General features: G+C 43.1%; 49 protein-coding genes. 38 read left to right on the top strand and 11 right to left on the bottom strand.

The genetic code is table 11. From position 1 onward, the window contains the following. Positions 1-114 precede the first annotated feature (114 nt). The 6 genes from pulA to I2D56_RS09590 form a co-directional block, all read right to left on the bottom strand. Positions 115-2166 (bottom strand): type I pullulanase, encoded by a 2052-nt coding sequence (gene pulA / locus I2D56_RS09615; protein ID WP_195214250.1) that lies wholly within the window; start codon positions 2164-2166, stop codon positions 115-117. An 8-nt stretch (positions 2167-2174) separates the two neighbouring features. Continuing rightward, positions 2175-3158: a LacI family DNA-binding transcriptional regulator gene (locus I2D56_RS09610; RefSeq protein WP_120701465.1), complete on the bottom strand. Its 984-nt coding sequence runs from the start codon at positions 3156-3158 to the stop codon at positions 2175-2177. An 11-nt stretch (positions 3159-3169) separates the two neighbouring features. Beyond that, positions 3170-3982: a DUF1189 domain-containing protein gene (locus I2D56_RS09605; protein WP_195214249.1), complete on the bottom strand. Its 813-nt coding sequence runs from the start codon at positions 3980-3982 to the stop codon at positions 3170-3172. A 233-nt stretch (positions 3983-4215) separates the two neighbouring features. Then, entirely contained in the window at positions 4216-5058 is an 843-nt protein-coding gene (locus I2D56_RS09600; RefSeq protein ID WP_023024736.1) for a sugar ABC transporter permease, read from the bottom strand. 1 nt (position 5059) lies between these two features. Continuing rightward, complete coding sequence (locus I2D56_RS09595) at positions 5060-6355, bottom strand: sugar ABC transporter permease (RefSeq protein ID WP_023027397.1); 1296 nt, start codon at positions 6353-6355, stop codon at positions 5060-5062. 81 nt (positions 6356-6436) lie between these two features. Further along, positions 6437-7693: an extracellular solute-binding protein gene (locus I2D56_RS09590; protein ID WP_117744835.1), complete on the bottom strand. Its 1257-nt coding sequence runs from the start codon at positions 7691-7693 to the stop codon at positions 6437-6439. A gap of 468 nt (positions 7694-8161) precedes the next feature. Between I2D56_RS09590 and malQ the strand changes: the two genes are divergently transcribed. The 4 genes from malQ (at position 8162) to nrdI (ending at position 13168) form a co-directional block, all read left to right on the top strand. After that, positions 8162-9679 (top strand): 4-alpha-glucanotransferase, encoded by a 1518-nt coding sequence (gene malQ, locus I2D56_RS09585; RefSeq protein WP_195214248.1) that lies wholly within the window; start codon positions 8162-8164, stop codon positions 9677-9679. A gap of 21 nt (positions 9680-9700) precedes the next feature. Continuing rightward, the gene (glgP, locus tag I2D56_RS09580) at positions 9701-11959 is read left to right on the top strand and encodes a glycogen/starch/alpha-glucan family phosphorylase (RefSeq protein ID WP_195214247.1); all 2259 of its coding nucleotides are present in this window, start codon (positions 9701-9703) and stop codon (positions 11957-11959) included. A gap of 173 nt (positions 11960-12132) precedes the next feature. Then, positions 12133-12645: an ABC transporter permease gene (locus I2D56_RS09575; RefSeq protein WP_195214246.1), complete on the top strand. Its 513-nt coding sequence runs from the start codon at positions 12133-12135 to the stop codon at positions 12643-12645. Between the two features lie 55 nt (positions 12646-12700). Further along, entirely contained in the window at positions 12701-13168 is a 468-nt protein-coding gene (gene nrdI / locus I2D56_RS09570; protein ID WP_123159926.1) for a class Ib ribonucleoside-diphosphate reductase assembly flavoprotein NrdI, read from the top strand. A 108-nt stretch (positions 13169-13276) separates the two neighbouring features. On the opposite strand, the gene I2D56_RS09565 is transcribed toward nrdI, so the two are convergent. Both I2D56_RS09565 and argS read right to left on the bottom strand, forming a co-directional pair. After that, positions 13277-13522: a MarR family transcriptional regulator gene (locus tag I2D56_RS09565; RefSeq protein ID WP_125374674.1), complete on the bottom strand. Its 246-nt coding sequence runs from the start codon at positions 13520-13522 to the stop codon at positions 13277-13279. Positions 13523-13687: 165 nt separating this feature from the next. Further along, positions 13688-15376 (bottom strand): arginine--tRNA ligase, encoded by a 1689-nt coding sequence (gene argS / locus I2D56_RS09560; protein ID WP_195214245.1) that lies wholly within the window; start codon positions 15374-15376, stop codon positions 13688-13690. A 102-nt stretch (positions 15377-15478) separates the two neighbouring features. Here argS and argR point away from each other — a divergent pair, with 102 nt between their 5' ends. Then, positions 15479-15922, top strand: coding sequence for an arginine repressor (argR, locus tag I2D56_RS09555; protein ID WP_023024723.1), 444 nt, complete (start codon positions 15479-15481; stop codon positions 15920-15922). 106 nt (positions 15923-16028) lie between these two features. Beyond that, positions 16029-18572, top strand: coding sequence for a DNA mismatch repair protein MutS (gene mutS / locus I2D56_RS09550; protein WP_195348422.1), 2544 nt, complete (start codon positions 16029-16031; stop codon positions 18570-18572). Positions 18573-18759: 187 nt separating this feature from the next. Here mutS and I2D56_RS09545 read toward each other — a convergent pair whose 3' ends face one another. Then, complete coding sequence (locus tag I2D56_RS09545) at positions 18760-19218, bottom strand: DUF3021 domain-containing protein (RefSeq protein WP_023027388.1); 459 nt, start codon at positions 19216-19218, stop codon at positions 18760-18762. Beyond that, on the bottom strand, positions 19215-19652 hold the full coding sequence (locus I2D56_RS09540) for a LytTR family DNA-binding domain-containing protein (RefSeq protein ID WP_023027387.1): 438 nt from the start codon (positions 19650-19652) through the stop codon (positions 19215-19217). Before I2D56_RS09540 ends, I2D56_RS09545 begins: the two co-directional genes overlap by 4 nt. A 253-nt stretch (positions 19653-19905) precedes the next feature. On the opposite strand from I2D56_RS09540, the gene mutL reads away from it, so the two are divergent. The 3 genes from mutL to I2D56_RS09525 are packed head-to-tail and all read left to right on the top strand — an operon-like array spanning position 19906 to position 23045. After that, positions 19906-21855, top strand: a complete 1950-nt coding sequence (mutL, locus tag I2D56_RS09535) for a DNA mismatch repair endonuclease MutL (protein WP_195214243.1) — start codon at positions 19906-19908, stop codon at positions 21853-21855. 20 nt (positions 21856-21875) lie between these two features. After that, entirely contained in the window at positions 21876-22469 is a 594-nt protein-coding gene (gene ruvA, locus I2D56_RS09530) for a Holliday junction branch migration protein RuvA (RefSeq protein WP_120701478.1), read from the top strand. Between the two features lie 9 nt (positions 22470-22478). Continuing rightward, on the top strand, positions 22479-23045 hold the full coding sequence (locus tag I2D56_RS09525; RefSeq protein WP_120701479.1) for a DNA-3-methyladenine glycosylase I: 567 nt from the start codon (positions 22479-22481) through the stop codon (positions 23043-23045). A gap of 51 nt (positions 23046-23096) precedes the next feature. Here I2D56_RS09525 and I2D56_RS09520 read toward each other — a convergent pair whose 3' ends face one another. Beyond that, positions 23097-24134, bottom strand: a complete 1038-nt coding sequence (locus tag I2D56_RS09520) for a S66 family peptidase (protein ID WP_195214242.1) — start codon at positions 24132-24134, stop codon at positions 23097-23099. 357 nt (positions 24135-24491) lie between these two features. Between I2D56_RS09520 and I2D56_RS09515 the strand changes: the two genes are divergently transcribed. The 29 genes from I2D56_RS09515 to I2D56_RS09375 all read left to right on the top strand — a co-directional run. Next, a complete protein-coding gene (locus I2D56_RS09515; protein WP_195214241.1) occupies positions 24492-25760 on the top strand; it encodes a competence/damage-inducible protein A in 1269 nt (422 codons plus the stop codon). 47 nt (positions 25761-25807) lie between these two features. Continuing rightward, positions 25808-26950 carry a recombinase RecA gene (recA, locus tag I2D56_RS09510; RefSeq protein ID WP_125335103.1) on the top strand — a complete coding sequence of 381 codons (1143 nt, stop codon included), beginning with the start codon at positions 25808-25810 and terminating at the stop codon, positions 26948-26950. A gap of 87 nt (positions 26951-27037) precedes the next feature. After that, positions 27038-27436, top strand: coding sequence for a transcriptional regulator Spx (gene spx / locus I2D56_RS09505; RefSeq protein WP_006595399.1), 399 nt, complete (start codon positions 27038-27040; stop codon positions 27434-27436). Between the two features lie 183 nt (positions 27437-27619). Then, a complete protein-coding gene (locus I2D56_RS09500; protein WP_023024705.1) occupies positions 27620-28213 on the top strand; it encodes an SP0191 family lipoprotein in 594 nt (197 codons plus the stop codon). A 9-nt stretch (positions 28214-28222) separates the two neighbouring features. Further along, a complete protein-coding gene (locus I2D56_RS09495; protein ID WP_023024703.1) occupies positions 28223-28774 on the top strand; it encodes an SP0191 family lipoprotein in 552 nt (183 codons plus the stop codon). A 141-nt stretch (positions 28775-28915) separates the two neighbouring features. Further along, complete coding sequence (locus I2D56_RS09490; RefSeq protein ID WP_006597020.1) at positions 28916-29182, top strand: IreB family regulatory phosphoprotein; 267 nt, start codon at positions 28916-28918, stop codon at positions 29180-29182. After that, positions 29182-29601 carry a Holliday junction resolvase RuvX gene (gene ruvX / locus I2D56_RS09485; RefSeq protein ID WP_023027379.1) on the top strand — a complete coding sequence of 140 codons (420 nt, stop codon included), beginning with the start codon at positions 29182-29184 and terminating at the stop codon, positions 29599-29601. The genes I2D56_RS09490 and ruvX overlap by 1 nt, the downstream gene beginning before the upstream one ends. Positions 29602-29618: 17 nt before the next feature. Next, positions 29619-29930 carry a DUF1292 domain-containing protein gene (locus I2D56_RS09480; RefSeq protein WP_006595405.1) on the top strand — a complete coding sequence of 104 codons (312 nt, stop codon included), beginning with the start codon at positions 29619-29621 and terminating at the stop codon, positions 29928-29930. Between the two features lie 225 nt (positions 29931-30155). Beyond that, a complete protein-coding gene (locus I2D56_RS09475; protein ID WP_195214240.1) occupies positions 30156-31403 on the top strand; it encodes a bifunctional folylpolyglutamate synthase/dihydrofolate synthase in 1248 nt (415 codons plus the stop codon). Positions 31404-31524: 121 nt separating this feature from the next. Next, positions 31525-31947, top strand: a complete 423-nt coding sequence (locus I2D56_RS09470; RefSeq protein WP_129822575.1) for an SP_0198 family lipoprotein — start codon at positions 31525-31527, stop codon at positions 31945-31947. A gap of 265 nt (positions 31948-32212) precedes the next feature. Continuing rightward, positions 32213-33748 carry a cardiolipin synthase gene (cls, locus tag I2D56_RS09465; RefSeq protein ID WP_195348421.1) on the top strand — a complete coding sequence of 512 codons (1536 nt, stop codon included), beginning with the start codon at positions 32213-32215 and terminating at the stop codon, positions 33746-33748. Positions 33749-33898: 150 nt separating this feature from the next. Then, positions 33899-34762: a hypothetical protein gene (locus I2D56_RS09460; RefSeq protein WP_173018614.1), complete on the top strand. Its 864-nt coding sequence runs from the start codon at positions 33899-33901 to the stop codon at positions 34760-34762. Between the two features lie 489 nt (positions 34763-35251). Beyond that, on the top strand, positions 35252-36730 hold the full coding sequence (locus tag I2D56_RS09455) for an LCP family protein (RefSeq protein ID WP_195214238.1): 1479 nt from the start codon (positions 35252-35254) through the stop codon (positions 36728-36730). After that, entirely contained in the window at positions 36723-37454 is a 732-nt protein-coding gene (gene cps4B, locus I2D56_RS09450) for a capsular polysaccharide biosynthesis protein Cps4B (protein ID WP_129269788.1), read from the top strand. Before I2D56_RS09455 ends, cps4B begins: the two co-directional genes overlap by 8 nt. A gap of 42 nt (positions 37455-37496) precedes the next feature. After that, entirely contained in the window at positions 37497-38192 is a 696-nt protein-coding gene (locus I2D56_RS09445) for a Wzz/FepE/Etk N-terminal domain-containing protein (RefSeq protein WP_129269790.1), read from the top strand. A gap of 12 nt (positions 38193-38204) precedes the next feature. Further along, the gene (locus I2D56_RS09440; protein ID WP_195214237.1) at positions 38205-38900 is read left to right on the top strand and encodes a tyrosine-protein kinase; all 696 of its coding nucleotides are present in this window, start codon (positions 38205-38207) and stop codon (positions 38898-38900) included. A gap of 19 nt (positions 38901-38919) precedes the next feature. Next, positions 38920-40293 carry a sugar transferase gene (locus I2D56_RS09435; RefSeq protein ID WP_195214236.1) on the top strand — a complete coding sequence of 458 codons (1374 nt, stop codon included), beginning with the start codon at positions 38920-38922 and terminating at the stop codon, positions 40291-40293. A 2-nt stretch (positions 40294-40295) separates the two neighbouring features. Further along, the gene (locus I2D56_RS09430; protein ID WP_123160706.1) at positions 40296-41081 is read left to right on the top strand and encodes a LicD family protein; all 786 of its coding nucleotides are present in this window, start codon (positions 40296-40298) and stop codon (positions 41079-41081) included. 17 nt (positions 41082-41098) lie between these two features. Beyond that, positions 41099-41824 (top strand): WecB/TagA/CpsF family glycosyltransferase, encoded by a 726-nt coding sequence (locus I2D56_RS09425; protein ID WP_374030892.1) that lies wholly within the window; start codon positions 41099-41101, stop codon positions 41822-41824. Continuing rightward, positions 41799-42884: a glycosyltransferase family 4 protein gene (locus I2D56_RS09420; protein WP_123160704.1), complete on the top strand. Its 1086-nt coding sequence runs from the start codon at positions 41799-41801 to the stop codon at positions 42882-42884. Before I2D56_RS09425 ends, I2D56_RS09420 begins: the two co-directional genes overlap by 26 nt. Next, a complete protein-coding gene (wecB, locus tag I2D56_RS09415; protein WP_195348420.1) occupies positions 42881-43972 on the top strand; it encodes a non-hydrolyzing UDP-N-acetylglucosamine 2-epimerase in 1092 nt (363 codons plus the stop codon). Before I2D56_RS09420 ends, wecB begins: the two co-directional genes overlap by 4 nt. Further along, complete coding sequence (locus I2D56_RS09410) at positions 43972-44937, top strand: glycosyltransferase family 2 protein (RefSeq protein ID WP_123160702.1); 966 nt, start codon at positions 43972-43974, stop codon at positions 44935-44937. Before wecB ends, I2D56_RS09410 begins: the two co-directional genes overlap by 1 nt. A gap of 55 nt (positions 44938-44992) precedes the next feature. Continuing rightward, a complete protein-coding gene (locus I2D56_RS09405) occupies positions 44993-45700 on the top strand; it encodes a 2-C-methyl-D-erythritol 4-phosphate cytidylyltransferase (protein ID WP_118396286.1) in 708 nt (235 codons plus the stop codon). Between the two features lies 1 nt (position 45701). Next, positions 45702-46727, top strand: coding sequence for a zinc-binding dehydrogenase (locus tag I2D56_RS09400; protein ID WP_129269806.1), 1026 nt, complete (start codon positions 45702-45704; stop codon positions 46725-46727). A 6-nt stretch (positions 46728-46733) separates the two neighbouring features. After that, positions 46734-48152, top strand: coding sequence for a flippase (locus tag I2D56_RS09395; protein ID WP_126404956.1), 1419 nt, complete (start codon positions 46734-46736; stop codon positions 48150-48152). A 202-nt stretch (positions 48153-48354) separates the two neighbouring features. Beyond that, positions 48355-49503: a polysaccharide polymerase gene (locus I2D56_RS09390; RefSeq protein WP_129269808.1), complete on the top strand. Its 1149-nt coding sequence runs from the start codon at positions 48355-48357 to the stop codon at positions 49501-49503. Positions 49504-49631: 128 nt separating this feature from the next. After that, positions 49632-50729: a UDP-galactopyranose mutase gene (glf, locus tag I2D56_RS09385; protein WP_129269810.1), complete on the top strand. Its 1098-nt coding sequence runs from the start codon at positions 49632-49634 to the stop codon at positions 50727-50729. Positions 50730-50744: 15 nt separating this feature from the next. Next, positions 50745-51797 carry a sugar transferase gene (locus I2D56_RS09380; RefSeq protein WP_195348419.1) on the top strand — a complete coding sequence of 351 codons (1053 nt, stop codon included), beginning with the start codon at positions 50745-50747 and terminating at the stop codon, positions 51795-51797. Positions 51798-51941: 144 nt separating this feature from the next. Next, the coding region (locus tag I2D56_RS09375; RefSeq protein ID WP_195348418.1) for a GBS Bsp-like repeat-containing protein at positions 51942-53485 on the top strand (1544 nt) is incomplete at its 3' end.

Genomic DNA, 53485 nt, shown 5'->3' with positions numbered 1-53485 from the left:
AGTAGGGCTGTAAAAGCTGATGAAATCAGCGTAGTAGAGCCCACTCAACCACTGCGTCTTGCTCGACAATCCAAAGACAATTGAGAGGCTAGGACTTTTGTCCCAGCCTCTTTTTTATGCTTGTTCTACCAAAATCCAACTATAGGCTGGAATGGTGAATTCTCTTTGAGAAATTTGTTGCTCTCTAGTATAAACATGGGGGTGAGCAATTGCTAATCTAGCAGGCTGTTTGAGTGAATAAGTCCACTCTTGATCCCCCAGGTTGACCAAGATAAGAAGTTTGCGTCCATCTTTTTCGATGCTGTAAGAGAAAGTGTTTTCCGAAGTCCAGGTGACTTGACAGTAGTCTCGAATGTCTTGGGCCTTCTCTAGGTGGAGGAGGTCTTCCTCTTTACGATAGGCAATCAATTCACGAAGGAACTGAATATCTCTTTCATAGGCTGTAGAAGAAAGCCAGTCTAGTTGATTTAGAGCATCTGGAAGATTGTAAGTATTTTCTTCTAAGCCTTTGCTGCGATAGAACTCTTGGCCAGCATGTAGGAAGGGAACGCCTTGAGACAAGAGGACGAGGTGCAAGCCGAGACGGGCTTTAGCCTGTCGCTTCTCCTCTGAAATGTTTGGATCTTCAACCTTGAGATAGTCAAAGAAGGTTGCGTTATCGTGGCATTCCACATAGTTAATCGCCTGTTGAGGACGCACAAAGTGGGCTGCTCCTTTGAGCCCGACATTGCCAGTCAAAATATTGGCAAGATCATTGGCCTGATAGCGACTTTCTACACGTCCTTCTTTCAAGATGCTTCGTTTAACGGTATCTCGGAAGTTGTCACTGAAAAAGCCATAAGGACGAAGGTGACTGGCATTGTATTGATGAGCCAGGAGTTCAGGATCCAGTCCGGTATCCATCTTCCACCCTTCCCCATAAAGGTAAATGTTGGGGTAAATAGCGCTTAATTCTTCTTGAATTTCCACCATGGTTTGGCGATCAAGAATGCCCATCAGGTCAAAGCGGAAGCCATCAAATCCGTAGAGTTGAACCCATTGTTTGACAGATTGTTTGATATAGTTGCGAACCATAGCTCTCTCGCTCGCTACATCGTTGCCACAGAAGGTTCCGTTGGTTCGTTGGCGGTCTTGGTCATAGCGATAAAAGTAGCCTGGGACAATTTGCTCAAAAGCAAAATCGTCAGAGAGGTAAACGTGGTTATAGACGACGTCCATGATGAGACTGAGGTCTGCCTTATGGTAGGCATCAATCACTTGTTGTAGCTCAAAGATCCGTTGGTAAGGATCATTTGGCTGGGTGCTAAAACTTCCTTCAGGGACATTGTATTGGACAGGGTCATAGCCCCAATTGTAACCAGCGACAGGGTTGGTTTCATCCACGCTCCCAAAATCATAGAGGGGCATGAGCTGAACATGAGTAATGCCTAGGGATTTCAAGTAGTCAAAGCCAAAGGTCTGGTTTCCATGTTTAGGAGATTCTAATAAGGCTGGGAAGGTCCCAGGGTGTTGGAATCCTGCTTCTTTTTGCATGGAGAAGTCCCGGACACTCAGTTCATAAATAATGGCCTGAGTCGGATCCAGTTGTGTCGTTGCACGCTGAATGGGGCGCTCAATCTTGTGGCGGTCGATGACATAGCTAGCTCCTGAATTGGCTTCAGAAGAAAGGGCATAAGGGTCATGAACGATATGGGTTACACCATTGACCTGATGCTGGTAGTAATAAGAGGCTTTTTCCCAATCTCCCTCGAGTACTAGACGCCAAACTCCTTTTTCTGTCCGCTCCATCGGGTAGGCAGTTTGGTTGATCAAGAGCTCAACCTCTTGAGAGATAGGAGCCCAGAAGGCAAAGGTCGTTTTTTCTTTTGAGTAATGAGCTCCTAAATCCTCTCCATCATAAGCATAAAGCTGATCAAAGATGGGTTGACGGACGATATCCCGGAAGTGGAGGAGGCAGGACTCTCCTTTACCATTTGAAAGAGTATAGCTTTGACTCATGTCGATGGGAAGGGGGCTTCGAAGAGTTTTTTCTTCCTCCGTCGGCAGGAGTTCAATCGTTTTCGAACCAGACGTCAATGTAAAAGGAAGAGAGGCCATTACGCTCTCTCCTCCTTCCACGCGAATCAAGTCTTGGTCATCTAAATAAGCTGAAAAATGAGTTGTCATAGGTTCTCCTAAAGTTCAATAATCGAATGTTCAATAAGCTGTCTGTAGCAAACAGTTTTGTTTTCCTTGTTGTCCTTAATAATTTGGAGTAAGGTTCTGACAGATTCACGTCCTAATTCAACCGTATTAATATCAATATAGGCATCAATTGGAATCCGTGGTTTAATAGAGTCGAAGGAAATAATCGGAAGATCGACTTGTTTATCGCTCAGGTATCTCCGGACCCCTTCGGCAACCAGAATATCCGTTGTCATGAGTGCTTCGAGTTCTTCAAAAGGCAGGGTATCCATGATTTGGTAAGAATTTTCTTCGAGCAAGAAACCAAAGGAGAACTTGACCAATTCTTCACGAAGAGGGATTTGATGACTGGCCAGAGCTTCTTGATAACCCTTGTAGCGGTCTTGAGAAACAGCCAATTCCTTATTTCCTCCAAGGAAAGCGATATGTTGGTATCCCTTGTTGATAAAATATTCGGTCGCATCAAAGGCTGCTTTAACATTGTCGTTATCGACTAAGGATACAAAAGGGGAAGTTGCTTTCCCTAAAATCAAGAAAGGAAATTTATCTTCAATACAGAAGTCAACCAGAGGATCATTCAATTTGGAATAGAGGAAGATGAGTCCATCCACCCGCTTACCATAAATCATTTGTTTGAGTTGAGCGAGGCGGTGGGGTTCATTAGCCCCTGTACAAATCTGAATCGCATAGCCATGATCAGAGGCGACCTGGCTAATCCCACGGAGGACCGTAGGGAAGAAGGGGTTTTGGAAGAACACATCACTTTCATCGGGCAAGACAAGGGCAATCACCTGACTGGACTGGCTCACTAAGCTACGAGCATTTAGGTTTGGATGGTAATCCAGTTCTTTCATGGCAGAACGAACCCGCTTTTTAGTGGCTTCACTGATGGTAGATTTATTTTGAATCACTCGTGTAACGGTAGATGGTGCAACGCCAGCTAGTTTGGCGACATCTTTGATGGTGACACGCATAAAAGACCTCCCTAAGGTTTGTAATCTGGATCCCGGAAATGAGTCTTATAGAAGGCAAGCGCTAGGAACAAGACAAATAGGATATTTTGGATCAAGATGGTTGTGGTAAAGACTTGGTGGAACAATAAACTGACCAGGACGCTGGCAAGAATAGGCAATCCAAGACAGTTGAGAGTGAAGTTGAAGCATTCTTTGAAGGTCTTGAGAGAGAAGAGACGTGACTTCCGTGTCAAGAAGAGGAAGAAGGAAGCTCCAAATACTAAAATTGCAAAATTCACAGCAGATAAGAAACCTGAGAAGAGGACGAGGAAGAGGCTAACGGCCAATCGATTGGCTTGGAACCAATCTTTGGAAATGGCTTGGCTTAAAGCATCTTTGTTTTCAAGACTCTTTTGATTGATTGCCTGATAAGGAATGCTTGCAAGTTCTTTATTTTCTCTGCTAATTACTAGTTGGGTCTTATCGAAATAGAGGGTTAATTTTTCACCTAATGAAGTCCCTTCGTGATGACCGATGATAACATGGCCAGCTTTGTTCTTATGAACTCCAAAATGACTGTTATAGACTAGTTCATGCTGGTCAATACGGACACTTTCTTTCAAGTCTTTCATAACATCCTCCGTTAAGGGATCAAAGACATCGCTAACGAAGGTAGTTAAGGGGTAGGTCTGGAGTTCTGCATTTTGAACGGCGACAGGAATGAGGGTCAAGGATAGAAGAAAGAGTGAGGTAAAAATCATTTGGAACCAACTGAGTTGTTTGCGGTTAGCAAATGCTTTTCTAACCTTAAAAAGGCTGGAAAAATAATTAAATGGATAGGGCATGAATTGACCTTTCTAATCTCCGAAATGGTGGAGAGCATAACAAGATTTTATCCTTAACCAAAGATGGGAGAGAGACCGGTAGCAAATCAAGCAATTTGCTATACTTGTCCCACTCCCATCCTTTCCTTAAAGATAAAATTTATGTGACTGAGAAAAATTCTCCTTCTTTTTTTCAATGATGGAAGTTGTACCTATTCATGGAAGGTGACAAACTTCTGATAGAAAACCTTATTTTATCCTTTATCCCCACCAGCTGTCAAGCCTGAAACAAAGTTCTTTTGGAGGAAGAAGAAGAGCACACAGATTGGGACTGCAATCAGAATCGCACCTGCCGCAAAGAAGGCAATCTTTTGATTTTTTTGGTCGCTGATAAAGGTTTGAAGACCAACCGCTACCGTGTAGTTGATTTCGTCACGAAGCAAGAATTTAGACAAGATGTAGTCTCCAAAAGGTCCCATGAAGGCCCAAAGCGCTTGGACCGCAATCATTGGGCGAACCAATGGAAGGACGATTTGCCAGAAGCGACGGAAGTGTCCAGCACCATCCAATTTTGCAGATTCATCAAGTGAAATTGGGACGGTATCGAAGTAACCCTTCATCAACCAAGCGTTCATGGGGATTCCTCCACCGACATAGAGGAAGATCAGGAACCAGCTGTGGTTCAAGGCGTTCAACATCAAGGCCATAACGAAGAAGGCAGTCAAAGCAGCCATGGTAGGTACCATTTGGATAATCAAGAAGAAGACCAAACTTTGCTTACGAGCCAAGAAGTTATAGCGGCTGTAGGCATACCCTGCCAGGGTAATGATAGATGTTTGAGCAACCATGGTAATAATGGCGATAATCAAGGTATTGAGATACCAAGTGCCATAGAGGGTATCCGTAAAGAGTTTTTGGAAGTTATCAAAGCTGAGACTGCCACTGAAATCAAGCGTAAAGGCACTGACGTTACCAGTTTTGAAGGCTGAAAGAACCGTAATCAACAAAGGATAGATGATAACAATTGATAGGACAACCAAGTAGAGGTAAGTCAAGAAATGATTAAGGCGGCGTTTAAATTGAACTGAATTTTTCATTTTACACATCCTCCATATCAAATGCGTGCAGTTTCTTGAAGGCGATCATCGAGATCGAGATCACAATCAGAGAGATAATCAACGTAACCGCAGCAGCCATTGAGTATTGAGGTGATGAGTTCGTTGTCAATTTATAGATCCAAGAAATCAAGATATCTGTCGAACCAGCATTTCCTCCAACAGATCCAGGTCCACCATCGTTAAAGAGGTAGATAATGGAGAAGTTGTTAAAGTTGAAGGTGTATTGGCTAATGAGCGTTGGTGCCGCAACAGCCAAAATCATTGGGAAGGTAATGTTGCGGAATTTTTGCCAAGCATTCGCCCCATCAATGTAGGCTGCTTCATAAAGATCGTTTGGAATAGATTGCAAGATTCCCAGTGTCAAGACGTAAATGTAAGGGAAGCCGAGCCAACCTTGCATCATAATCAAAGCAATTTTTGTCCAGGTAGGGTCCGTTTTCCAAGGAATGAGAACCCCATCTAAGAATGGGAAAATCTTCGCAAATAGAGGAATGACTTGCGCATTGATGGCCCCGATACTATCGTTGAACATGTTTGAGAAGGTCAAGATAGTGATGAAGGCAGGGACCGCCCATGGAAGAAGGAAGATGACCCCAAAGATGCGTTTTCCTTTAATGAATGGTTGGTTAGAAATAATGGCTGTCAAGATACCAAGAACGATTTGAAGTGTTGAAGCTGCCAAGGCCCAGATCAAGGTCCAGCCTAATACAGATGTAAAGGCAGAACGGAAGGTACTCAAAGTCCACATGTTGGTGAAGTTTTGAAGTCCGATCCAATCAAGGAGCGTAAAGCGAGCTGTATGCTTAAAGTCGTAGTTGGTAAAGGCAATCATCAGGGTAACCAAAACGGGGAAGATGATTGCAAAGGTCATAGCAATATAAGAAGGGATGATCAAAAGATATGGGAAGCCATTTTCATAGATAGCATTCACCATCTCTTTTAGAGTCATCGGTACTCGAATGCCATTATTAATCCGCTTGGCTACAGTACCCGCATCTTTGATATTCAGAGCGTAGAACATCAAATAAACGACTGTGATAATTAAGTGGAAGGCACCACGGATTAAGATAAAAAGAGAGTTATCTTGTCCACGGACGGTACCGAGGGTGATGAGTTTGGACAATTCCCCCAAACCAAGCCCGAAAAAGTAAGCGAGAAAGACAAGCGTTACACCGAGAAAGATGTATCCTTTTGCTTTCTGTTTGTTATAGATTTGTCCCAAGCCAGGAATGAGGGATAACCACATTGCCTTTTTTGGATTTTGTTGTGTTTCCATATCGACTCCTTATATGTGAGCGGTCAGAGGCCACATCACAGCGAAAGGCTGGGAAAGATTCCCAGCCCCTTGGGAACTGTTTTACTTGCCACCGAATTTTTGTTCGATAGTTTCTTTGATCAATTTAACAGCATCGTCAGCAGCATCTTTAGCAGATTTCTTACCACTTACAGCGTCGAAGAGCATAGTTGCAGCTGGATCCCAAACAGTACTCATTTCAGAGATGTTTGGCATTGGTTGAGCATTTTCAAACTGTTTAACAACGGCAGTTGTCAACTCATCGTTTTTACCAACAGCGTATTCACGAGCTTCTGTGTTAGCTGGCACTTCGTTAGTCTTATCGTAGAAGGCTTTTTGTTGATCAGTTGAAGTCAAGAAGTCAACAAATTTTTGAGCTGCTTCAGGGTTATTAGCACCTGCAGGGATAACCCAAGCTTTACCACCACCGAAGGCAGAGTATGCTTTTCCGTTTGGAAGGGTAGGGATAGTTGCTACACCGTAGTTTACTTTAGCTTCTTTCAATGAAGATGCTTTCCATGGTCCATCGATGATGGCAGCTGTCTTACCTTCTTGGAATTGAGTTTGGATGAAGTTTGCAGCACCTTTAGTGTCTTGCAATCCTTTAGGCCATTTAGCGTACCAAGTTTTCGCGTATTCGATACCGTCGATGGCACCTTGGTTGTTCAAACCTACGTCTTTTGGATCTGTACCATTTTTACCGAAGACATATCCACCGTTACCTGAAAGGAGTCCGTATGCATAGTAGAAGTTTGTCCAGTCAGCAAGGAAGGCAGTGTTTTTACCTTCTTCACCAGCGAAGTCATACTTGCTGTCTTTTGCTAATTCTTCAAGTTCACCAAATGTTTTTGGAGCTTCTTGTAGGAGGTCTTTGTTGTAGTAAAGAACCAATGTTTCGATAACTGCTGGTGCTCCATATACTTTGCCACCGTTTGTTACAAGTGATTCAGTTGTTTTGTCAGTCTTGCTGTCTTTGTTCAATGTAACTTCTGCCAATTGACCGTCGTTACCAAGACCACCTACGCGGTCGTATGGTGCCATCATAACGTCTGGAGCTTTACCAGATTGGTTGTCAAGAGACAATTTGTCCAAACCACCAAGAGCGTCACCAGTCTTGATAGTTACTTTTGTACCACTTTCTTTTTCAAAAGCTTTCGCAGCTTCTTCCATATATGATTTGTAACCATTATCAACGTAGACGGTTAACGAGTTTTTAGCAGAAGAAGAATCCTCTTTTTTGCCTCCACAAGCTACCAAAAGAAGTGATGCGAATCCGACTGTACCAAGTACAGCAGCGCTTCGAAGAATTGTGCGTTTCATGATTTATTCCTCCTAAAGAATAAAAATAAGATTATTAGTTGAAAACGTTTTAGACAAACGTTTTCCTTAACACGAATAGTATATCACAGGGAGAAAACGTTTGCAAGCATTTGTGCAAAATTTTTTTAAAATTTTTTTATCTTCTATTATACACACAAATAGTTGACAAGAAAATGAGAAAGGGATACACTAGGCATAGGGTTAACATGCAGAAAAAACATAAAAGTTTAGGAAACCTCTTGCATAAACCACAGGATTACTTTATAATGGATAATAACGCAAACGTTTTCCTTAAGCGTTGCATAAAGATGATCTAGGGTCATTTATAAATAGGTTAAATTCAGTTCTATGTCTGATGACTGCTCTTCTTCAATTCTTTCTGAGAGTTGGAGTGGGATCAGAAACAGCATAGAAGGTTCGTCTATTTTCTTAAAACAAAAATATATTAAACTAAAGGTGGTACCCTCAATGAAAAAACGCCAAAGTGGTGTCTTGATGCACATTTCATCCTTGCCTGGGAAGTATGGAATCGGTTCGTTTGGCCAAGCAGCTTACGATTTTGTGGATTTCCTCGTTCGTACCAAGCAACGGTATTGGCAAATTTTGCCTCTCGGAACAACAAGCTACGGGGATTCTCCTTACCAATCCTTCTCGGCTTTTGCAGGCAACACCCATTTTATTGACTTTGATCTTTTAATTGAACAAGGACTCTTGGATGCATCTGATGTAGAAGGAGTTGATTTTGGTCAAGATCCAACAGAAGTAGACTATGCCAAGATCTTCGAGCAACGTCGTCCTCTTCTAGAAAAAGCAGTTAAAGCTTTTCTCAAAACAGGTGATTGGGATGACTTTGGCCGATTTGCAGAGCAAAATGCAGCTTGGTTGGAATTGTTCGCTGAATACATGGCCATTAAAGAACATTTTGAATTAAAAGCATGGACAGAGTGGCCAGATGCAGCGATTCGCGCTCGTCAACCAGAAGCTCTTGCTTCCTACCGCGCTCAATTGGAAGATAAATTGACTTACCATCGAGTGACACAGTATTTCTTCTTCAAACAATGGTTGAAATTAAAAGCATACGCTAACGACAACCACATCGAAATCGTAGGAGACATGCCAATCTACGTAGCGGAAGATTCAAGTGATATGTGGGCAAATCCACACCTCTTTAAAACAGATGAAAATGGGAAAGCAACCTGCATTGCAGGATGCCCACCAGATGAATTCTCAGCGACTGGTCAGCTTTGGGGGAACCCAATCTATGACTGGGATGCAATGGATAAAGATGGTTATAAATGGTGGATTGAGCGCTTGCGTGAAAGCTTCAAGATCTACGATATCGTTCGGATTGACCACTTCCGTGGTTTTGAATCTTATTGGGAAATCCCAGCTGGTTCTGATACAGCAGCACCTGGTAAATGGGTCAAAGGACCTGATTATAAGCTCTTTGCAGCAGTGAAGGAAGAGCTCGGTGACTTGAACATCATCGCAGAAGACCTTGGCTTTATGACAGATGAAGTGATTGAATTGCGTGAACGGACAGGCTTCCCAGGAATGAAGATTCTTCAATTTGCCTTCAATCCTGACGATGAAAGTATCGATAGCCCTCACTTGGCGCCAAACAACTCTGTCATGTACACAGGAACGCATGATAACAATACGGTTCTTGGATGGTACCGCAATGAGATTGACGATCCAACTCGTGAGTATCTTGCACGTTACACCAATCGTAAAGAATACGAAACTGTTCCACATGCTATGCTTCGTACGGTCTTTGCTTCTGTCAGCTTTATGGCTATCGCCACTATGCAAGACTTGCTAGAGTTGGATGGTTCAGCTCGTATGAACTTCCCATCTACCCTTGGTGGAAACTGGTCATGGCGAATGACAGAAGATCAATTGACACCAGCTGTCGAGGAAAACTTACTTGACTTGACAACCATTTATCGCCGAATCAATGAAAATTTGGTGGATTCAAACCAATAGAAAATTTCAGGAGACACAAAAATGTTACCATTAAAAGAATTTGTACAAAATCGTTACAATAAATCTATTGCAGAATGTAGTAACGAAGAGCTTTATCTTGCTCTTCTTAACTACAGCAAACTTGCAAGTAGCCAAAAACCAGTCAACACTGGCAAGAAGAAAGTTTACTATATCTCAGCTGAGTTCTTGATTGGTAAACTCTTGTCTAACAACTTGATTAACCTTGGTCTTTATGACGAAGTTAAGAAAGAACTTGCTGATGCAGGTAAAGAGTTGATCGAAATCGAAGAAGTAGAATTGGAACCATCACTTGGTAATGGTGGTTTGGGCCGTTTGGCTGCCTGCTTTATCGACTCAATCTCTACCCTTGGTTTGACAGGGGATGGGGTTGGTTTGAACTACCACTACGGTCTTTTCCAACAAGTCCTTAAAAACAACCAACAAGAAACCATTCCAAATGCATGGTTGACTGACCAAAACTGGTTGGTGCGTTCAAGCCGTAGCTACCAAGTGCCATTTGCAGACTTCACTTTGACTTCTACCCTTTATGATATCGATGTACCTGGTTACAAAACAGCGACTAAAAACCGCTTGCGTTTGTTTGACTTGGACTCAGTTGATTCTTCAATCATCAAAGATGGTATCAGCTTTGACAAGACAGACATCGCTCGCAACTTGACTCTCTTCTTGTATCCAGATGATAGTGACCGTCAAGGTGAATTACTCCGTATATTCCAACAATACTTCATGGTTTCAAATGGTGCGCAATTGATTATCGACGAAGCGATCGAAAAAGGAAGCAACTTGCATGACCTTGCTGACTACGCAGTTGTACAAATCAACGATACTCACCCATCAATGGTCATCCCTGAATTGATTCGTCTTTTGACTGAACGTGGAATCGAACTTGATGAAGCAATTTCTATCGTTCGTAGCATGACAGCTTACACTAACCACACCATCCTTGCTGAAGCCCTTGAAAAATGGCCACTTGAATTCTTGGAAGAAGTGGTTCCTCACTTGGTACCAATCATCAAAGAATTGGATCGTCGTGTTAAAGCAGAATACAAAGACCCAGCTGTTCAAATCATTGATGAAAACGACCGTGTACACATGGCTCACATGGATATCCACTACGGATATAGTGTTAACGGGGTAGCAGCACTCCACACAGAAATCTTGAAGAACTCTGAGTTGAAAGCCTTCTACGACATCTACCCAGAAAAATTCAACAACAAAACAAACGGTATCACATTCCGTCGTTGGCTCATGCATGCGAACCCAAGCTTGTCTCACTACTTGGATGAGATTCTTGGACGCGATTGGCACCACGATGCTTCTAAGTTGGAAGACCTTCTCTCATATGAAGATAAGGCTGCTGTCAAAGCAAAATTGGAAGATATCAAAGCTCACAACAAACGTAAATTGGCTCGTCACTTGAAAGAACAACAAGGGGTGGAAATCAAGACAAACTCTATCTTTGATATCCAAATCAAACGTCTTCACGAATACAAACGCCAACAAATGAACGCTTTGTATGTGATCCACAAATACTTGGACATCAAAGCTGGTAACATCCCTGCACGTCCAATCACTGTCTTCTTTGGTGGTAAAGCAGCCCCTGCCTATACCATCGCACAAGATATCATCCACTTGATCCTTTGCTTGTCAGAAGTGATTGCAAACGACCCAGCAGTAGCTCCACACTTGCAAGTGGTAATGGTTGAAAACTACAACGTTACTGCAGCAAGCTTCTTGATCCCAGCATGTGATATTTCAGAACAAATCTCATTGGCTTCTAAAGAAGCTTCAGGTACTGGTAACATGAAATTTATGTTGAATGGAGCTTTGACTCTTGGTACCATGGATGGAGCTAACGTGGAAATCGCTGAGTTGGTTGGAGACGAAAACATCTACATCTTCGGTGAAGATTCAGAAACTGTTATCGATCTTTACGCTAAATCAGCTTACAAATCAAGCGAATTTTACGCTCGTGAAGTTATCAAACCATTGGTTGACTTCATCGTGAGCGACGCTGTTCTTGCAGTAGGTAAGAAAGAACGCTTGGAACGTCTTCACAATGAGTTGATCAACAAAGACTGGTTCATGACTCTTCTTGACTTGGAAGACTACATCAAAGTGAAAGAGCAAATGCTTGCAGACTACGAAGATCGTGACGCATGGTTAGATAAAGTGATCGTCAACATTGCAAAAGCAGGATTCTTCTCATCTGACCGTACCATCGCTCAGTACAACGAAGATATCTGGCACTTGAACTAATTTGCCTTTAGTACTCTAGAAGCAATATACTTAGAAAAGAAGAGCTCCTTTTGGATCATATCCTGATTTAGAGGGAGCTTTTTTGTATAGGATAACTGGGAAAATCTAAACTTGCGCTTCCCTTCGGTTCACGTTATAATAAATAGTATGGATATTAGAAACGAGGAAATACAATGAAGAAAAATCCGATTTATATGTATGTCTTACTAGCCCTGTCAACGATGGGAACTCTATTAACTGCTCAGTCCTTCTTTGGATTGGCTAAAGTGGAGGTCACAGATGAAATGGCAGCTTCTTTGAACTTAACCACTGCTCTTGAACGGGAAGAATACAAAGCCTTCCTTGAAAAATTAATCGTAGCACTACGCGGACCGATTGCTTGGTTATTGATATCTCTTTTGATTGGGGGCTTGATTGCTGTTGGCTATTTCTTCCTATCTAAAAAGGATATTGTCAAGGCAACCTATGCCTATATGGGTCAAATTGGAGCCTTCCTCTTAATAAGCTTGCACAATTTCTGGTCTTATCGTTCTTCCATGTCAGTGATCACGTCAGATAAATTGCGGACTTTGTTACAGGCTTCTAGCTTATATGCACTTGTCTTGAGTGTAGTTGTAGCCCTTGTTTACTTGGGAATCCTCCTCTACAAATTGAAAAATAGACCAGCTAGCGACCTTCAAGCTTAGATTATAGCATGTAAAAGCTCCTCTAATTTTGGACAAAAAAGAGGAGCTGGTCTGATTGGAGAAAAAAATGAAAGTATGTTTTGTCTATATCAGTTTAAGTGGAAACACTGAAAGTTTTGTCCGTCGCCTCAGTGACTATCTATGGGAGCAGTATCCTGACTTGGTCATTGAAAAGATCCATGTCAAAGACCTGGTCAAAGAAGGGAAGCCCTTCTTTGAAGTCGATACTCCTTTTATCGCCTTTCTACCTACCTATCTTGAAGGAGGAAATGGTGTTGATAATGGGGATGTGGAGATTCTAACGACCGATGTAGCAGACTTTATTGCCTACGGAGACAATGCCACTAAATGCTTGGGAGTTGTGGGATCTGGGAACCGCAACTTCAATAATCAATATTGCCTAACGGCCAAGCAGTACAGTCAACGCTTTGGCTTCCCTATGCTAGCAGACTTTGAGATGCGAGGGATGCTAGGGGATATCAAAAAAGTAGCTGGTATTATCGAAGACTTGTATCACTTTTAAAATTGGAAACCCCAAGCCTAGGCTTGGGGTTTCTTTTTATGGGAGGAGGTTGCATGATTAGCAGAGAAGAGGAGGCGAGATTTATTTTCTCGCCTCCTCTGTTGTTGCTTATTTTAAGTGATCTGTGATTTCTTTCGAAAGTAAGAGGCCGAGGTGATAGTCCTTGTTGATAGCGTGGATGACATCGTTGATGTTTTCCGTCGTTTGGATTTGCTCCTTGATGCCTGCTTTGAAGGTTTCATCTTTTAAGAGTTGCTCTTGTAAAATCTTTTGCAGTTTTTCTCTCTCGTATTTATTGATTAAAAAGAGAATGAGCAGGCTAACTAAAATAAGAATGTAAACAGTTTGGTTCATAGGGTTCTCCAGAAGATAAGATAATAGATAAGGGAAGCGCTAATCTCTAAAAATATAGGTGTATGTAACATGAGAAAAGGAGTGAGATGGAACTAAATAAGGCTTATTTAGCTATTCCTCTCACCCCTAAAAAAGACGGTTTCCTATCAAAAAGTAAGAAAGATATTACATCTTATCAGGCGCATCCACACCCAATAGACGAAGTGCTTCTTTCAAAACAACTGCTGTTGAGTAGCTAAGAGCAAGACGGCTATCACGTTCTGGGCTTTCATCCAAGATACGAGTGTGAGCATAGTACTTGTTGAAGGCTTGAGCCAAGTTGATGGCATATTTAGCAATCAAGGATGGGTCATAGTTTTCAGCAGCACGTTTGACAACACGAGAGAAGTCTTGGAGAAGCTTGATGATTTCCCAGCTTTCAGGATCGCTCAAGCTATAAGTCGCATCTGCAGATGGTGTGAAGTTGGCTTTGCGAAGGATAGATTGGATACGAGCATAAGCGTATTGAACGTATGGTCCAGTTTCTCCTTCGAAGGATACCATGGCTTCAAGGTCAAAGTCATACCCGTTTCGACGGTCTGTCTTCAAATCGTAGAATTTAACCGCACCAACACCGACTGCATGTGCTACTTCTTCCTTGTTTTCTAGTTCAGGATTCTTTTCTTCGATCTGAGCTTTGGCACGAGAGATAGCTTCTTGAAGAGTTGGTTCGAGCAGGATGATATTTCCTTTACGAGTTGACAATTTTTGGCGGTTCTTTGTGACCAAACCAAAGTCAACGTGGATCATATCGTCGCTCCAGTCAAATCCCATTTTCTTCAAAACAGCTTTCAACTGACGGAAGTGGTTGGATTGTTCTTGACCTACAACATAGATGTTTTTCACAAAGTTGTAAGTCCGTGCACGGTAGATAGCGGTTGCGATATCACGAGTGATATAAAGAGTGGCACCATCTGATTTTTTAATCATAGCTGGTGGTAGGTTGACATCATCCAACTCAACGATGCTAGCCCCCTTAGACTCTTTCAACAAGCCTTTTTCTTCAAGGATTTGGACAGCTTCGTCCATCTTGTCATTGTAGAAGGCTTCTCCGTTTAAGCTGTCAAATTCAACACCGAGGAGTTTGTAGATACGGTTGAATTCTACCAAGCTCTCGTCACGGAACCATTGCCACAATTCAGTTGCTTCTGGATCTCCATCTTCCAATTTCTTGAACCAGAGACGTCCTTCATCGTCCAAAGCAGGATCGTTTTCGATTTCGGCATTGATGCGAACATAAAGTTTCAACAATTCGTCGATTGGATTGGCTTCGACAGCTTCCTTGCTACCCCATTTTTTGTAAGCCACCATCAAGAGACCGAACTGTTTACCCCAGTCTCCCAAGTGGTTGATTTTAATGGTATTGTAGCCCATTTTTTTATAGATGTTTGAAATAGCATCCCCGATAACGGTTGAACGTAAGTGACCAACTGAGAAAGGTTTTGCGATGTTTGGACTAGAAAGGTCGATGGTAACGTTCGCTCCTTGGCCTTCTTCTTGTTGTCCATAGTCAGCACCCGCTTGGATAACAGATTTGATGACTTGGTCAGAGATTTGTGATTTATCTAAGAAGAAGTTTACGTAAGGACCAGTAGCAACGACTTTTTCAAAGTGAGAGGCATCGATTTTTTCCGCAATATCAGCAGCAATCGCTTGAGGAGCTTTGCGTTCGATTTTAGCCAAAGAAAAGGCAGGAAAGGCGATATCTCCGAGGTCTGAAGATTTTGGTTGCTCTAGTAAATTTAAGATAGTTTCTTGGTCTAAGCCTTCAATGACTTTTGCCAATTCACTTGCAATAAGTTCTTTATGATTCATAGTAGCTCCTTTGGTCTTTTGTTACTATTCTATCACAAAATTCGGCCTTTCTTCAAACTTTTTGGTATAATCAAAGTATAATTATTCAAAAGTGGAGCAAAAATGAAAAAAGATGAACGTCAGCTTTTGATTCGAGAAATTATCCAAAATGAGAAGTTATCGACGCAAAAAGAAATTCAAGACCGTTTAGATCAGAGAGGGGCGGGAGTGACCCAGACAACCTTATCCAGAGACCTACGAGAAATTGGTCTGATCAAAGTAAAAGAGAAGGGTGGTCTCTATTATAAACTAGCCGATGAACCTGATCGAACAGATATTTTCAGACTGATTGCTCAATATGCACAAGTGGTCTCGAGAGCAGAGTTCACACTGGTTGTTCGGACGGAGCTTGGAGAGGCGGCGATTTTAGCCAATGCAGTCGATGAAATTTTGGATGATCAAATCCTTGGAACCGTCGCAGGGGCCAATACCCTTTTAATTGTTTGCAAGGACCAAGAAGTCGCACAAACGGTCCAGCAGACCATTCTCCAACATTCTAGTCACTAGTCAAGGGCGAGGGACCAGTCCAGAAAGGGATCGGCCCTCCTTTTATGTCAGTTTAGTGTTGGAGCAAGTTCTCAGAATGAATGAAATGATAGAGAAAAGGAGCGATATGGCAGCAGAAAAACTATCACCTGGCATGCAGCAATACCTAGATATCAAAAAAGACTATCCGGATGCTTTTTTGCTCTTTCGGATGGGGGATTTTTACGAGCTCTTTTATGAAGATGCCGTCAATGCCGCACAGATTTTAGAGATTTCCTTGACTTCAAGGAATAAAAATGCAGAAAATCCGATTCCCATGGCTGGAGTACCTTATCATTCAGCCCAGCAGTACATCGATGTTTTGATCGAAAAAGGCTATAAGGTGGCTATTGCAGAGCAGATGGAAGATCCTAAGCAAGCCGTCGGTGTGGTCAAGCGGGAAGTGGTCCAAGTCATTACTCCAGGGACCGTTGTCGATTCGACCAAGCCAGACAGCGCCAACAACTTCTTGGTAGCCTTGTCTCATGATGAGACGGATTATGGCCTTGCCTATATGGACTTGGTGACTGGAGAGTTTCAGGTCACTAGTTTGAATGATTTTGCCATGGTCTGTGGGGAAATACGAAACCTGCGGGCGCGTGAAATTGTCTTGACCTACTCCTTGTCAGAAATGGAAGAAAGAGTCCTTCTTGGCCAAATGAACCTCTTACTCTCCCCTATCTCAGAAGTGGCGGAGGATGTTCAACTTCTAGGGGCTGAGTTGACTCATTTGGAGAGAATAGCGGCTGGAGGTCTGCTCCAATACGTACAGGAAACCCAGAAGCGGGAGCTCCACCATATCAAGCCTGCCCATCACTATGAAGTCCGTGATTTCTTGCAGATGGATTATGCGACCAAGGCGAGTTTGGACTTGACAGAGAATGCCCGGACAGGTAAAAAACATGGTAGCCTCTACTGGCTCCTAGATGAAAGCAAGACAGCCATGGGAGGACGTCTCTTGCGGGCTTGGATCCAGAAACCCTTAATGGACCGTCATCGGATCGAAGAGCGCCAAGAGATTATCCAAGTCTTCTTGGACCATTTCTTTGAGCGAAGTGATCTGGCAGATCGTCTCAAAGGTGTGTATGACATCGAGCGTTTGGCCAGTCGGGTCTCCTTTGGTAAGATTACTCCCAAGGACCTCTTGCAATTGGGCGAAACGCTACGCCACGTTCCCTTGATCAAATCGCTCTTGGTCGAGATGGGAGAGCCTGTTCTAGACCTCCTCATTGCTCAGTTAGATGAGCTACCAGAGCTTTGCCGTCTCATCGAAGCGGCTATTGATCCGGATGCCCCTATCGTTCTGACAGAAGGCAATATCATCCGTACCGGCTTTGATCCAACTCTGGACCAGTACCGTGTCGTCCTCCGAGAAGGGACCGGCTGGATTGCAGAAATTGAAGCCAAGGAACGCAAAGCCAGTGGTATTACCGGTCTTAAAATTGACTACAACAAAAAAGACGGTTACTATTTCCATGTGACCAACTCCCAATTATCCCGTGTGCCAGCTCATTTCTTCCGCAAGGCGACCTTGAAAAACTCCGAGCGCTTTGGGACAGAAGAATTGGCTCGGATCGAAGGAGAAATGCTAGAAGCTCGGGAACAATCAACCAGCCTGGAGTATGCGATTTTCCTACGAATCAGAGAAGAAGTCGGCAAGTATATTCAGCGCTTGCAGTCACTAGCCCAAGCCCTAGCAACGGTAGACGTCTTGCAAGGCCTAGCCTGTGTAGCTGAAAGGCAACAACTGACCCGACCAGTCTTCCAAGAGGCGCGTGATATCCAGATTGAAAAGGGCCGTCATCCGGTTGTTGAGAAGGTAATGGGAGCTCAAAGCTACATTCCCAATAGTATCCTTATGGATGAGACCTGTGATATCCAGTTGATTACGGGGCCCAATATGAGCGGGAAGTCCACCTATATGCGTCAATTGGCTATCATTGTCATTATGGCCCAGATTGGCTCCTTTGTACCAGCTCAGGCGGCGACCCTCCCTCTCTTTGATGCCATTTACACTCGGATTGGGGCGGCAGATGACTTGGTGTCCGGCCAGTCGACCTTTATGGTTGAGATGATGGAGGCCAACAATGCCATTCGCCAAGCGACTCCAGCCTCTCTTATCTTATTTGATGAGTTGGGACGGGGAACGGCGACCTATGATGGCATGGCTCTGGCCCAAGCCATTATCGAATACATTCATGACCGGACAGGGGCTAAGACGCTCTTTGCCACCCACTACCATGAGCTAACCGACTTGGAGCAGACCCTATCTCGCTTGCGCAATGTCCACGTCGCTACCTTGGAGAAGGACGGCCAAGTGACCTTCTTGCACCGGATCGAAAAGGGACCTGCTGATAAATCCTACGGGATCCATGTAGCTAAGATTGCAGGCCTGCCAAGCGATCTCTTGAAGCGGGCAGATGCCATCCTGAGTCAACTAGAAGGCCAAAGCCAAGAAGTGCCAGTAGCAGCTCCAACCAAGCAATCCTCTCAAGAGCTTGGAGAGCAGTTATCTCTGTTTGCGGCAGACACCACTCACCCAGTACTAGAAGAATTAAACAATCTCGATATCTACAACATGACCCCGATGGAAGTCATGATGGCAGTTGCCGAGATGAAAAAGAGAATATAAGAGAGAGTGGGACAGAAATCGGTCATTCGTTAGAATTCGATTTCGTCGTCCCACCTCCGCACAGTTGAGTAGGGCTGTAAAAGCAGATGAAATCAGCGTAGTAGAGCCCACTCAACCACTGCGTCTTACTCGACAATCCAAAGACAATTGAGAGGCTAGGACTTTTGTCCTAGCCTCTTTTTATTTATCAAGCCTTTCCTTGCAACTGACGATTGATGTCATCCACTTTCTTTTTATTGAGGTAGTAAGAGACAGCCCAGACAATGAGATAGACGAAGCTAAACTCAAAAATGACAGAGAGATAAAAACTGATTTTCATTGGGAACCAGCCACCCAAGGTTGCTAAAGGTAGGAAACCAAAGAGCATCAAGAGGTAGTGGCTGACGGTCGCGCGAAGCAAGCTCCAATCTTTGTTGAAAAGGACACTCCCCAAGCTGAAGAGGAGTCCGATACCGGCCCAGATAAGGGTACAATAGAGCATAACAAGGGATCCATGAACTTCGTGGGCTTGCATCCACTGGCCGACAGCTGAGCTAGGACTGAGAGGCGTATAAGTGGAAGGGGAGTTTAAAAAAGAAAAGAGGATAGAGAGGATGAGACCGATCAAGATCCCTTTCAAAGCGTTGGTAAAATGGTTTTTCATCATGAGAGTTTCTCCTTAATAGCTTTTAAATAACGACGAGAGGAGTAAGTCATCCTTCCGTTTTTGAGATAGATTTGAACCGATCCGCTACCGGTAAAATGCAGGTGATCGATTTCTTTGGTATTGATAATTTCAGATTGGGAAATTTTTAAAAAGTAGATGGGCAAGTCTTCAGAGAGTTGGTAGAGAGGACCTGTGAGGATGAAGTGGTCATCCTTTGTTTCCCCCACCACTTGCCGGTTTTCAATATAGAAACGATGAAACAAGTGGGTCTCTACAAGATAGGTTTCCCCATCCTTTTTCGCTCGCAAGCGTTCCTTCTGGTCCAATTCCTCTATGAATTGTTGGACTTTCTGGATGCGTTCGCTAGGTTGTGGCGCTGTGATAGCAACACCTTCTTCTTGAAAATGAGGGTCAATGGTTACTGTTACTTTCATACAAATCCCTTCTAACTGATTGACGTAAGGTAAGCGATTCGCTAGCAGGACCTCTTGCTTACAATTCTATTAAACACTTTTTCAGGCATCAAGACAAGGTTTTTTGCATATTCGGTCATTTTGTCTGTTTATCTGGTAGAAGTCCAGTATCTTTAATGGAGCTAGGGGATAAGGTTTTATAAACGGAGGCCTTCCTTGGAGATATGGTATAATAGTTCTACCTATGCGCGTATAAAAGATAAGAGGGGAAGCTATGTCACAGATTATCGAATTACCAGAAATTCTAGCCAATCAGATCGCTGCCGGTGAGGTCATCGAGCGCCCTGCTAGTGTGGTCAAGGAACTGGTTGAAAACTCCATCGATGCAGGAGCCAGTCAGATTGTCGTAGAGATTGAAGAAGCGGGCTTAAAGACCATTCAAATTACGGATAATGGACAAGGGATTGCCCACGAGGAAGTGGAATTAGCCCTTCGTCGCCATGCGACTAGTAAGATTAAGAGTCAAGCCGATCTCTTTCGGATTCGGACCCTAGGCTTCCGTGGCGAGGCCTTGCCCTCCATTGCCTCTGTCAGTGTTATGACCATTCTAACAGCTCAGGAAGGAGCCAGTCATGGAACCAAGCTAGAGGCTAAAGGGGGGGAAATCACTTCTCTTGAGCCGGCGACTAGCCCTGTGGGGACTAAAATTAAGATCGAGGACCTCTTTTTCAATACACCAGCCCGCCTCAAATATATGAAGAGCCAACAGGCAGAGTTGTCCCATATCGTCGACATTCTCAATCGCTTGAGTCTGGCCCATCCAGAGATTGCCTTCACCTTGATCAATGACGGCCATGAAATGACACGGACGGCAGGGACGGGAAATCTCCGCCAAGCCATCGCAGGAGTCTACGGCCTTGCTACCGCCAAGAAAATGGTTGCCATCGAGACAGGTGATTTGGACTTTGAAGTGTCCGGCTTCGTCTCTTTGCCAGAACTGACCCGGGCCAATCGCAACTATATTAGCCTTTTTATCAACGGCCGTTACATCAAGAATTTCTTGCTCAACCGGGCTATCTTGGATGGCTACGGCAGTAAACTCATGGTCGGACGCTTCCCGATAGCGGTCATCAATATCCAGATTGACCCCTATCTAGCTGATGTCAATGTCCACCCGACCAAGCAAGAGGTCCGTATTTCTAAAGAACGAGAACTGATGGACTTGATTTCCCAAGCGATTGTTTCCACTTTGAAAGAGCAAGATCTGATTCCAGATGCTTTGGAAAATCTGGCCAAATCGACACTTCGTCGAACAGAAAAGCCGGTTCAGACCAGTCTCCCCCTAAAAGAAAACAGCCTCTATTACGACCGAGACAAGGGAGATTTCTTTGTCCGTCCAGAGGTTGGGGAATCTCGTCCAAGTGGTGAAATAAGCCCAGAGCAAACGATTCTCTTTGCCCCAGAAGAGGGAAATCAGGAGACTAAGTCACCAGCTATCAAGTTTGCGGAGCGAAAGACGCCTCAGTACGACCAACTAGACCACCCAGAGTTGGATCTGGCTAGTCTAGACAAGGCCTATGACAAGCTGGAGGGTGAGGAAACATCAACCTTCCCAGAGTTGGAATATTTTGGCCAGATGCATGGGACCTATCTCTTTGCCCAAGGTAATGGGGGCCTCTACATTATTGACCAGCATGCGGCCCAAGAGCGGGTCAAATACGAAGAATACCGAGAGAGCATCGGGGACGTGGATGGCAGTCAACAACAACTGCTGGTGCCTTATATCTTTGAGTTCCCTGCGGACGATCTGATCCGCCTGCAACAGCGCAAGCACCTCCTAGAAGAAGTGGGAGTCTACCTAGAAGAATATGGGACCAACCAGTTGATTTTGCGGGAGCATCCGATCTGGATGAAGGAAGAAGAGATCGAGTCGGGCATTTATGAGATGTGTGACATGCTCCTCTTGACCAAGGAAGTGTCCATCAAGAAATACCGGGCGGAGTTGGCCATCATGATGTCCTGCAAACGATCCATCAAGGCTAATCACACCCTGGATGATTACTCCGCACGCGATCTGATCTACCAACTGTCCCAATGTGACAACCCTTATAACTGCCCTCATGGCCGTCCGGTCTTGGTCAACTTCACCAAGTCGGACATGGAAAAGATGTTCCGACGCATTCAGGAAAATCACACCAGCCTACGGGAATTAGGCAAATATTAAACAAAGAATAAAGGAATCTTATGTACGAATACATTAAAGGAATCTTGACGAAAATCACTGCTAAATACATTGTGGTAGAAACAGCTGGGATTGGCTATCTCTTGCATGTGGCTAATCCCTATGCCTACTCTGGTAAAATGAACCAAGAGGTGCAGGTCTATCTCCATCAAGTGGTCCGTGAAGACGCTCACCTTCTTTATGGCTTTGCGACCGAAGAAGAGAAAAAGCTCTTTTTGAACTTGATCTCGGTCTCTGGAATTGGCCCAGTCTCAGCTCTAGCCATCATCGCTGCGGATGACAATGCAGGCCTTGTCCAAGCCATCGAAAGTAAGAACATCACCTACTTGACCAAGTTTCCGAAGATTGGTAAGAAAACAGCCCAACAGATGGTCTTGGATCTAGAAGGTAAGATTAATCTTGATCTAGAAGATACACCGGCTCAGACTAAAGTTAAAGCATCCGAGGAAAATCAAGCTCTTGAAGAAGCTATGGAAGCCATGTTGGCTTTGGGCTACAAGGTGACGGAACTCAAGAAAATCAAGAAATTCTTTGAAGGTACGACCGATACAGCAGAGAACTATATCAAATCAGCTCTTAAGATGTTGGTGAAATAGGAGAAGTCTATGCCAAAACGCTGTGACTGGGTTAAAATGAATAACCCACTATATGTAGCCTACCATGATGAGGAGTGGGGCCAGCCCCTCCATGACGACCACGCCCTTTTTGAGTTGCTTTGCTTAGAGACCTATCAAGCTGGTCTGTCTTGGGAGACGGTGCTCAATAAACGTCAAGCTTTCCGTGAGGCTTTTCATGGCTATCACCTTCAAGGTGTCGCAGAGATGTCGGATGAGGAGCTGGAAGCTTTGTTAGACAATCCAGCTATCATTCGAAATCGAGCCAAGATCTTTGCGACACGGGCTAACGCCCAGGCCTTTTTACAAGTCCAAGCAGAATTCGGCTCTTTTGATGCCTATCTATGGTCTTTTGTTGATTGGAAAACCATCGTGAATGATGTTCCGGATTACCGGCAGGCTCCTGCGAAGACAGCTCTTTCCGAGCAGTTGGCTAAAGATCTCAAAAAGCGTGGTTTCAAGTTTACAGGTCCCGTTGCAGTTTTGTCATTTCTACAAGCTGCAGGTTTGGTTGATGATCATGAGAATGATTGTGAATGGAAAAGTGGAAATAAGTGACGTTAGATGACTAGAACATCAGAGAATATAGAAAAAGCTGAGAATTCTATCTCAGCTTTCTTTGTTATAGTCAAAGCGAATGACTTGCTCCGTTGCATCTACATACGCGTGGACTCCAAAGGGAACAATTGCTCTTGGTGTGGCATGGCCAACGTTTAGATTATAGACAATCGGGATAGTGCTATCAATGATGTCCATTAAAGCCTCCTTATAGTCGTCATAGAAGGTTTCATCCATAGGTTTTCCGACCAAGAGTCCACTGATGACTTCAAATATCCCAGTGTTCTTTAAAGTCCGCAACATCTTTTTGAATTCTTCAGGTTCAGGCTTTTCTTCGCTTGTTTCTAGCAAGAGGATTTTTCCTTCCCAGTCTGACAAGTCAGGGAAAAGTTTGTATTTTTGGCAGAGGTCTGTGCTATCTGCATATCGAGAGTTGTCAAAGATATCGTAGAGGGATTCGAGGCAACCGCCGAGGATTTCCCCCTCGAACTGTGCAGTTCCTTGTAACAAGTCAAAACCTGTATTTGTATGGCTGACACGAGGTGTTCCCAGAGCCTTGGGACTAAAATCAGTCCGTTCCTCATACCAAAGGTCGCTAGGGCGGATTTCTGAGATTTTTCCAGTCTCAATCAATTCTTTAAAGTAGTGGAGGCTATATGGCAACATTTCTTTGTCTAACTCACAAATATCTGCTAGAAATGATTGGCCGTAAAAAGTCTTGATTCCCAGTTTATGCAACATGAGATGGTTCATGGTTGTATCTGAGAAGCCAAGAAACATTTTTTGATTGATAACCTTTTGTAGTTGGTCATTTTCAAAGAGGTATGGTAGCAAGCGATAGGTATCGTCTCCACCAATGGCGCATTGAATCATGTCAATGCTATCATCAGAAAAGGCATGAATCAAATCCTCTGCACGAGCTTCGGGATGTTCTTTGATAAAATCTAAGCCTTTTAGCGAATGAGGTAAAAAGATAGGATTGAGTCCGAGGTCCTTGAGACGTTGAATACCCAAGTCCACTTCGTGCTTGACAAAGTCTTCACCGATAATCCCACTAGATAAACTTATAATACCAATAGTAGAAGTCATATATTATCCTCCTAAAAATAAATTGATGCTATTGTATCATAAAAAATGATAGAAAAATATAAGGAATAGCGTTAGAGATACGATTTTATGTCAATAAAGCAACAGAAAAATAACCGCTCGATGTGCTTACTTCAGAATATAGGCAAGCCCTTTTAGAAGTTGGTTACCACGTAGTTAAATCTCTTAGGAATGTTGATGTAACGGATTTTATAAGAGTTTTTTACTTTATAATACTCTAAAAGAAAAAGATTGAAGAAAGTTACCTAAAATGAACTTTTTCTTCAACCTGTTTTTGAAATAATTTAGGAAATTGTGTTACAATGAAGAAAAATTACGAATAGTATAAGTGGAGGCATTATGAAAGCAGAGATCATTGCAGTGGGAACCGAAATTCTCACTGGACAAATTGTCAATACCAATGCGCAATTCTTATCAGAAAAGTTGGCCGGTCTAGGGATCGACGTTTATTTCCAAACTGCAGTTGGAGATAATGCAGATCGTCTCTTGTCTGTTCTTGCGATTGCGCGTGATCGAAGTGATCTCGTTATCCTCACAGGAGGTCTCGGACCGACCGAAGACGATCTGACCAAGCAAACCCTGGCCCAATTCTTGGATAGAGACTTGACCTTTGATCCCGAAGCAATGGCCAAGTTGGATCGCTTCTTTGCCAGTCGGCCAGACCATGTCCGAACTCCCAATAATCTGAGACAAGCTCAAATAGTGACAGGCTCTACGCCACTCCAAAACCTAACCGGTTTGGCAGTGGGAGGGCTGATTGAAGTAGAAGGTGTTAGCTATGTGGTTTTGCCTGGTCCTCCTAGTGAATTGAAACCCATGGTTACGGATGAGTTGGTGCCTCTGCTAGCGACAGGAGAGAAGCTATACTCACGTGTCTTGCGCTTCTTTGGGATTGGGGAAAGTCAGCTGGTAACCGTCTTAGCAGATGTGATTGATGGTCAAACGGACCCAACCCTGGCCCCTTATGCCAAGACCGGAGAAGTCACCTTGCGCTTGTCGACCAAGGCTTCATCACAAGAGCGAGCAGATCAGAAATTGGATCAACTGGAGCAAGTGATTCTCCGTCATGAGACCTTGGATGGTCAATCCTTGAGCCAGCTCTTCTATGGCTATGGAGATGACAATTCCCTAGCTAAGGTGGCTTTTGAACTCTTGCGCGAGCGGTGCTTGACCCTGACTGCAGCGGAGAGCTTGACGGCCGGGATGTTTCAGTCGAGTCTGGCTAATTTCTCAGGAGCCTCAGCGGTCTTACCGGGAGGTTTTGTTACCTACAGCATAGAGGAAAAGAGCAAAATGCTCCAAATCCCCCTAACTGAGTTGCAAGAACATGGAGTGGTCTCTGCCCATACAGCTGAGCGAATGGCGGCACAAGCTCGTCTCTTAACAGGGGCTGACTATGGAGTCAGTCTGACAGGTGTTGCTGGTCCAGACAGTCTGGAAGGGCATCCAGCAGGGACTGTCTTTATTGGAATTGCGGGCCCTAAAGGAGTCCAATCGATCAAGGTCAATATCGCTGGCCGGAGTCGTATGGATGTTCGTAAAGTTGCAGTCCTCCATGCCTTTAATCTGGTACGCCGGACTGTATTATTAGATGAAAATTTGCTATAATGATAAGAAGCTTGTATAGCATTACGCTTTGAATATAGGAGAAAAGAATGGCGAAAAAACAGAAAAAATTAGATGATATCTCTAAGAAATTCGGAGATGAGCGTGAAAAAGCGCTCAATGATGCCCTAAAGTTGATTGAAAAAGACTTTGGTAAAGGATCAATCATGCGTCTGGGCGAACGCGCAGAACAGAAAGTTCAAGTCATGAGCTCTGGTTCCTTGGCTCTTGACATTGCCTTGGGTGCTGGTGGTTATCCAAAAGGTCGGATCATCGAAATCTATGGTCCAGAATCATCAGGTAAAACAACCGTTGCCCTCCATGCAGTAGCGCAAGCACAGAAAGAAGGAGGCATTGCTGCCTTTATCGATGCGGAGCATGCCTTGGATCCATCTTATGCGGCAGCTCTTGGGGTTAATATTGATGAACTCCTCTTGTCTCAACCAGACTCAGGGGAACAAGGACTTGAAATTGCTGGTAAATTGATCGACTCTGGTGCCGTTGACTTGGTCGTTATCGACTCTGTTGCTGCCTTGGTCCCACGCGCAGAAATCGATGGAGATATCGGTGACAGCCACGTTGGTTTGCAAGCGCGGATGATGAGCCAGGCTATGCGTAAGCTTGGAGCTTCTATTAATAAGACTAAGACCATTGCTATCTTTATCAACCAATTGCGTGAAAAAGTTGGGGTCATGTTTGGGAACCCTGAAACCACACCTGGTGGTCGTGCCCTGAAATTCTACGCTTCGGTTCGTCTAGATGTTCGTGGAAATACTCAAATCAAGGGTACTGGGGACCAAAAAGATACCAATGTTGGTAAGGAAACCAAGATCAAGGTTGTGAAGAACAAGGTGGCTCCACCGTTCAAAGAAGCCATGGTTGAAATCATGTACGGAGAAGGAATTTCGCGTACAGGCGAATTGCTAAAAATTGCAACAGACCTTGATTTGATCCAAAAAGCAGGGGCTTGGTATTCTTATAACGGTGAGAAGATCGGCCAAGGTTCTGAAAATGCTAAGAAGTACTTGGCAGACCATCCAGAAATTTTTGATGAGATTGACCACCAAGTGCGCGTGCGCTTCGGTTTGATCGATGATGACACTGCTGTAGTTGCACAAGATGAAGTAGCTGAAAGCCCACTTCTTGAAGAAGTAACACTAGATCTTGATGATGCCATTGAGATTGAAGAGTAATTTTTTTTAAAATAGGTCGAAAGACTGATGGTTTTTATGGTATAATATACTACAATGTTATTATCGTGTGGCGAAAGGAGTGCATGCATGATTAAAATTTACACAGTTTCAAGTTGCACGAGTTGTAAAAAAGCCAAAACTTGGCTAAATGCTCATCAGTTGATCTATAAAGAACAAAACCTTGGTAAAGAAGGGATTACAAAAGAAGAATTACTCGATATTTTGACCAAAACAGAAAATGGCATTGCAAGTATCGTTTCTTCAAAAAACCGATACGCTAAGAATCTAGGTGTCGATATTGAAGATCTCAGCATGAATGAAGTCATCGATATCATCTTAGAAACACCACGAATCTTGAAAAGTCCTATCCTAGTGGATAACAAGCGACTTCAAGTTGGTTATAAGGAAGATGATATTCGGGCCTTTTTACCACGTTCTGTACGAAATGTTGAAAATGCGGAGGCTCGCTTAAGAGCAGCCCTATAAGAACAAGTAGCCAAACATTGAGCTACTGAGAAGAGTCGAGATGTCAAGATCTCGACTTTTTCTTTTGTGTCTCGATAAAGAATCCACAAAAAATGCTTGTAAGAATGTTTTTGCGGGGCATTCTATGGTACAATACTTCTGTGGGGAAAATCCCTTTTATAGAAGCTTATCAAAGGAGAAAACATGAAAAAGAAGCTTATTTGTCTCGGAGTCTTGCTCCTGACGCTGACAGCTTGTGGACAGAAGAAACAAGGGAAAACCGACTCTTCCAGTGTTCAAAAATCCAACAGTGCTAAAATCGAATCGTTCAATAAAGAAAATCGAAATTTGTTAGAGAAGGCAGAAGAGCAGCAAGTCTTTACCAAACACTTTGTTCTTCCAACAGATGAGAAAGGTATTCGCCAAGAGCAGACCATCACCTATCAAGGGGAACAATTACAAAAATTGGTCATGACCAATACCACTCCTGCTAGTGATGAATTGAAAAAAGCCATTCAAGAGGTCGGCCTCGAAGAAGCCCAACGATTGATGGTGGAGTCGATGGACAAGGATGAACAACTCCAACAGGCGCGGACTCTTCCAGGCTTTACCATTGAACTGACCGTACCAAATGAAAATGAATACCAAACGGTCATCACCTATGATTTCACCCAGTTGGATACTAAAAAAGCGGTTGAGTTAGAGTACTTCAAATCAGCTAATATTGCAGATTTGTTGAAGTTGTCACCAACGGAATATATGAATAATCTACTCCGTAATGGAGCAAAAGAAGAATAAGGAGAAAACATGAAAAAATTTCTATTACTAGTCGTTGCTGGATTGCTTGTCTTGGTAGGTTGTGGGAATTCTCAATCAAAAGGGGGCAACTCCCTATCGAAAGATAGCGTCATCACTCGGACCTTTAAGATTGACAGAGATGTTGATGAAGTTGACGTGGTAGGTAAACAGGAAATCACAGTAACCGTATCCTACCAAGGAAAGAAATACAAGAAAGTTTCCATCAAACTAGCAACTCATGTGTCGGATGAATTCAAAGCTGAAATCAAGAAGTTGATCGATGCAGAGGATGATAAAGAAGGTGCCAAAGAAGCCTTGATCGAAGGTTACGAAGGAGAAGGTGGCATTGATGAATTGAGAGACTACGATGGAATCACCGTGACATCAGATTGGACAGGTGAAGCAATGGTCTCTGAGATTGAGATTGACCCTGATAAAGTAGACTTCGATGACATTAAAAACAGCGAAGACTTGGGAGAAATTTGCAAAATGATCAAGACCTATTCTCCAACGCTTTTCATCAAAAACATGGAAAAAAATGGTTTTAAAGAAGTAAAATAAAGTCATTGAAAACTGTAGAAGATTGCTTTCGGAAACAAGTGATGAAAAGTCCAAGAAAGCCCATGAAATCAGTAATTTTCATTTGAGAAAGTATGGAAATTATGATATAATAGTATGAATATAAAGAAAGAGGGTGGTATTGTGGGATTTACAGACGAAACAGTACGTTTTAATCTTGACGATTCAAACCGTAAAGAAATTAGTGATACATTAAAGGATGTCTACTTATCTTTGGATGAGAAGGGCTACAATCCAATCAATCAAATCGTTGGTTATGTACTCAGTGGTGATCCTGCTTATGTACCTCGTTATAACAACGCTCGCAACCAAATTCGTAAGTACGAACGAGATGAAATTGTTGAAGAATTGGTTCGTTACTACTTGAAAGGGCAAGGGATCGATCTCTAATGAGAATTATGGGACTAGACGTTGGCTCGAAGACAGTCGGAGTAGCCATCAGTGATCCATTAGGTTTTACTGCTCAAGGTCTGGAGATTATTCAGATTGATGAGGAGAAAGGAGAGTTTGGTTTTGACCGTCTCTCTGAACTGGTGAAGGAATACCGGGTTGATCGGTTTGTGGTTGGTTTACCGAAAAACATGAACAACACAAGCGGTCCTCGAGTGGAAGCGAGTCAAGCTTATGGAAAGCGCCTTGAAGAGTTATTCAACTTGCCGGTTGAGTATCAAGATGAGCGTTTGACGACCGTTGCCGCAGAGCGGATGCTGATTGAGCAAGCGGATATTAGCCGAAATAAGCGAAAAAAAGTAATTGATAAATTGGCTGCCCAGTTGATTTTGCAAAATTATTTAGATCGAAAATTTTAGAAAAAAGAGGAAATAAGATGGCACACAATCATGATCATGATCACAACCATGACGAACGCGAATTGATTACATTGGTAGATGAGCAAGGAAACGAAACCTTGTTTGAAATCCTTTTGACCATTGATGGAAAAGAAGAATTTGGTAAAAACTATGTTCTTTTGATTCCTGCAAATGCAGAAGAAGATGAAAACGGTGAAGTAGAAATCCAAGCTTACTCATTTACTGAAAACGAAGACGGAACAGAAGGCGACCTTCAACCAATCCCAGAAGATTCAGATGATGAATGGAACATGATTGAAGAAGTCTTCAACAGCTTTATGGAGGAGTGATACAGTCTGGGAGACTGTATCACCCCAACTCCAAGAGACTGGAAAGAGTTGGTAAGTTCAGTGAACATTTTTACCCTTGCGCTAGAAACAAGGACCGCAAGTAAGTCCAGTGGATGTTTTTAGCCCAGCTTCTAAAAATATTGGAAGTGAAATAAGAAACCAAAGAAATAGCAGAGCGTGAGCCAGCAAGAAGGCTTGATCGCTCTTTTCTTTTAGGAGAAAGAAATGAATCAAATTGAAGAATGGATGAATAGCCGAATTGGACTCAATTTTCGTTCAGGCTTGGGGCGGATGCAACAGGCTGTAAAGCTCTTAGGGGATCCTCATGAAGCTGTTCCGATGATCCATGTGACGGGGACTAACGGGAAGGGCTCAACCATTGCGTTTATGCGCCAACTATTCCAACAGCATGGTCTGAAAGTAGGGACCTTTACTTCTCCACATATCGTTAGTATGCATGATCGGATTTGTATCAATGGGCAACCAATTTCGGATCAAGATCTGATTCGCTTGGGTCAGAGCATCCAAGCGATGGAGTCTCAGCTTCTCGAGACCCACGACCAACTCTCTTACTTTGAGATCATCACCCTCTTGGCCTTTTTGTATTTCCATGAACAAAAAGTAGACCTGGCCTTGATCGAGGTTGGGATCGGAGGCCTCCTTGATACGACCAATGTTATCACAGGAGAGGTAGCAGTGATCACCTCAGTAGGGCTGGATCATCAGGAGACCTTGGGAGGAAGCCTAGAGGCCATTGCTAGGCAAAAAGCTGGAATCTTTAAAGCCGGGAAGCCGGCTGTTATCGGTCCACTGGCTAAAGAGGCTGAGCAAGTCTGCATAGAAAAGGCCCAGGCAATAGGCTGTCCATTGGCTCGCTATGGAGAAGATTTCCAACTGGTGAAGGGCGTCTTTCAAGATGCGCAGCATCGGTTTGACTCACTAAAAATTGGGCTCAATGGAGCTTATCAGGAAGAGAATGCTGCGGTGGCTCTCGAAGCCTTTCTCCTCTTCATGGAGCAGAGAGGTCTGGCGGTCGATGAAAACGGTGTTCGGGAGGCTTTGCAAGCGACTAGCTGGCCGGGTCGTCTGGAAAACTTTAGCCAAGGCATCTATCTAGATGGCGCTCATAACCCCCATGCCATCCATCGCTTGGTCGAATATGCCCGCACTTTTTCAGATAAGCGCGTGAAGATCCTCTTTGGTGCTTTAAAACGCAAGGATTACCAGGGAATGTTGGAGATCTTTTCAAGAGACTTGCCGGAGGCGGACTTAACGGTGACGACCTTTGCTTATGGGGAAGTTGTCCAAGAGGCGGATGGCTTAGGATATCCTTATGTAGCTGATTTCAGAGATTACATACAGGATTTTTATAGCCGACAAGATGGCCAAGAGCTGCTATTTGTCACTGGCTCACTCTACTTCATTTCAGAAGTTCGCGCTTATCTACTAGAGCAAGGAAAGAATCCTTTATAGGCAGTAACCCTCATCGGCCAGTCATAAAGATTGACCGAAAACTACCTCTATCGTATACTAAAGGTGAGCCACAAATGAACGGGGAAGTCCGTTGAAAAGTTGGCGCGAAAGGAGACCATCCATGGCAAAGAAAGTAACTGCTTTATTAGTAACAGCTACAGTCCTCCTACTTGGAGCGTGTTCGAACCAGCAAACACCATCGCAAACGAACACGTCATCAAGTGCGACGACCACAACGGCAACTTCTTCTCAACAGACAACGACTAGTCCGCAGGTTAACCAAGCAGGTCTGAACGGAACCTATATGGGAATGGATGAAAGCGATCAAGTGACGCTCGTCATCGCTGGTGATTCAGGGACTTGGACGGCTGTAGAGGCAGATGGAGAGCAAGAGCTGAAACAGGTCAAGCTAGATGCTGCCAACCAGATCCTCTTTATCGGAGATGATGGCTACCGCTATCAACTGGAGGGGAAACAATTGACCCTGAAAGAAGCGGATCAAGACTTGGGTGATCAGGATACGATTGTTCTGACCAAGAAATAAACTAGCAGAAATGAGAGTGGGACAGAAATCCTAGCCTCTCAATTGTCTTTGGATTGTCGAGCAAGACGCAGTGGTTGAGTGGGCTCTACTACGCTGATTTTATCAGCTTTTACAGCCCTACTCAACTGTGCGGAGGTGGGACGACGAAATCGAATTCTAACGAATTACCGATTTCTGTCCCACTCTCTTTTTTCATTTTATCGGGTTTGCGCTCCCTTCTTAGAACTGGTATACTAGTAGGGATTATAAAAGAAGGAGAATGAGGGTGAGTTTTCGAAAGATTCGATTGTTAATGTCCAAATATGGGTTCAGTATCCTCTTTATGGGGTTTGAACTCTGGCTGTCCTTTGCGGCCTTCTTTTGGCTAAATGAATGGTTCCCCAATTGGATGTCTGTCACCATCATGGTCCTCTTGTACATCTCGACCATTTTGGCGATCGTCAACCGCAATATGCCTCCAGAGAGCAAGGTGACCTGGCTCTTGATTGCCGTCATCCCAGTCTTTGGCTTCCTTCTTTACCTCATGTTTGGGGAGCGTCGTCTGTCCAAAAAAGAAATGGTTCAGTTGGAAAATATGGAGTCCATGAATTTCCGTGAGGATAACAGCCACGAGCTTCGCCTCCAGTTAAAGGAAGAGAGCAAGACCGTCTATGGGATGGTCAAGTCTATTCTATCCATGGACCACAATGCAGACCTCTACAACGGGACAGCTTCGACCTTTTTTCCACTAGGGGACCAGATGTTTCCACAATTGTTGGAGGATTTGCGCTCAGCCAAGAAATTTATCTTTCTCGAATTTTATATCATCGAGGAAGGTCTGATGTGGAACAGCATCCTAGATATCCTACTTGAGAAAGTTAAAGAAGGGGTCGAAGTGAAGCTGTTATACGATGATATTGGCTGTATGGCGACCCTTAAGGGGAACTATACCAAACGCTTGCGCAAGTTAGGTATTGATGCCCACAAGTTTAACAAGGTGGTGCCACGATTAACGGTGGCCTATAACACCCGAGACCACAGAAAGATCTTGGTCATTGATGGCCAGATTGGCTATACAGGTGGGGTCAACCTAGCGGATGAGTATATCAACCAGAGAGAACGCTTCGGCCATTGGAAGGATAGTGCAGTGCGCTTGGATGGTCGAGCCGTCAAGGCCTTGACGCGACTTTTTCTCATGAACTGGTACATTAACCAGGGAGAAATTGAAGATTTTGATAAATACCATATGGAAAACCAAGCGGTAGATGGTGAAGGTTTCTATATCCCCTTTGGTAGTGGACCGAAACCGATCTATAAGTCCCAGGTTGGTAAGGCTGTGTATCAGAATATCATCAATCAGGCAACGGACTATGTCTATATTACGACCCCTTATTTAATCATTGATTATGATTTGACAGAAGATATTCGAAATGCGGCACTCCGAGGCGTTGACGTACGCATCGTGACCCCCTCCATTCCGGATAAAAAGTTGATCCAAATCGTTACACGAGGGGCTTATCCAGACCTGATGGAAGCAGGGGTAAAAATCTATGAGTACACTCCAGGCTTTATCCATAGCAAGCAAGTATTGGCCGATGATGAAGTCGCAGTAGTCGGGACCATCAATTTTGACTATCGGAGTCTAGTCCATCACTATGAGAATGCTGTCTGGATGTATCGAAGCCCAGAATTGACCAAGATCCGAGCGGATTTTGAAGAGATATTCTTCGTATCTCAGCAGATCCAGTTGGACACTTTCCGGATCACCTGGTACCAGCATTTGATCAAAGAAATTATGCAGTTATTTGCGCCCATGCTATAGGTGCTTAGACCCCTCCATAATAGAAGGGGTCTTTTTTATTACGAAGGAGAGACAAAATATTACAATTTCCTTACATAGGCTTGTCTAAGAATGTTCAAGGGGGCTATTTTTGGTATAATGAACATAATCTATAAAAAATAAGGATAACTTATGAAAAAGCTCGTAAAATATGGTGTCTTACCAGCCTGCTTGTTGTTGTTGGCAGCTTGTTCGTCAAAACCAGCTACTGAGAAAAAACCAGCCAAAGAGGACAAGGTAGAACAATCTAGCGAATCAAAAGAAGAAAAAACAAAAAAACAAATTGAGAAAGATGGAGATATCATTCTTCGTGCCATCTTCACTGACCATTCTTCTGGTTTCACAACTTTGATGGGAACATCGGTTGATAAGTGGAAAAAACAAATTACTGAAAAATTTGTTGATGAAAATGCATCAAAATATCTACCTGCAGAAGACTTCACGCTTGAACTGACAACTGAAACATTCACTCCAGAAAAAATCTTGGAATTGTTTGACCAAGCTCGTTTCAAAGTGTTAGCAACGATTGGTGATGACTATGAAATCACTAAGGTTGAAGACGAAGGAGATACTGCGACAGTTACCTTCAAATCTCGTGCGATTGCAACACGTGACTTGGCTAACTTGATCAACCGTGCAAAATCTAGTTTGTTTGAAAACGGAATTGAAGATGTTAAAAAATTAGAAGACAACACAGATCCAGAACTAGAAAAACGCTTGTCTCTATTGAACAACTTCTTGTTCTATTATGCCTTTGACCGTTTGAATGAAGACTTTGGTTACATCGAACCACGCGAGTATACTTTGGAATTGACTAAAACCAAAGAAGGACGTTACATCCTTAGCGATGAAAGCTTCCTTGAATTGCGTAAGGAAATCTTTGTAAACGAATATTCTGCTGATGGAGCTGAAACTCGTAAAGGAAGCAATTCCTCACAGAGTGACTCAACTAGCAAGGATTCAGATACAAGTTCAACCTCAAAAGATAAAGTATAAATCTATACAAAAGGTGAGTTTCCTCACCTTCAGATTGAAGATAAAGTCTTCCGAAAAACTTTCCTTAGGTGAGTGCGGACGTCAGCGAACTTCGAAGAAGTTCCATGACTTAGTTTTGAGCCCCCTCGCTCTTTAATTTCTGGGCTCGGGCTAAAACAGTTTCCCAAACTGTTTTACTCTCAAAACTCCCGAGTGCCTGAAACTATTGTGTTTCAGGCACTTTTCTCATAGCGGAAAGTTTTTAATCTTCTTAAATGGCAAAATAAATCATTTTTGAAGAGTAACTGGCTGTTTTATGTAAAATAATAGTTTATCTACATTCAAAAAGGTGAGTTTCCTCACCTTTTTTATTTACTCATTTCTTTGTCCCATATTGCTGTACAGAGAGCTCAGAATAGTATAAAATTAATAGTGGAGAATTGGGCCTAGATTCCGATTTTTAGGCTGATTTTATGTTATAATATTTAAGAAAATAGTATGGGGGATAAAATGAATCAAAGCAGAAAAAACAAACGCTCAACTAGAACTAGCAGTTGGGATCAGCTACGGATTGTCAATAGCGGTCTCTGGGTCTTAACGCTACTTGTGGCTGGGCTCTTTCTTTATAATGTCTTTAGCTACAATATCCTAGCCTTTCGCTATTTGAATATCCTTGTGACGGCCTTGCTGGTTGGCGGACTTTTTTTAACCTTGGGTTTGATCCTTGCAGGCAAGGCTAAAAAGACGACGCTATTTTTATTGGTCCTGGGCTTGCTAGGAACCTCTGTGGGAACCTATGTTACCCAGCAATTGGTCGATGTCGCTGGAAATGTGAACAGAAATGCCAATTATACGGAATTTGAAATGGCTGTCTATGTCAAAGATGATAGCCCAATCCAAGATATCAAAGAAATCAGCAGTGTAGCAGCGCCTACGGGGAATAATAATGCAGATGATCTGATGGCCCTAGTAGAGGAAGTGAAGAAAACGCGCCAGCATGACTTGACCATCGAAGATGTGGAATCTTATGCGGCAGCCTACCAGGCCCTACAAGAAGACAAGACGAAAGCCATCGTCCTGAATAGTACCTTTGAAGATACTGTAGCAAGTGTGGATGCTGACTACGCAAAAAAAATAAAGAAAATCTACTCTTACAAGATCCGTCGCCAAGTGGAAACCAAGGCAAAGGCAGATGCCAATGCGGATACCTTTAACATCTATGTCAGCGGGATTGACACTTACGGTCCAGTCACTTCGGTTTCTCGGTCTGATGTCAATATTATCATGACGGTCAATCGAAAGACCAAGCAAGTCTTGCTGACCACGACTCCGCGTGACGCCTATGTTCCAATTGCTGATGGCGGGAACAACCAAGGGGATAAGTTGACCCACGCTGGGATTTACGGAGTAGATGCGTCTATTCATACCTTAGAAAATCTGTACGACATCAAGATTGACTACTATGTCCGCTTGAACTTCACATCCTTCTTGAAGCTTGTCGACCTCGTCGGAGGGATTGATGTAGAAAATGATCAAGAGTTTACAAGTCTACACGGGAACTACCACTTCCCTGTAGGGGAAGTTCACTTGAATTCGGAACAGGCCCTTGGCTTTGTCCGTGAACGCTACTCTCTCGAAGGTGGAGACAACGATCGTGGGAAGAACCAAGAAAAAGTCATCGCAGCCATTATCCATAAATTAACATCGACCAAAGCATTGAGCAATTACAACGAAATCGTTTCTGGTTTACAAGATTCCTTGCAAACCAATATGCCCTTGCCAACCATTATGAATTTGGTCAATACACAGTTGGAGACTGGTGGAAGCTACAAGGTGACTTCACAAGCTGTCACTGGACAAGGACGAAATGACTTGCCTTCATATGCGATGCCAGGATCTGCTCTTTACATGATGGAGCTGAATGCTGATAGCGTGGCACAAGCCAAAGAAAAAATAAACCAAACCATGGAAGGAAAAAACAATGATTGATATTCATTCACACATTGTCTTTGATGTGGATGATGGACCAAAGACGATTGAGGATAGCAAGCTCCTCATCGAGGAAAGCTACCGTCAAGGGGTTCGTACCATCGTTTCGACGTCCCATCGTCGAAAAGGGATGTTTGAAACCCCAGAAGAAAAGATCTATCAAAACTACTTGGCAGTAAAAGAGATGGTAGAGACCTATCTGCCTGAAATGAAACTGCATTTCGGAGCAGAAATCTACTATACGCGAGATATCCTAGAAAAGCTAGAAGCCGGGACTATTCCAACGCTTGCTGAGACCAGTTTTGCCTTGATCGAGTTTAGTATGGCGACCCCCTACAAGGAGATTCACCAGGCCTTAAGTGCAGTTTTGCGCTTAGGAGTGACTCCGGTGGTTGCCCACATTGAACGCTACCACTGTTTGGAAAAAAATGAAAAACGGGTGCGAGAATTAATCCGAATGGGATGCTATACCCAGATCAATAGTTCGAGTGTCCTCAAGCCGAAGTTGTTTGGTGATCGCTATAAGTTCATGAAACATCGTGCCCAATATTTCTTGGATAAGGACTTGGTCCATTTTGTTGCCAGCGATATGCACAATGTTGATCAGCGCCCTCCATACATGGACCAGGCTTATCAGTTGATTGAAAAACGCTACGGTAGTGACCGGGCGCGTGCCCTTTTTGTTGAAAATCAGCAAACATTATTGGATGACGAATTGTTTTAATCATCAAGTTCCATCACGGAGATTGAAAAGGAGAAAGTGAATATGAAAAACCAAGAGAGCAAAGAGATCGAATTGGATGTGGTCTCCCTCTTTAAAACCTTATGGCGTCGTAAATTCTCAATTCTAATTACGGCCTTGCTATTTGCGATCGGAGCCCTAGGCTACAGCGCATTTGTGGCGAAGAAAATCTACCAAAGTACCAGTCGTATCTACGTGGTCAGCCGTCAGAATCAAGAAAACAATGCCTTGACCAACCAAGATCTTCAAGCGGGATCCTACTTGGTTAAAGACTATCGCGAGATTATCCTTTCTCAAAACGTCTTGAACCAGGCTATTGAAGAGTTGAAGTTGGAAATGACGCCAGCAGAGCTTGCTAAGAAAGTCTCAGTAGCAGTTCCGACAGATACTCGGATTTTGTCTATCACAGCATCAGATCCAGATCCCAAAGAAGCAGCTCGGATCGCGAATGGTTTGAAAGATGTAGCGGCAGAAAAAATTATTGCTGTAACAAAGGTGTCTGACGTGACAACATTGGATGAGGCAGTTGTCCCGCAGAATCCTTCTTCACCAAATATCAAACGAAATGTTGTCATTGGCTTTGTCCTTGGTGGTGTCTTGATTTCCATTCTGGTGATCTTGTCAGAGGTATTGGATGACCGTGTGAAGAAACCAGAAGATATCGAAGAAGTGATGGGCATCACACTATTAGGTGTGATCCCTAGTGTGAAGAAACTGTAAGAGGGAGAATTCATGGCAACCTTAGAAATTGTAAAAAGCAAATTAGCAGCGATGACTCAGGCTGAAGAATATTTTAATGCCTTGAGTACCAATATTCAGTTGAGTGGGACGAATATCAAGGTCGTTGCCATCTCATCTGTGCAACCAAACGAAGGAAAATCAACCATTTCTACGAATTTAGCGACAGCCTTTGCGCGTGCGGGCTATCGTACCTTGTTGATTGATGCGGATATCCGTAACTCGGTGATGACAGGTGTCTTCAAGAGCCAAGGCCGTGTCGCTGGATTGACAGAAGTCCTTTCTGGTAAGAGTGAGATTTCCCAAGCGATTGCGACGACAGATTATCCAAAATTGGACGTTCTCTTGTCAGGTCAGATTTCTCCAAACCCGACAGGTCTCTTGCAAAGTAAAAACTTCGAGGTCATCCTTGAGGCGCTTCGCAATCACTATGACTATATCGTTGTCGACACCCCACCAATTGGGATGGTGATTGATGCAGCGATTATTGCTCAACGCTGTGATGGTAGCTTGATTGTGACGGCAGCAGGAGCTGTTAGTCGCAAGGCTGTGCAGAAGGCCAAAGAGCAACTAGAGCAGACGGGGACACCCTTCCTAGGAGTGGTCCTCAATAAATTTGATATTCAATTAGAAAAATATGGTTCCTATGGTAATTACGGGAACTATGGCAATTATGGGAAAAAAAGATAAGGGATAGGATAGGGATATTATGACAGAAGGAAGGGGATTTCACAAATTTGCTTTGGCCTTTGTCCAGAGCTTACCAGTCTTAGTTGTGGCTTATTTGTTTAGTTTTGTGACAGAGACAGAAATCCACTCTAATACAATTTTCTATCTGTATTTGTTGCATTACGTAGCCTTTTACGTCAGTGATTACAACCAAGATTATTTCAAGCGGGGGCACCTGGTTGATTTCTTACAAACCTTGAAATACAGCTTGTGTTTCGCGCTTGCCATCAGTTTTTCGAGCTTCTTTTTGGAGGAGAAGTTCTCCCTCTCCCGTCGGGGGATGATTTATTTTCTAGTGCTTCTTACTCTGACTCTTTACTTGATGAACTACCTCATCAAACGCTATTGGCGACGCTTCTATTACAGCCTTAAAGGAAGTCACAAGATTCTCTTGATTACGGCAAATTCTCGTTTGGATAAAGTTCTGGATCGGCTTCTTTCGTCAAATGATAGCGGTGGAGAAGTAATAGCTGTCACAGTATTGGACCGCCCAAACTTTCAACACCCAACTGTTCGGGTTGTTCCGAAGGAAGACCTGTTAACCTTTGCGACCTATGAAGTGGTAGACGAAGTCTTTCTCAATCTTCCAAGTGAAGAGTATGACATTGGTGAGTATGTCTCACAATTTGAGACTATGGGGATTGACGTCACCGTTAACCTCAATGCTTTTGATTTGAACTTTGCTGGCAACAAACGGATTCGAGAAGTGGCTGGGCTCAATGTCGTCACTTTCTCGACTAACTTCTACAAACCTAGCCACGTGACCGCGAAACGTGTGATCGATATCTGTGGCTCCTTGGTAGGCTTGGTTATCTGTGGTTTGGTAGCGATTGTATTGGTACCTTTGATTCGCAAGGATGGAGGTCCTGCTATTTTTGTCCAGAAACGAGTCGGGAAAAATGGGCGCTATTTCAAATTTTATAAATTCCGTTCGATGTATGTCGATGCAGAGGAGCGGAAAAAAGAATTGTTGGATCAAAACACCATGACCGGTGGCATGTTTAAAATGGATAATGACCCTCGGATTACGCCGATTGGGCGCTTTATCCGCAAGACCAGTCTAGATGAGTTACCACAATTCTTCAATGTTCTAAAGGGAGATATGAGTCTGGTTGGAACCCGTCCGCCAACAGTGGATGAGTATGAGAAATACACTCCAGAACAAAAACGTCGCTTGAGTTTTAAGCCTGGTATTACAGGGCTTTGGCAGGTGAGTGGTCGTAGCGAAATTACAGACTTTGATGAAGTCGTTCGCTTAGATATATCTTATATTGATGGCTGGACGATCTGGTCAGATATTAAAATCTTGCTGAAAACGATCAAAGTTGTGTTTAAACGAGATGGAGCGAAGTAAGAATGAGTAAAGTAAGACAGATTCAATTAGGAGAGTTGTCCTTATTAGAAAAGTATATTGAGATTTGTTCTAAGTACAATCTTCGCTATTATGCTTTAGGTGGGACTTTATTAGGAGCTATTCGTCACAAAGGATTTATTCCCTGGGATGATGATATGGATTTGGGAATGCCTAGAAAAGATTATGAAAAATTCCTGGAAATTTGCGAAAAGGAATTGCCAGATCATGTCATCCTAAGAATCCATGATGATAATTTGGGTAACACATCCATCATGGATACTTCCCTTCAAATTGAATTTGGTGGGGTTGTGTGTAGTCCTTTTATCGATGTGTTTCCTTTAGATGGTTATCCATCAGATGGTTTCCACTATTTCTTACACACCAATAAAATTAAGTATTATCGTGCCCTTTCAAAAATATCTGTTATTAATCGCCTGCATAATCGCGACCGAGGTTTCTTTGAAAATACAATTGTGAAGGTCTCTAAGGTCCTTCACCTAGACAAGTTACTAAATACTGAAAAAATCAATCAGAAGTTACAAAATACGATCAAAAAATATGACTTTGAGACAAGTGATCTCGTGGGGAATGTCTTAGGATCCTATCGCGAGAGAGAATTGGCCTACAAAGAAGTATTCGGGGAGCCACAACTCCTTGATTTTGAAACTATTAAAATCAGTGGTCATGCCGATCCGGATGCATATCTGACAAAGATCTATGGCAATTATATGAAGCTGCCTGAAAAATCAGAGCAAAAAGGTCACTTTGAATCCACTTGGGGAGAATAAGTTTGAAAAGTTTTACAATGATGGGGGTCAGGATTGACCCTTTAACAATGGCTGAAACCGTTGCTGCTACAGAACAGTTTGTCCTAGATAAAAAACCGCTCCATTTGATGGGGGTCAACGCAGATAAGCTCAATCAGTGTGCGACAGATGAGGCCATCAAGAAGATTGTCAATGAGTCTGAAATCATCAATGCAGACGGTGCTTCTGTTGTTCTCGCTGCGCGCTATTTGGGCTATTCTGTGCCAGAGCGCGTGGCAGGCATTGATTTGATGCAGGAATTGCTCCATTTGGCCAATGAAAAAGGCTACTCTGTCTACTTCTTCGGTGCAAAAGAAGAAGTCTTGAGCGATATGCTGGCTAACTTTAAAAAGGATTATCCGAATCTCCGAGTAGTGGGTCATCGCAATGGCTATTTCTCTGCTGAAGAGGAGGAGGCTATTCAAGAGGATATTCGTGAGAAGAATCCTGACTTTGTCTTTGTTGGCATCACCTCTCCTAAAAAGGAGTACTTGATCCAGAAGTTTATGGACAATGGCGTAAACTCTGTCTTTATGGGAGTAGGAGGAAGCTTTGATGTCCTCTCAGGCCATATCAAGCGGGCGCCTATGTGGATGCAAAAGGCCAATCTGGAATGGTTGTTCCGTGTGGCCAATGAACCCAAACGGCTCTTCAAGCGCTATTTTGTAGGAAATGCGACTTTTATTAAGAGAGTAGTACATGAAAAACGGAAAGCAAAAAAATAATATTCTTCATATTTCTCGGACCATGGACATCGGTGGGGCGGAGCGAATTGTCTATCAGTTGGCGACAGACCTCAAGGATGAATTTGACCAGGTTCATGTCGCTTCGACTGGTGGATTGTGGGAAGAAAAGTTGGCAGAAAATGGGATACAGCATCATCAGATTTTGGATGTCGATAGTAAGAATCCATCCACTGTACTTGCTATTCTTTCTAGCCTATCTAAAATTATAAAAGACCAGCAGATCAATATTGTTCACACCCATCATCGAATGGCTGCTTTCTATATTCGTTTATTGCAATTGCGTCATCCGAAATTGCTTCATGTCTACACAGCCCATAATGTTTTTAAGGACAAATTGCCACTTTATAAATTTGCCCTAGGAAAGGCTCGAACGGTTGCTGTTAGTCAAGCTGTCCAGGAAAATATCCTTAATGACGTAAAGTCAAAAAACTCTGTTGTGATTTATAATGGAGTGAAAATGCAACACAGTGATCATACAGTAAATGACATTACTAAGTGTGACGGTATCAAAGTAGGTTGTATAGCTCGCTTATCGGAACAAAAAGGCTTAACTTATCTAATCGAAGCCATGTCACTAGTGACAAAGCCAAACGTCTCCCTATTCATTATTGGTAACGGAGAATTGAGAAATGATTTGATAAAACAAACAAAAGAGTTGGCGCTTGAAAAGAGAATTCATTTTTTAGGCTACCGGAGTGACATAGTAGAGTGTATCAATAGCTTTGATTTTTGTGTTCTTCCATCAGTCTTTGAAGGATTTGGATTGGTCGCAATCGAGGCCTTTATGAACGGTAAAACGATGATTGCAACAGATATTCCAGGTGTGAATGAAGTAGTCAACTCTGAGAATGGGATCCTCGTCCCAGCTGAGAATCCGCAAGCCTTGGCTCAAGCAATTAAAGACTTAGCAGGGAATCCTGAGAGAAGAGCCTCTTTGGCTGCTCAAGCAAAGAGGGATTATGATACCAAGTTTAGCTATTCTATCTTCTTAGACAACTATCGACACTTTTACCAATCGTTGAGAAAGGGTTCAAAATGAAAAAAGTACTGTTGGTTTTTGGGACGCGTCCAGAAGCCATTAAAATGTGTCCTTTGGTGAATGAACTCAAGCAGCACAATACGATTGAGACAGTGGTCTGTGTAACAGGACAACACAAGGAAATGTTAGAACAGGTCTTGGAGGTCTTTCAGGTTACTCCAGATTATGATCTTGGTATCATGAAGGCTAACCAAACCTTGTTTACCATTACGACATCAATCTTAGAGAAAATCCAACCGGTCTTGGAGAAGGAGAAGCCTGATATTGTCCTCGTCCATGGGGATACCACTACCACCTTTGCGACAGCTTTGGCGGCCTTTTATATGGGTATCAAAGTGGGTCATGTGGAAGCAGGTTTACGGACTTACAACCTTCAAAGTCCTTATCCCGAGGAGTTTAATCGTCAGGTTACGTCTATTGTGGCAGACTACAACTTTGCTCCGACCCAGGTTTCAAAAGCGAACCTAGAAAAAGAAGGACGTACCAATATCTTCATTACGGGAAATACAGTAATTGATGCCTTAAAGACAACGGTGAAAGAAGACTATGATCATCCTATTTTAGGATGGGCGAAAGGAAGTAAACTCATCATGTTGACGGCCCATCGTCGCGAAAATCTTGGGAAACCCATGGAACACATGTTCCGTGCGGTCAACCGGATTTTGGAAGAGTTTGAAGATGTGAAGGTGGTCTATCCCATTCACAAAAATCCAAAGGTCAGAGAATTGGCCAGCAAGATTTTTGGAGAGAATGAACGAATGAAAATCATTGAGCCACTGGAAGTGATTGATTTTCATAATTTCATGAACCAAAGCTATATGATTTTGACGGACTCAGGTGGCGTCCAAGAAGAAGCGCCTTCTTTAGGGAAGCCGGTCCTTGTCATGCGCGATACAACTGAACGTCCAGAAGGTGTGGCCGCAGGGACTCTGAAATTGGTCGGAACAGAAGAAGCCATCTATCGCAACTTTAAGCTCCTTCTGGAAGACCAAGACGAATACAAGAAGATGAGCCGGGCAAGCAATCCCTATGGGGATGGAACGGCTTGTCAACAGATTGTAGAAATTATCATGAAGGGATTAGCATAATGGAAAAGGTTTCGATTGTCGTACCGGTCTATAATGTCGAGGAGTATTTACAGTATAGTGTCGGTAGTCTTAGACAACAGACCTATTCAAATATTGAAATCATCCTGGTCGATGATGGATCAACCGATCGTTCAGGAGAAATTTGTGACCAGTATGCCCAGGAAGATGACCGTATTCGAGTATTGCATATTGAGAATGGTGGACTTTCTAATGCTCGAAATACGGGTGTAAGAGCTGCAACAGCTCATTGGATAATGTTTCTAGATTCAGATGATTACTATGATCGCAGGACCGTTGAATATTTGATGGGATTGAAAGAACAGTATAATGTTGATTTTGTATCGACTCCGGTCATTGAAGTTAGAAATCATGAGGACAAAGATTTTTCGGGTGACATAAATGAAAAGAGTCCAAGAAAATTGGATCGTCATACAGCTCTCAAAGAGATGTTCTATGGTCGCCATGTAGGGACTCATTCGGGGGGGAAACTCTATAAGAAAGAGATTCTACTTCAATATCCCTACCCTGAAGGAATGATTTATGAAGACTTAGCCATTGCGTATGAACATATTGCTACTTGCAAGGAGATTGCTATTAGCGACCTCAATCTCTATAAATACTATCGAAGAGCGGGTAGTATCGTTAATTCGAAGTATAGCGATCGCCTTTTGGATTTTTATAAGGCTATGGAATGGAACAGAGCCTATGTTGATCGAGACTATCCTGATGATCAGGAAATGAAAAAAGCAGTCAATACACGCTATGTCTTTAATGGCTTGCATGTGGTCCATGCCTTATTAGGTTCTCAAATGTATGACCAAGTCAACAAGATTCGCAAAGAATATCGTCGCTATTGGAAAGATATTCTAGTCAATTCACATATTACAAGAAAAAATAAACTCAAATACCTTCTTTTGCTCCTTTCTCCTCAGTTGTATCAAAAGGTGAGAGCAAAATTAGGCTAGATCGCCAATGGCTATATTCTAGGGAAGGAAAAGATACAAAAACAGGAGGTTTAGGATGATTTATGCTGGGATTTTAGCAGGTGGAACTGGCTCACGGATGGGGATTACGGATATGCCCAAACAATTTTTGGATTTGGGGGGACGTCCTATTTTAATCCATACCGTTGAGAAGTTCTTATTAGTTCATGAAATTCAGAAAATTGTATTGGGAATTCATCCGGACTGGGTGACTTATACGGAAGATCTAGTAGACAAATACTTGGCTTCTTATAAGGAACGGATCTTGGTTGTAGAGGGAGGAAGTGACAGAAACTCTACCATCGAAAATATCATCAAGGCTATCGATAAGGTGCAGCCTTTAACAGATGAGGATATTATTGTTACACATGATTCGGTTCGTCCCTTTGTCAGCCTAAAGACCATTCAAGAAAATATTGAATTGGCCAAGAGCCATGCTGTTGTAGATACAGTCGTTGAAGCGACCGATACTATTGTTCAAAGCTTGGATAATACCTTTATCACGGATATCCCAGAGCGGCAATACCTCTATCAGGGTCAAACCCCTCAGACCTTTAAAATGAAAGATTTCCTCGCCTTGTATCATGATTTGAGTGACCAGCAGAAAGAAGTCTTGACGGATGCCTGCAAGATCTTTGTCATCAATGGGGAAAAAGTTGCCCTGGCCAAAGGGGAATATTCCAATATTAAAATTACGACGATTACAGATTTGAAAATTGCACGCGGTATGATTGAGGACAATTAATATGTTGAACCAAATCTTTCAGCTGACCCAGCCGAAAAATATTACCATCAAATACCAAGAAGAAGACATGAGCCGTGGAGACAAGGTGTTGATTCGCCCCTATTACATGGCTATTTGTCATGCGGACCAACGTTACTATCAAGGGAAACGGGATCCTAAGGTGCTTAAAAAGAAATTACCCATGGCCCTGATCCATGAGTCGTCTGGTATCGTGGTAGCGGATTCTACGGGAACCTATCAACCAGGACAGATTGTGGCTATGGTTCCCAATCAACCTCCTCATCAAACAGAGGGTGTCTTCTTTGAAAATTATTTGGAGGGGACGCACTTCTTGTCTAGTGGCTTTAATGGCTTTATGCAGGAAGTTGTTGCCTTGCCACTGGATCGTGTAGTGGCTTATCCAGAGGAAGTTCGGGGTCCTGTGACAGCCTTAGCGGAATTTAGTAGTGTTGCCATGCATGCCATTCATCGCTTTGATCTCATTGCCCACCAACGAAGAGAGTCCGTTTTGATTTTAGGAGATGGTAGTCTTTCATATGTGGTTGCGACTTCTTTGCACTATCTATACCCAGATTTGAAGATAACTGTAGTTGGGCGCAACAGTGATAAACTGCAATTGTTTAATTTCATTCATCAAGCAATTTTGACCAGCGAGTTGACAGACGACCAACTGTTTGATCACGCCTTTGAGTGTACTGGTGGCCAAGGAAGTGAACCAGCCATCAATGATATTATTGATCATATCAAGCCTCAAGGAACCGTGATGTTAATGGGGGTTAGTGATAACCGGGTCGCAGTTAATACAAGAGATGTTCTTGAAAAGGGATTGACCTTTGTGGGGTCTTCTCGCTCAGGTCGTGAAGATTTCGAGCGGGCTGTAGAGATGCTGGCTAATCGTCGAGTCCAAAGTCGTTTGAAAAACATTATTCACGTTGATGGAGAAGTTCAAACCATTCCAGATATTCACCGAGCTTTTGCGACGGATTTGATCACACCGTTTAAAACGGTCTTCAAGTGGGGATTGTAGACAGTCATGAAAGTGTTAAAAAATTACGCCTATAATCTCTCCTACCAGTTGCTGGTGATTATCTTGCCGATTATCACCACCCCTTATGTAACACGGGTTTTTAGCTCGAATGACTTGGGGACCTATGGCTATTTCAACTCCATCGTCACCTATTTTATCCTCTTGGCGACGCTAGGAGTGGCCAATTATGGAACCAAAGAGATCTCAGGACATCGGAAAGATATCCAGAAGAATTTCTGGGGGATTTATACCCTCCAGTTGGGGGCTACGATTTTATCTCTTACCCTTTATGTTCTTTTGTGTCTCACCCTACCTTCCATGCAAAATCCTGTTGCTTATATCCTAGGACTTAGTTTGGTTTCTAAGGGACTCGACATTTCTTGGCTCTTTCAGGGATTAGAAGATTTTCGCAAGATTACGGTTCGGAATATCACGGTCAAACTAGTTGGAGTCATCTCCATCTTCTTGTTTGTCAAATCTGCCAATGATCTGTATCTCTATGTATTCTTACTGACCATCTTTGAGCTCTTAGGTCAGCTCAGTATGTGGCTACCTGCTCGGGAGTTCATTGGGAAAGCCCATTTTGATATGGCTTATGCACGGGTGCATTTGAAGCCGGTCATTCTGCTCTTTTTACCGCAGATTGCCATTTCCCTCTATGTCACCTTGGACCGAACCATGCTGGGGGCTCTCGCCTCTACAAAGGATGTGGGGATTTATGACCAAGCCTTAAAACTGGTCAATATTTTGTTGACCTTGGTGACCTCACTGGGCAGTGTCATGTTGCCTCGGGTATCGAGTCTCTTATCCTCAGGAGACCACAAGGCGGTTAATAAGATGCACCAAATGTCCTTTTTGATTTATAATTTGGTCATTTTCCCCATTATTGCCGGCATGCTAATCGTCAATGATGACTTTGTTCAGTTCTTCCTAGGGAAGGACTTCCAGGATGCGCGTTATGCCATTGCCATCATGATTTTTAGAATGTTCTTTATCGGATGGACCAATATCATGGGGATTCAAATTCTGATCCCTCATAATAAAAATAAAGAATTTATGATTTCGACTACTGTACCTGCCATTGTCAGTGTCGGATTGAACCTCATCTTCCTACCAAAACTGGGCTTTATTGGAGCTGCGATTGTCTCAGTGTTGACAGAAGCTTTGGTATGGGGGATTCAACTCTACTTCACACGAGCTTATCTTAAAGAAGTGCCGATTATAGGCTCAATGATGAAGATTGTGCTCGCTTCAGGCCTCATGTATGGTCTCTTGCTACTAGTCAAGTCCATTGTCCATTTTTCGCCGACTCTGAATGTCGTTCTGTATGCTGGACTAGGTGGGGTCATCTATGGAACCTTGATTTTACTCTTCAAGGTGGTGGATGTGAAAGAGTTGAAACAGCAATTTACGAAACGTGCATAGAGCAAGACTCATCCATAAAGATGGAAGAGGTACTTGCTAGACGAAATAATGGTAACTATGAAAAGAGAGGCCGAGAAAGGAAAGATAAAAGATTCTTGATCAGCTTGGATATAAATAGTGAGATGGACACTTCTGTCTGGCACAAGACGAACCTGTCTCTTGTTATCCGTGCTTTCTTGTTTTTTATCAATGTATTATCAATATGTTAAAAATGAAATTTGACGACCTCCTCGTTAGTGTTGTCGTAGCTATCGTCATATTCTTTAATACCCTATCAACAACGATGTTGAATAAAGGGATTTTTCACATGAATGCAAGCACTCTTTTGTTAGTAGTCTTACTATTAGCATTGCGATTTTGGAACAAGATTCATGTTTCTTATACGTACTTGTTATTTTCATTAGCCTTACTATCAATTGGTGTCCTCGTATTTGTGAAAACTGGTAGACTCAATTTTTTAGTCTATTCCTTATTGATGTCCTTGTTAATAAGTGCAGATAGGAAGGTTGTTTTACGGACCTATATCTTTGTTGGTGGAAGTATTCTTGTATCAGTCTTCTTCCTGTCTCTTTTAAAAGTTATTCCGAACTTGCAATATAGTCGGGGAGGCGTTATTCGGAATTCCTTTGGGTTTATCTATCCTACGGATTTTGCCTCGCACTGTTTTTATCTTTTCATAGCGATTTCTTATCTGTTGAAGAATCGTTACATCTGGTTACGGACCCTGAGTGGGCTTTTCTTGGCCGTCTTTCTCATCAAGTTTTGTGACGCTCGGATGAATGCTTATTCACTGCTTGTAGGAACCTTGGTTTTTGTTTTCTTTTATTTAACCAAGGAAAAGAAAATTGGGCTCTATGCCCTCATGCCCTACTCAGCTGCGCTCTTTTCTTCCCTCATTCTCTATCTGACTTATCACTTCTCATGGACTTCGCCTTTCTATGTAAAAATCAATCAATTTATTACAGGGCGCTTAGCCTTAGGGAAAAATGCCTTTAATTTATACGAATTGAATTGGTTTGGAACCAGAGGCGTTCAATTTATTGGTTCAGGGGGAAGTACAGAGTCTGTTCTCAGCTACAACTATGTTGATTCTTCCTACGTTCAAATGCTCTTCACTTATGGTATTATTCCGGTACTTGCTTTGATTTTAATTTATGTTCTAGTATCTAGGGATGAATTCAAGAAAGGGAGATATCTTTACGTTGCTATTCTTTCTTTGATCACTGTCAACTGTATGATTGAAGCCTTTTGGTTTGTACCTTCTTATAATATTTTTATGTTTATCCTCTTCACTCGAAACACGGTGGATGTTAACTCATCGACAACAGTCGGTGAGTCAGCATTAAGTTAGTGATAATCTCAGCAGTCGTTGGAGGACTCATATAAGGTAAAAGAATACGATTGTTGGACATGTTTTTGTATCAGTTCGAAGCATGCTAAGTTAAAAACTGATGACTATATTTTTAAAGGGAGACAACTATGTACGATTATCTGATTGTTGGTGCTGGTTTATCGGGGGCAATTTTTGCTCATGAGGCGACCAAGCGTGGTAAAAAAGTAAAAGTCATTGATAAACGGGACCACATTGGTGGCAATATCTACTGTGAAGAAGTGGAAGGGATCAATGTTCACAAGTATGGTGCCCACATTTTCCATACGTCTAACAAAAAAGTGTGGGACTATGTCAACCAGTTCGCTGAGTTTAACAACTATATCAACTCGCCGGTGGCTAACTACAAGGGGAGCCTCTACAATCTTCCCTTCAACATGAATACCTTCTATGCTATGTGGGGCACTAAGACTCCTCAAGAAGTCAAGGATAAGATTGCTGAGCAAACAGCTGATATGAAGGATGTTGAACCGAAAAACTTGGAAGAACAAGCCATCAAGTTGATTGGTCCGGATATCTATGAAAAGTTGATCAAGGGCTATACAGAAAAACAATGGGGACGTTCTGCCACAGACCTTCCACCATTTATCATCAAACGTCTTCCGGTTCGTCTGACCTTTGATAATAACTACTTTAATGACCGTTACCAAGGGATTCCAATCGGTGGCTATAACGTCATCATCGAAAACATGCTGGGTGATGTGGAAGTAGAGCTTGGAGTTGACTTCTTTGCCAATCGTGAAGAGCTAGAAAGCTCAGCTGATAAAGTTGTCTTTACAGGGATGATTGACCAGTACTTTGACTACAAACATGGGGAGTTGGAGTACCGTAGCCTTCGTTTTGAACACGAGGTCTTGGATGAGGAAAACTATCAAGGGAATGCCGTGGTCAACTATACCGAGCGTGAAATTCCATATACTCGGATCATTGAGCACAAGCATTTCGAGTATGGAACTCAACCTAAGACAGTTATCACACGTGAATACCCAGCTGACTGGAAACGGGGAGATGAACCCTACTACCCAATCAATGATGAAAAGAACAACGCTATGTTTGCCAAGTACCAAGAAGAAGCCACTAAAAATGACAAGGTGATCTTCTGTGGGCGCCTAGCAGACTATAAATACTACGACATGCACGTGGTCATTGAGCGTGCTCTAGAAGTCGTGGCAAATGAGTTTGATTAAGAGAAACGATAATCTATGAAATACTATTTAAAAGAAGAATTCCTGCATGATGTCAACGCAAAGAACGCAGGAAATAAAGCACGCAATGACGTAGAAAGTATTGTGAAAGAAGAAGGCTATCATCCCTTGGTCCTTTCTGTCGACAATTGGTATCAGATGAGTACCCTTACGGCTCAACGCCATAAGGCAAAGGCTTTTGGTCAAGCCTTGGATCAACTAAAGCAAGGAGATGAGTTGCTGATCCAGTTTCCAATGCTTCACCATAGTTTTTTCTCAACCCATTTGGTTAAAAAAGCACAAAAAAGAGGGATTAAAGTCTATCTCTTGATTCATGACCTAGAAGTGCTTCGCCATGCCAATATGACTTCACTACCTTTAAAACACAGAATTCGGATGTACCTTCAAGAAGCAAGTTTTCTCAAAACAGCTGATGGGATCATCGCCCACAATCCAGTTATGAAATCTGTCTTGGTAGACAAGGGAATTGCGGAAGATAAGATTGTCAGCCTTGGAATTTTCGACTATATGATTCCAGATTACCAAGAGAAAGATGGTCTATCAAAGGATCAACCAATCATTGTAGCAGGGAATTTGGCCCAGAAAAAAGCTGGTTATCTCTATGCTCTTCCTGCAAAACCTGCCTACAACCTCTATGGTGTTGGCTTTGATGAGAGTAGAGCCCTAGAGAATGAGACCTACTTTGGCTCTTTCCTACCGGATGAACTTCCTGCTGCTCTTGAGGGTGGTTTTGGACTTGTCTGGGATGGGGATAGTGCGGAAACCTGTAATGGTGTTTTTGGCGAGTACCTTCGCTACAACAACTCTCACAAGGCATCGCTTTATCTAGCATCGGGCTTCCCGCTTGTAGTGTGGAAACAGTCAGCTTTATCTCACTTTGTCCTTGAGAAGGGCTGTGGGATTGCAGTAGAGTCGCTCCATGACTTGAAGGAGACCATCGACAATCTTTCAGATGCCGATTACCAAGATTTGGTAGATAATGCCAAGCGTGTTGGTCAGGAAATCCGAGATGGTCACTACTTGAAGACAGCCTTAAATCATTTATCATAAGATCAAAAGAAGTCAGACGGACTTCTTTTTTTAGTTTTTCAAAAAATATCACTAATTTTAAAAATTCGCCTTATAAAACTTTTCATCGCTGAAACCGTGTGGTAAAATGATTAACGTATAAAATTTGTATAAAGGGAAGTTTATATGAAAAAGAAAGATCTTATTTTTTATGCCGGAGCGGCAGTCTTGATGGCTGTATCTGCTCAGGGAGTCAGTGCAGATGAGCTGGTTTCAAACGAGGCCACTACTACTGAAGGCAACCAAGTCCAAGCTGAAAAAGCGCCAGAAGTAGCCGTTGCTGAAAAGTCGGTAGCACCAATCGCAAGTAACTATGCTGCACCAGCAAATGTGACCGAACCAGCTGTGGCACCTGCGAGCAAGGTCGCGGCTTCAGAAAGTGGAACCCCATCTGTAGAGAAAGCGGTAGAAGCATCGACTACTGAGAAAGAAGAAACTCCTCTTCCATCTGATACAGGAAGCACGACCTTCTTTAACACAGGCACTCACGCTCCAGCTGGTCGCTCAACAGATGTAGCGGTTCAGCCAAAATCATTCGTTGATGTGAGTAGCCACAACGGAGAGATTAGTATTGGTGACTATCGTACCCTAGCTAATAAGGGCGTGGGCGGTGTTGTTGTTAAATTGACAGAAGACACTTGGTACAAGAACCCGAATGCGGAGAACCAAATTCGCAATGCGCAAGCAGCAGGTCTGCAAGTATCGACCTACCACTTCTCTCGCTATACTTCTGAAGAAGCAGCGCGTACAGAAGCACGGTTTTATATTGCAGCGGCGCAACGGTTGAATCTTCCAAAGAACACCCTCATGGTCAATGACTTTGAGGATGCTAAGATGCAGCCAAACATCAACCGCACCACCCAAGCTTGGGCAGATGAAATGCGTAAAAATGGCTACACCAATTTGATGTTCTACACCAGTGCTAGCTGGTTGGATGAAAACAATCTTCGCAAGAAAGGTCCAGTCAACACCTCTCAATTTGGCCTTCAAAACTTCTGGGTTGCCCAATACCCTTCTCCAAAACTGTCTGTAAACGATGCGAAAAGCTTGCGTTACAATGGGAAAGCTGGCGCGTGGCAGTTCACTTCTCAAGCGGAATTGCTTCCAGGAAAACACCTCTTTGACCACAGTGTGGACTATACCGGTCGCTTTACAGCGAACGCAAAACCTGCAGCGGATCCAACAGAAGGCAGCTTAAGTGGGAAGATTGACATTGTCAATAACGATACTATGACGGGTCGCTTTGACGTTGTCATCTCAAATGTCAAGGCACCAAATGGAGTTCGAACCGTTTCTGTACCGATCTGGTCAGAAACAGGTGGTCAAGATGACCTTGTTTGGTATACAGCCAATCGTCAAGCAAATGGGACCTATACCGTCAATGTAAAAGCGGCGGACCATAAAAACTCAACCGGTCTTTACAATATCCATCTTTACTATGTTCAGAACAATGGACAAATGACGGGTGTGGGTGGAACAACGACGACAGTAGCCATTGGAAAGAAAAATCAGACTCCGGTTTCAGCGGATCTGACTATTGCAAAATCAGAAAAAGACGGCACCTTCACCATTACTGCTAAAAATCTTCAAGGTTTCGATGGCTACAAGGAAGTGAAGATTCCATTCTGGTCTCATGCCAATGGGATGAAAGATATTATCTGGTACACTCC

The sequence above is a fragment of the Streptococcus australis genome, assembly GCF_015553625.1.
Classification (GTDB): Bacteria; Bacillota; Bacilli; order Lactobacillales; family Streptococcaceae; genus Streptococcus; species Streptococcus australis_B.
The sequence above is the reverse complement of the archived record's forward strand: the minus strand, read 5'-3'. Positions and strand labels throughout refer to the sequence as shown.

Bases quoted from the DNA above. Each gene is read 5' to 3' on its own strand.
- malQ (WP_195214248.1), top strand. From the start codon at position 8,162: ATGAAAAAACGCCAAAGTGGTGTCTTGATGCACATTTCATCCTTGCCT.
- I2D56_RS09440 (WP_195214237.1), top strand. From the start codon at position 38,205: ATGGCAACCTTAGAAATTGTAAAAAGCAAATTAGCAGCGATGACTCAG.
- I2D56_RS09475 (WP_195214240.1), top strand. From the start codon at position 30,156: ATGAATCAAATTGAAGAATGGATGAATAGCCGAATTGGACTCAATTTT.
- recA (WP_125335103.1), top strand. From the start codon at position 25,808: ATGGCGAAAAAACAGAAAAAATTAGATGATATCTCTAAGAAATTCGGA.
- I2D56_RS09430 (WP_123160706.1), top strand. From the start codon at position 40,296: ATGAGTAAAGTAAGACAGATTCAATTAGGAGAGTTGTCCTTATTAGAA.
- ruvA (WP_120701478.1), top strand. From the start codon at position 21,876: ATGTACGAATACATTAAAGGAATCTTGACGAAAATCACTGCTAAATAC.
- I2D56_RS09520 (WP_195214242.1), bottom strand. From the start codon at position 24,134: ATGACTTCTACTATTGGTATTATAAGTTTATCTAGTGGGATTATCGGT.
- I2D56_RS09410 (WP_123160702.1), top strand. From the start codon at position 43,972: ATGGAAAAGGTTTCGATTGTCGTACCGGTCTATAATGTCGAGGAGTAT.
- I2D56_RS09405 (WP_118396286.1), top strand. From the start codon at position 44,993: ATGATTTATGCTGGGATTTTAGCAGGTGGAACTGGCTCACGGATGGGG.
- I2D56_RS09545 (WP_023027388.1), bottom strand. From the start codon at position 19,218: ATGATGAAAAACCATTTTACCAACGCTTTGAAAGGGATCTTGATCGGT.
- I2D56_RS09595 (WP_023027397.1), bottom strand. From the start codon at position 6,355: ATGGAAACACAACAAAATCCAAAAAAGGCAATGTGGTTATCCCTCATT.
- argR (WP_023024723.1), top strand. From the start codon at position 15,479: ATGAAAAAAGATGAACGTCAGCTTTTGATTCGAGAAATTATCCAAAAT.
- I2D56_RS09605 (WP_195214249.1), bottom strand. From the start codon at position 3,982: ATGCCCTATCCATTTAATTATTTTTCCAGCCTTTTTAAGGTTAGAAAA.
- I2D56_RS09420 (WP_123160704.1), top strand. From the start codon at position 41,799: ATGAAAAACGGAAAGCAAAAAAATAATATTCTTCATATTTCTCGGACC.
- I2D56_RS09380 (WP_195348419.1), top strand. From the start codon at position 50,745: ATGAAATACTATTTAAAAGAAGAATTCCTGCATGATGTCAACGCAAAG.
- I2D56_RS09600 (WP_023024736.1), bottom strand. From the start codon at position 5,058: ATGAAAAATTCAGTTCAATTTAAACGCCGCCTTAATCATTTCTTGACT.
- I2D56_RS09525 (WP_120701479.1), top strand. From the start codon at position 22,479: ATGCCAAAACGCTGTGACTGGGTTAAAATGAATAACCCACTATATGTA.
- I2D56_RS09445 (WP_129269790.1), top strand. From the start codon at position 37,497: ATGAAAAACCAAGAGAGCAAAGAGATCGAATTGGATGTGGTCTCCCTC.
- mutS (WP_195348422.1), top strand. From the start codon at position 16,029: ATGGCAGCAGAAAAACTATCACCTGGCATGCAGCAATACCTAGATATC.
- spx (WP_006595399.1), top strand. From the start codon at position 27,038: ATGATTAAAATTTACACAGTTTCAAGTTGCACGAGTTGTAAAAAAGCC.
- glgP (WP_195214247.1), top strand. From the start codon at position 9,701: ATGTTACCATTAAAAGAATTTGTACAAAATCGTTACAATAAATCTATT.
- glf (WP_129269810.1), top strand. From the start codon at position 49,632: ATGTACGATTATCTGATTGTTGGTGCTGGTTTATCGGGGGCAATTTTT.
- I2D56_RS09495 (WP_023024703.1), top strand. From the start codon at position 28,223: ATGAAAAAATTTCTATTACTAGTCGTTGCTGGATTGCTTGTCTTGGTA.
- I2D56_RS09435 (WP_195214236.1), top strand. From the start codon at position 38,920: ATGACAGAAGGAAGGGGATTTCACAAATTTGCTTTGGCCTTTGTCCAG.
- mutL (WP_195214243.1), top strand. From the start codon at position 19,906: ATGTCACAGATTATCGAATTACCAGAAATTCTAGCCAATCAGATCGCT.
- I2D56_RS09460 (WP_173018614.1), top strand. From the start codon at position 33,899: ATGAAAAAGCTCGTAAAATATGGTGTCTTACCAGCCTGCTTGTTGTTG.
- I2D56_RS09575 (WP_195214246.1), top strand. From the start codon at position 12,133: ATGAAGAAAAATCCGATTTATATGTATGTCTTACTAGCCCTGTCAACG.
- I2D56_RS09610 (WP_120701465.1), bottom strand. From the start codon at position 3,158: ATGCGTGTCACCATCAAAGATGTCGCCAAACTAGCTGGCGTTGCACCA.
- I2D56_RS09500 (WP_023024705.1), top strand. From the start codon at position 27,620: ATGAAAAAGAAGCTTATTTGTCTCGGAGTCTTGCTCCTGACGCTGACA.
- I2D56_RS09590 (WP_117744835.1), bottom strand. From the start codon at position 7,693: ATGAAACGCACAATTCTTCGAAGCGCTGCTGTACTTGGTACAGTCGGA.
- I2D56_RS09425 (WP_374030892.1), top strand. From the start codon at position 41,099: ATGATGGGGGTCAGGATTGACCCTTTAACAATGGCTGAAACCGTTGCT.
- pulA (WP_195214250.1), bottom strand. From the start codon at position 2,166: ATGACAACTCATTTTTCAGCTTATTTAGATGACCAAGACTTGATTCGC.
- I2D56_RS09470 (WP_129822575.1), top strand. From the start codon at position 31,525: ATGGCAAAGAAAGTAACTGCTTTATTAGTAACAGCTACAGTCCTCCTA.
- wecB (WP_195348420.1), top strand. From the start codon at position 42,881: ATGAAAAAAGTACTGTTGGTTTTTGGGACGCGTCCAGAAGCCATTAAA.
- ruvX (WP_023027379.1), top strand. From the start codon at position 29,182: ATGAGAATTATGGGACTAGACGTTGGCTCGAAGACAGTCGGAGTAGCC.
- I2D56_RS09395 (WP_126404956.1), top strand. From the start codon at position 46,734: ATGAAAGTGTTAAAAAATTACGCCTATAATCTCTCCTACCAGTTGCTG.
- I2D56_RS09515 (WP_195214241.1), top strand. From the start codon at position 24,492: ATGAAAGCAGAGATCATTGCAGTGGGAACCGAAATTCTCACTGGACAA.
- argS (WP_195214245.1), bottom strand. From the start codon at position 15,376: ATGAATCATAAAGAACTTATTGCAAGTGAATTGGCAAAAGTCATTGAA.
- I2D56_RS09540 (WP_023027387.1), bottom strand. From the start codon at position 19,652: ATGAAAGTAACAGTAACCATTGACCCTCATTTTCAAGAAGAAGGTGTT.
- I2D56_RS09400 (WP_129269806.1), top strand. From the start codon at position 45,702: ATGTTGAACCAAATCTTTCAGCTGACCCAGCCGAAAAATATTACCATC.
- cps4B (WP_129269788.1), top strand. From the start codon at position 36,723: ATGATTGATATTCATTCACACATTGTCTTTGATGTGGATGATGGACCA.
- I2D56_RS09565 (WP_125374674.1), bottom strand. From the start codon at position 13,522: ATGAACCAAACTGTTTACATTCTTATTTTAGTTAGCCTGCTCATTCTC.
- I2D56_RS09455 (WP_195214238.1), top strand. From the start codon at position 35,252: ATGAATCAAAGCAGAAAAAACAAACGCTCAACTAGAACTAGCAGTTGG.
- I2D56_RS09480 (WP_006595405.1), top strand. From the start codon at position 29,619: ATGGCACACAATCATGATCATGATCACAACCATGACGAACGCGAATTG.
- I2D56_RS09390 (WP_129269808.1), top strand. From the start codon at position 48,355: ATGTTAAAAATGAAATTTGACGACCTCCTCGTTAGTGTTGTCGTAGCT.